Source organism: Brevibacterium moorei (genome assembly GCF_024580735.1).
Lineage (GTDB): Bacteria > Actinomycetota > Actinomycetes > Actinomycetales > Brevibacteriaceae > Brevibacterium > Brevibacterium moorei.
Genome location: NZ_JANIJX010000005.1, coordinates 114503 through 172173, shown reverse-complemented (window position 1 = coordinate 172173; position 57671 = coordinate 114503). Strand labels below are relative to the sequence as shown.

Below are 57671 nucleotides of genomic sequence, written 5' to 3'. Positions count from 1 at the left end.
GTGCAATTCGGTCCCGGCGTCAAAGCCGACAGCTGCGAGGTCGTCAATCCCGTGGACGACTCGGAATACGGTACCGGCACCTACTACTTCGCCAATGGCAAGACCCTGTTGGGCCTCGGCGCGCAGGACATCCGGCCGGGCGATACCGTCTGCGGCATCGTCACCGATGAGATCAAGACGTTCACGTCGGACGACTCCGAGTCCTATCCGATCTACCTGCTGCTGCGCGGCAATGCCAAGGGCGATGTGCAGGCCTACTACTTCGGACGACAGTTCAGCTGAGGGCAGCGGGCAACACAAAGGGCCGGTAGGGGATCTCCCCCTACCGGCCCTATGAAAAACCGTTGGCGCTGAGCGGACTCAGGCTGCGTTCTTCGGTGCGTTCACATCTGCGGGCAGCGCGGCCTTTGCCACGGCGACCAGCTTCGCGAAGGTGGCGGCGTCGTTGACGGCCAGTTCGGCCAGCATACGACGGTCGACCTCGACCTGCGCGGCCTTCAGGCCCTGAATGAAGCGGTTGTAGGTCATGCCGTTGGCGCGGGCTCCGGCATTGATACGCTGGATCCACAGGCGACGGAAGTCACCCTTACGGGCGCGACGGTCACGGTAGCTGTAGACCAGCGAATGGATGACCTGTTCCTTGGCCTTGCGGTACAGGCGCGAACGCTGTCCGCGGTAGCCGCTGGCGCGGTCGAGAATGACCCGACGCTTCTTCTTGGCGTTGACCGCCCTTTTCACACGTGCCACGTGTACTCCTTAAGAAAAAAGTTTTCGGAAAGACTCAGCGCTTGCCCAAGAGCTTGAGGCCCTTTTTGGCATCGCCCTTCGCCAGGACCTGGTCCTGCGACAGGCGGCGCTTGCGACGCGAGGACTTGTGCTCGGCCAGGTGGCGGTTGTTGACGCGTTCGCGCATGACCTTGCCACTGCCGGTGAGGCGCAGGCGCTTCTTGGCGCCGCTGTGGGTCTTCTGCTTCGGCATGTTGCCGTTCTCCTTTACATCGACACCGTCGGGTGAACGACGGGGCTGGTCCCCGACGCAATGGTGCCCGGCAGGGCACCACCGCGTGGTTTGACGATTATTCCGCCTTGGACTTGCGTGCCTCGGCGTCTGCCTGGGCCTTCGCCTGGGCCTCGCGCTCACGACGCGATTTGACCTCGGCCGTCGAACCCTTGGCTCCGGCGGTGGCCTGACGGGACTCCGCCCTGGCATCCGCCTTGGACTTCAGTGGTGCAATCACCATGACCATGTTGCGGCCGTCGACACGCGGGGACGACTCCACGGTTCCCAGATCCGATACGTCCTCGGCCAGGCGGTTGAGCAGTTTGATGCCCATCTCCGGCCGCGACTGCTCGCGTCCACGGAACATGATCATGACCTTGACCTTGTCGCCACCGGACAGGAACCGGGAGACATGGCCCTTCTTGGTCTCATAGTCGTGGGCATCGATCTTGAGTCGGAACCGGATTTCCTTCAGGGCCATATTGGCCTGATTCTTCCGGGCCTCGCGCGCCTTCTGGGCCGACTCGTACTTGAACTTGCCGTAATCCATGAGCTTGGCCACCGGGGGCTTCGCCTGTGGGGCAACCTCTACGAGGTCCAGATCGGCTTCGCGAGCGAGGTCGAGCGCCTTACGAATGGCGACGATACCGACCTGTTCACCGTTGGGTCCGACAAGGCGGACCTCGGGCACCCGGATCCGATCATTAATGCGCGGCTCGCTGATGTGCTCGCTCCTAACATTCCAAGAAAAAGATCACTCGGGCCAAAAGGAAAGGCTCCCTTTCGACCAATGCGAAGGGAGCCCGGAATCTTATGATTGCAACCCGAGGGCTGCAACGCATTACCACATCAGTGGTGAAAATTCGTACCCGACCGCTTGAACGGTCAAGGTGGGAGCGGGCTCCGCTTTGCACTAACGACCATAGTACCCGTATCCGTCGGCATTTGCACATCGACTCCGTCACACACATGAATCTCACTCGACGTCGTCTTCCCCTCCCCTGCATTTCAACACCGGAGGGCGGCCACGGGGCCGAGGACCTGCGCAGTGGTCCGTGTGGGAAGCTTGGACCATGAATGAACAGACGAATTTCTCCTTCGAGACCCAGGATGCCGAGTCCGGCGCCGCCGCAGCCAACGCCGAGGAACAGGCCGCCGGCACCGCGATGCGCGACATCGCCGAGGTCGCGGCCGTCGAGGTCATCACCTCGGCAGCCGTCCACCTGATGAGCGCAGCGGCGGTCAAGGTGGGGCTGGCCGAGGACGCAGACGGAGTCAAGGGCGCGGAGTTGATGGACCTCGACGAGGCCCGCAAGCTCATCACCGCTCTGGCCGGCTTGATCACCGCAGGCGCGCCCGAGGTCAGCGATTCCCACGCCCGCCCGCTGCGCGATGGACTGCGCACTCTGCAGTTGGCCTTCCGCGAGGCCTCGGCCATCCCCGATGCCCCTGGCAAGGGACCGGGCGAGAAGTTCACCGGCCCCGTTATGTGAGCCGCGAACCGAACCCGGGCCCGAGCCCGGTTTAGGTCGCCCAACCTTCCTTGCACCCGCACGCGCCCCCGTTATCCTGGGACGCGTGCGTGATCTTTTTGCATCGGACGTCCCCAGTGCCTCGGTTCTCAGCGGACCGGCCGGACCGATCCTCCTCCAGGACCACTATCTGATCGAGCGACTCTCCCGGCCGACCCCGCGGCGGCGGTCGGTCAACGCCAAGGGCGGCGGAGCACTCGGCACGTTCACCGTCACCGGCGATGTCTCCGCGCTGACCCGTGCCCAGGTCTTCGCCCCCGGCGCCCGGACCCAGGTGCTGGCCCGCTTCTCCTCGACCTTCGGCGAACCGGGATCCCCGGATACCTGGCGCGATCTGCGCGGCTTCGCCGTGAAGTTCTACGGTCCCGACGGCAACCTGGACATCGTCGGCAACAACTCCCCCGTGTACTACGTGCGCGATACGACGGCAGTCGGGGCGCTCATGCGCGCTGGCCTGCGCGATCCGGAAACCGGGCTGTACTCCCACGACGCCCAGTGGGACTTCTGGTCGGCCACTCCACAGACGGCCCACCAGGTCGCCTATCTGATGGGCGACCGCGGGATCCCGCGGTCCTGGCGCGAACAGAACGGCTACGGCACGCACACCTTCCAATGGGTCGCCGCCGACGGCCGCAAATCCTGGGTCAAGTACCACTTCGAATCCGCGCAAAAGGCCGACTTCCTCTCCGCCCACGGCCATGAGGGCTTCGGACAGGCCGACGCGCAGGCGATGGCCGGCATCGACGCCGACTTCCACCGGCGCGATCTGGCACAGGCGATCAACGCGGGGAACTATCCCTGCTGGACCCTGTCGGTTCAGGTGATGGACGAACAGCGGGCGACCGAAGTCGACTTCGACCCCTTCGATCCGACCCGCGTGTGGCCCCACTCCGAGTTCCCCCTGCACGAGGTGGGCCGCCTCGAACTCGACCGCAACCCGCGCGACTTCTTCACACAGGTTGAACAGGCGGCCTTCACCCCGGCCAATCAGGTGGCCGGAACCGGGCTGAGCCCCGATCCGATCCTGCTGGCCAGGGTCCGTGCCTATGGGCTCTCGCACCGGCAGCGCATCGGCGCCGACTTCGCGGCTCTACCGGTCAATCGGACCCTGCCCGGCGTCGTGCCGGGTACCGCGGAGCCGCTGGCGGCCGAGGACCTGCTCGTCGGTGCCCAGTCCGCGGGGAGCCCGGCAGCGGGTCGAGCCGCCGCCGACTTCGCGCAGGCCCACACACTGGTGCGCACCGTAATGGACGATGAGCAGCGCGACCGGCTTGTCGGCAATGTGTCCGGGCACCTGCTCTGCGGCGTCAGCGAGCCGGTGCTGAGCCGGTCATTCGACTATCTGCGGCGCATCGACGCCGAGACCGGGGACCGCGTCGAAGCAGTGGTCCGTGCGGCCGGGCACCGGTGAACCGGACCGGGTCCCGATAGGACCGGCCCCGGCCGGCCGTTAAGCGGACTCGAGACTCAGAGTCAGGGAATCAGCGGCCTCGGCGATCTGCGGGGAGCCGGCCAGAGCCGTCTGCAGGGAGCCCAGCTCCGCCTGACTCGGCTGCCGTAGCGCCCGCACGTGCAGTGATACCTCGGGACCGCTCACAACGAGCCCGGCCGACCCCGGACCTACGCCCAGGGAGTCGATCCAGTCCAGGCCGGGAGTCTCACGCGCGATTCGCCCCAATTCCGCCACCGTGTTCGGATCGGCCCAGGCGGGCTGCCACTGCTCCTGTTTCAAGAACGCCCACAGGGCGGGCCTGCGCAGCAGGAAGGAACGCGGTGAGCCGGGGTCGAGCACGACCAGTTCCGCACCCTCCTCGACGGCCGCCGCGCACAGGCGCTCGGCCTCGATCGGTACGGGCCTGGCCTGCGGGTGCCAGGCGGTGAGGCTCGGGATGTCGGTGAAGCACGGAACGCAGCGCCTGCCGTCCTCCGAGGCCAGGAGCACCATCGCCATTTCGGATTTATTGTCGTGGACGTAGCCGTGTTCGTCGGTCGTATGTTCCACCGCGGTCGGCAGCACGGGGGCGTAGAGCCGGGTATCGCGCAGCGCTGCGAGGACGGATACGTGCAGCCGTGGATCGAAGGGATCCCGGGTCACGGCGCACAGAGCGTCGACGAGAACGGCGTCCGCCTCCCCCGTATCGCCGGAGAAGGGGTTGGGGTGCAAGTCCCGGCCGGCCCACGGGGTGCCGGCGGAATCCGCGGTGTTACCGTCGACGCCCGCGGCTTTGTCCGTCATGCCGGGCGCCCCGCCACGTCGAGGGCCTGGGCCAGGGTGAACTTGCCGGCGTACAGTGCCTTGCCGACGATCGCGGAGTCGACGCCCAGTCCGACCAGTGCGCGCAGCGCACGCAGATCGTCCAGGCTGGAGATCCCGCCCGAGGCGACGACCGGCTTATCGGTGCGCTCCGCGATCTGACGCAGCAGATCGACATTGGGTCCGCGCAGGGTGCCGTCCTTGGTCACATCCGTGACCACATAGCGCGCACAGCCCGCTTCCTCCAGCCCGTCGAGCACCTCCCACAGGTCTCCCCCGTCTTCGGTCCAACCGCGGGCGGCCAGGGTGGTCCCCCGGACGTCCAGGCCGATCGCCACCGTATCGCCATAGGTCTTGATGACCTCGGCGGTCCAGGCGGGGTTCTCCAGCGCCGCTGTACCGATGTTGACGCGCTCGGCGCCGGTGTCCAGGGCACGTTCCAGACTCTCCGTATCGCGGATCCCGCCGGAGATCTCCACTTTCAGGGAGACCGACTTCGTCACCCGCTTGAGCAGTTCGTAGTTCGACCCGCGCCCGAAGGCGGCATCGAGGTCGACCAGGTGGATCCATTCCGCGCCGGCCTCTTCGAAGCCGTGTGCGGCATCGATTGGGGACCCGTACTCGGTCTCGCTGCCGGCCGCCCCCTGGACCAGGCGGACGGCCTTGCCGCCGGCCACGTCGACAGCGGGCAACAGAACGAGGCGGGGATCGGTGGTTGCGGTCATGTTCTCTTCGCTTTCGAAAGGCGCCGGCATGCGAGGCCGACGGGGATTAGAAACTTATCAGCCAGTTGCGCAGCAGCCGGGCCCCGGCGTCCGCGGACTTCTCCGGATGGAATTGGGTCGCCCAGGTGGGCCCGTCCTCAACGGCGGCGACGAAGCTCTCGCCATGGGTGGCCATGGAGGCGCAGGTGCCGGGCGGGGGAACATGGGCGGCGTAGGAGTGCACGAAGTAGAAATACTCTTCGGCAAGGCCCGCGAACATCCGGGAGCCGGCCCCGGGAGTCACCCGGGTCCAACCCATATGGGGGATGACGGGGGCCGTGAGCTTTTGGACCGCACCCGGCCACAGGCCGATCCCGGCGGTCTCGACGCCGTGCTCGGTGCCGTGGGAGAACATCACCTGTTCCCCCACGCAGATTCCCAGCGTGGGCCGTCCCTGCGCATGACGGGTACGGATGATCTCCACCCCGTCCACGGCCCTCAGCCCGGCCATCACCGCACTGAAGGCCCCGACTCCGGGGACCAGGAGGCCGTCTGCCTGCGCCGCGCGGGTCCGATCGGCGGTGAGTTCGACCACCGCACCCGCGTGTTCGAGCGCACGGACCGCCGAGCGGACATTGCCCGCTCCGTAGTCGAGGACGACGACATCTGCGCTCATGCGCCGGCCCTCTTCGCCCCGCCGCCGAGCAACCGCCAGACCCGGTACAGGGAGAATCCCAGGACGAGGGCAGCCACCGCCACGGCGGCCCACACCAGGGCACGGCCCGAAAGCGCAACCAGGGCGCCGACGACGACGGCGATCACAGCCAGTAGGGCGACGACGAACCAGAGCAGAGCGGTACGCGCCAGCGATGCCCTGGCCGGGGTCATGGTGGCGGCCGAGGCCTGCATCTTGGTCATCGTCGAGGTGTCGATATGGCCCTCGACCTCGGTGGGCGCTGTCTGTTCGAGCAGCAGGGCCTCGACGATTCCCGGCAGGTTCGTCAGGGCCAAGCCGGCCGGCACATCGGACTCGCGCTTGCCATTGCGATAGTGGCCGGCATCGATCTGTTCCTCGCTGCGCACCAGCATGAGCACCTCGTGCTCACCGGCCAGGCGCGAGATCGTCGTGGCGATCTCGTCGGCCCCGGCGGCCGTGACGTCGTCGCGGGACAGAGCGGTGAATTCTCCGACGGGCACGACGTCACCGTGGATGTTCGACAGGACCAGGGCCGCAGCCAGCTGGTCCGCGCGTCCGAAGGGGGTGACGATCAGGGTACGGCTCACAGGGCTCCTTTGGTACTGGGAATCGCGCTGCCCATCCGCGGATCGGGTTCGACCGCCTGGCGCAGAGCGCGGGCGAAGGCCTTGAATTGGGCTTCGACGATATGGTGCGGATCGCGGCCGTCCAACAGGGTCAGGTGGACCGTCATACCGGCTGCGAAGGTCAGCGATTCGAGGGCATGGCGCGTCATCGACCCGGTGAAGTGCCCGCCGATCAGGTGGTACTGCTGCCCCTCCGGCTCACCCGTGTGAACGAAGTAGGGCCTGCCGCTGATATCGACTACGGCGCGCGCCAGCGCTTCGTCCAGCGGTACGTGGGCGTCGCCGTAGCGGCGGATCCCCGCCTTATCCCCCAGCGCCTGGCCGAGTGCCCGGCCGATCACGATCGCGGTGTCCTCGACCGTGTGATGGACATCGATCTGGGTGTCACCGGTCGCGCGCACGCGCAGATCGCACAGTGAGTGTTTGGCCAGTGCATTGAGCATGTGGTCGTAGAACGGCACGCTTGTGTCGATGTCGCCCTGGCCGGTGCCGTCGAGGTCGATCTCGACTTCGACAGTGGATTCGGAGGTGGCCCGCGTGGCGCGGGCGGTGCGGTGGGTCATATCAGTCCTGGGTCTCAGAGGGTGCAGTCAGCAGTTCCGGGTGCGCTGAGACCACGGCCGTCACCGCGGCGATGAAGGCATCCGTTTCCGCTTCGGTCCCCGCGTTGACCCGCAAATGGCCGGGGATGCCGTTGTCACGCACCAGCACTCCACGATCCAACAGGTACTGCCAGAGTCCGTGCGGGTCCGCAATCGATCCGAACAGCAGGAAGTTCGAATCGGAGTCCGCAACGCTGAACCCCAGCCCCAAGAGGGCATCGCGCATCCGGTCGCGACTGGTCTTGAGGGCCTCGACATTGGCCAGCAGGGAATCCGCATGATCCAGCGCGGCTCCGGCTGCGGCCAGGGTCAGCGCGGACAGGTGATAGGGCAGACGGACCAGCTTCAGAGCGTCGATGAGCGCCGGCTGGGCCACGGCATAGCCCAACCGCACACCGGCGAAGGCGAAGGCCTTGCTCATGGTGCGCGAAACGACCAGGCGCGGATACTCGTCCAGCAGGGTCAGCGCGGAGACGAATCCGGGACGTGCGAATTCCGCATAGGCCTCGTCCACGATCACGATGCCGGGCGCCGCGCGCACAATGCGCTCCACCGATTCGATCGGCGTCGAGCCACCCGTGGGGTTGTTCGGAGTGCACACGAAGACGACGTCGGGCCGCTCCCCTTCGATCGCGGCCAGGGCCGCATCGACGTCGATGTGGAAATCCGCGGCGCGCGGTACAGAGAGGAAGGAAGCACCCGTGCCCGTCGTGATGAGCGGGTGCATGGAATAACTCGGGGTGAAGCCCATCGCGGTGCGCCCCGGACCTCCGAACGCCTGCAGGATGTGCGAGAGGACCTCGTTCGATCCGTTGGCCGCCCAGATCCAATCCGGCGTCAGCACGGGATTGCGGTCGGCCGCACCCTGGGTGAGCAGGACCCGATTCAGATATCCGACGAGCTTGCCCCGCAACGCGGTGAAGTCCCGGTCGGGGTAGCGGTTGAGATCGGGCAGGACTTTCGCGATCGCGTCGGACATCGCGGAGACGACGTCTGGCGGCACGCTGTAGGAGTTCTCGTTGACATTGAGTGCGACGGGCACGTCGAGCTGCGGCGCTCCATACGGGGTCTGTCCCCGCAGGTCGTCGCGCAGCGGCAAATCCTGGAGATCGGTCACACGGAAAGTCTAACGCGCAGGCACCTGCAGGCTCTGCCCGGCCCGGATCGCGGAGTCGCGCAGACCATTGAGCCGTTTGATGTCCTCGACCACTATGTCCGTGCGCTGTCCGCCGGAGTGCGTGCGCGCGATCGACCACAGTGACTGGCCTTCCTCGACAGTCACCGTGGTCGTCGCGGGCGGTTCCGGCGCCTGGGCCGAGGCACCCGGTTGCGCCAGGAGGAACACCGGAACCGTGACCACGGAAATGGCCACCAGGACCACCAGCAGACGGACCCGGGTAAGAGCACTCCGATGCGGCGCCGGACGGGTTGTCCGGAATGCCTGTGACACAGCGATACTCATCGTTCCTCCTTTGGTTCGGGTCGCGCGGTGGGAAGTCCCGCGGCTCCTATTCGAACCTGTGTTCTATTGAAGCGCTTAATCGTATATATGTCCAGTCTTTTTTGGAACATTTTTGGAACATATGTGTGAAAATAGAATCGAACGGGGTCCGCAACCGTTGGCGCCTGCTGCAGCACAGCCTTCCAGCAGGCACTGACACGGCTCCTCTGAAGGAAAGTTTTCGCAGGTGAGGGCGATGAGGGACGGGGAATGACATGACAGCTGCACAGCGCCGGCCGCGCGGGCGGCCACGCAACGATAGCGTCGAGGACGAACTGCGCGAATTCCGCGACCGGGCCGGACACGGGGAGACCGGGAGCCAGTCGGCGGCCGCCGACGACCGGCGGCTGACCGCCAGGCAGCGGGTCGTCCTCGAGACCATCGAACAGGCCATCGTCGCCAACGGCTATCCGCCGAGCATGCGGGAGATCGGCGAGGCCTGCGGGCTGGCCTCGCTCTCCAGCGTCGCCCACCAGCTGACCCAGCTCGAACGGCTGGGCTATATCCGCCGCGATCCCAGGCGGCCCAGGGCCCTGGAGGTCGTCAATCCGGCCGAACAGAAGCTGGCCGCGGAAATCCACTCCACCGCGGAGCTCAACACCTCCTTGGTGCCGCTGGTCGGCCGGATCGCAGCCGGTGGCCCGATTACGGCCGAGCAGAACGTCGACGACGTCTTCGCCCTGCCCCGGCAGGTCGTGGGCTCCGGTGAGCTCTTCCTGCTCCAGGTGATCGGCGACTCCATGATCGACGCGGCGATCTGCAATGGGGACTATGTCGTCGTCAGGCGCCAGTCGAATGCCGAGAACGGCCAGATCATCGCGGCACTGCTCGACGATGAGGCCACGGTCAAGACCCTCAAGCGCACCGGCGGCAAGCAGTGGCTGATGCCGCACAACCCGGCGTATGAACCCATCGACGGGGACCACGCCACCATCATGGGCATCGTCACCGCCGTCATCCGCAGCATCTGAGGCGTTCGGCTGCGGGGCGCAGTGCCCGTGGCGCCCTGTTGCCCGGTCTGCGGCTCAGTCGGCTGCCGCGGGCATAGAGCCCAGCCGCTGTAGGGCGCCGCGGACTGTCGCATAGTCGTCGGTCCGCCACAGCGGCGGCAGGCTCTGCAGCAGGAAGCCCCCGTACCTGGCGGTACGCATCCGGCTGTCGAGGATCGCCACCACGCCGCGATCGTCGACGGTGCGGATCAGCCGACCCACGCCCTGGGCAAGTTTGAGCGCGGCCGAGGTCGCGCTGACGGCCATGAAGCCATTGGCCCCGTTGTGTTGGGCCTGCGCTGTCCGCGCCTTCGCCAACGGGTCGTCGGGGCGTGGGAACGGAATCCGGTCGATGACGACCAGTCGGCACGCCTGCCCCGGTACATCGACGCCCTGCCACAGGCTCAGGGTGCCCATCAGACAGGTTTCGTCCTCGGCCGCGAATCTCTTGACCAACTGGCCCAGAGTTTCCTCCCCCTGGAGCAGGATCGGCAGATCCGTATGCGCGCGCAGCGCCTCTGCGGCCTGAGTGGCCGCCAATTTGGAGGAGAACAGGCCCAGCGCCCCGCCGCCGGCGGCCGCGACGAGTTCGACCAGTTCGCTCGTCGCCTCATCGCCGAGTCCAGAGCGGCCCGGTTTGGGCAGGTGTCCCGCGACGTAGAGAATCCCCTGTTTGGGGTAGTCGAAGGGAGAGCCCACATCGATCGCGTCATAGCGCGGGGCATCGGGCCCGACCAGGCCCAGGGAGGCGGCCACCGCTTCGAACTTGCCGCCGAGCGCGAGAGTCGCCGATGTCGCCACCACGGTGGATTCCGCGAACAGCCCCGAGCGCATGGTGCCCGCCACCGACAGAGGTGCCGTGACCAACGAGGTCGTCTCCGTTTCCCGGAATTGATTCCGGGCCACCCAGAGAACGTCGTTATCAGCGTCCAGCGCCATGCGTTCTGCCAGTTCGAAGACTTCCTGCACGCGGGCCTTGGCCATCTTCTTCCCTGCGTCGGCATCATCGTCCGAGCGTTCCTTGTCCCCACCCATCTCCGAGACCAGCGTTCTGGCCTCGTCGCGCACCGCTGCGACTACGGACATAAGGGATTCGGGTTTGCGCAAAAGTAAACCGGTCTCGGATTCCGCCAGGGCCCGTTCGAAGCCGTTGGCCGCGCTGTCGAGCCGGCCGATCAGGGCCTCTGGCACCGTCGAGTGGCGTTTGGCCGAAGCCACCGCCGACTGGACCATGGGCACTGTCAGCGACCCGGTCAGCGCGTTGGTGACCCGATCGCGCAGTTCATGGGCCTCGTCGATGATGACGGCCCCGTGTTCGGGCAGGACCTTGTTCTGGCCGAAGGCGTCTATGGCCAACAGCGCGTGATTGGTCACCACGACGTCGGCGCCGGCGGCCTTGAGCTTGGCCATCTCCGCATAGCACTCGTCGTACAGCGGGCACTTCGAGCCGAGGCAGTCCGCGGCGTTGACGGATACCTGCTGCCAGGTCTTATCGGATACGCCGGGGGTCAGGTCGTCGCGGTCCCCGGTGTCGGTCGTGCGCTCCCAGGAACGGACCCGCGCGACTTCCTCCTCCAGCCGCGACATGCGCGTATTGCCGGACTGGGCTGCGGCGTCCGCACCCAGGTCGAAGAGCATGCCGGCATCGTCTTCGGGGTAGCCGCCGTCGAGCTTGTGCTTGCACACGTAGTTGCGCCGGCCCTTGAGCACCGCGGCAACGGGTTTGCGGCCGAATTCCGCCTTGGTGGCCTTGACCAGGCGGGGTAGGTCACGGTCGATGATCTGGCCCTGCAGCGCCAAGGTCGCTGTGGACACGACGACACGCGAGCCGGTGCGCATCGAGTATTCGACGGCGGGCACGAGATAGCCCAATGATTTGCCCGTGCCCGTGCCCGCCTGCACCAGCAGATGGGTCTCCGTGTCCAAAGCCGAGGCCACGGCCTCGGCCATGGTCTGCTGGCCCGCCCGCGGAGTACCTCCCAGAGCGCCGACGGCCAACCCCAGGAGTTCGGCTACATCCGCCACCCGGTCATTCCCCCTCTGTGTATCCGAAGGGGGCCAGCTCGGCGGCCAGATCATGATTGACCCGGGCGGTCAGGCGAGTGCCGGCTTCCCCGTACTCCTCGTGCTCGACGGTGCCCTGTTCGTGCACGCGCGAGACCAGATCGCCGCGGTCGTAGGGTATCAGCACGTCGACGGCGGTGTCGGGGCGCGGCAGCAGGTCCTCGACCCTGCAGCGCAGTTCCTCGACACCATCACCGGTATAGGCGGAGACCGCCAAAGAGCCACGGTGGGCGGCCAGCAGGCCGGCGAGCACCGCGGGGTCGGCGATATCGGCTTTGTTGAACACGATGAGTTCGGGAATCTGCCCTGTTTCGACATCGGCCAATACGTCGTGCACGGCGCTGATCTGGCTTTCGGGATCCGGATGGGAGGCATCGACGATGTGCAACAGCAGGTCCGAGTCAGCGGCCTCCTCCAGGGTCGACCGGAACGCCTCCACCAACTGTGTGGGCAGGTTGCGCACGAAGCCCACGGTGTCCGTGTAGGTGTACGCGCGCCCGTCGTCTGCCTGCGCCGCGCGGACCGTGGGGTCCAGGGTGGCGAACAGTGCGTTCTGCACCATCACCCCGGCGTTGGTCAGCCGGTTGAGCAGGCTGGATTTGCCGGCGTTGGTGTAGCCGACGATCGCGACCGAGGGAATCCTGTTGCGGTCGCGGTTGGAGCGCTTGGTCGCCCTGGCGGGCTCCATCGCCTTGATCTCCCTGCGCAGTTTCGCCATCCGGGTGCGAATGCGCCGCCTGTCCAGTTCGATCTTGGTCTCACCCGGACCGCGCGAACCGATCCCGGCCCCGCCAGCCACCCGGCCGCCCGCCTGCCGGGACATCGATTCGCCCCAGCCGCGCAACCGCGGCAAAAGGTATTCCATCTGCGCCAGTTCGACCTGTGCCTTGCCCTCCCGGCTCTTGGCGTGCTGGGCGAAGATGTCGAGGATCAGGGCGACCCGGTCGACGACCTTGACCTTGACCACGTCTTCGAGCGCACGCCGTTGGCTGGGGCCAAGCTCCGAATCCACCACGACGGTGTCCGCGCCCACCGCTGCGACGATGTCCGCCAGTTCCTGTGCCTTGCCGCGGCCCAGGAAAGTGCTGGGGTCCGGATTGGCGCGGCGCTGCAGCACTCCGTCGAGGACCGTCGAACCGGCCGTTTCGGCCAGTGCCGCCAGCTCCCGCAGCGATGCCTCCGCCTGGGCGGCGGTTCCGTGCGTCCAGATACCGGCCAGGACGACGCGCTCGAGGCGGATCTCACGGTATTCGACCTCCGTGATGTCCTCGAGTTCGGTCGACAGCCCCGCGACGCGCCGCAGTGCGGTGCGCTCCTCGACCTCCAGCTGGTCGTCGTGGGCGACCAGCCGCTCGTCGGTGAGCGCGGTCCCCGCCCGTGAGAGCACCCGGTCGACGACATCGCGACCGGTGCGGTTCCCGCCGCTGTTCTGGGGTTGGGTCATAAGGCCTCTGCTTCCTTTCGTCTGCGGTGTCCATTGTCCCACAGGCCACTGACACGGGCCCGGTACGATGAACCGGTGAGCGATCATTACTTCTCCGCCGAGCCGACCTCGGCCTCGCACCCGCGTACCCTCGACGTCCGCCTGGCCGGACACAGCGTGCAGGTGTCGACCGATGCCGGAGTCTTCTCCCCCACCCGACTGGATCAGGGAACGGCAGTGCTGCTCGACGCGCTGCCGATGCCCCCGGCAGGTGAGTTACTGGATCTGGGCTGTGGCTGGGGCCCGATCTCCCTCCATGCCGCTCTGCGAGCGCGCGAGGCCGGGATCGACCTGCGCGTATGGGCCCTCGACGTCAACGAGCGCAGCTTGGGCCTGACCGAAGCCAATGCCCGGGCTCTGGGCCTTTCCGAGGTCAACGCCGTGACCGCCGATCTGATTCCCGCAGAGCTGCGATTCCAGACGATCTGGTCCAATCCGCCGATCCGCGTTGGCAAGGACGTGCTCCACGGACTGCTGCAGACCTGGCTGCCCAGGCTGGTCCCCGGCGGCGAGGCCTGGCTGGTGGTCGCGAAGAAACTGGGGGCCGATTCGCTGCGCTCCTGGATCCAGGACAGCTTCCCCGGATACCGGGTGGAGAAACGCTCGCAGTCCAAGGGCTTCCACGTCATCGTCGTCGTACGCGGCTGATCCCGCTCCCGGCCGGCGGCGCGTCAGCCCTCCAGCCCCGCCTCGCGCAGTAAGCGCCGCGTGGGCCGCAGCACCGCGGTGAGGACCGCGGGGCCCGACAGCGCGACGGTACCGGCTGCGATGTCGATGCGCACGGTACCCCCCGGTTGCTCGACGTACCAGGAACCGGGGGCACCGCTGCCCGCCCAGGTGTGGGCGGCCAGCGCCGCAGCACAGGCCCCCGTCCCGCAGGCGTAGGTCTCCCCCACGCCGCGTTCATTCACCCGCATCCGCAGCCTGGCCACACCGTCGACGGGTTCGCCGGAGATCACGATGTACTCGACATTCGTCCCCGCCGGTGGAACCGGATCGATCACCGGCTGTTCCAGCAGATTCGCCCGGTCCAGTTCGGCTACGCCGGCCAGGGCCAGAACGGTGTGCGGGTTACCCATGTCCACGCTCAGCGCCGGGCGGGTGCCCTGTACCCCGTCGGTGACGACGGTCGAGTCCATTCCGTCCACGGGTGCCAACGGGAAGGCATAAGCGCCCATATCCACGCGGTACCAGCGATCGGCCCCCGGCGCTGCGTCCAGCGGGTTGTCCACCACTGTGACGTGTTTGGTACCGGCCCTGGTCCCCACCGCGAAGCCCGCGGAGGGATCGACCAATCCGTGTTCGACCAGGTAGTGTGCGAACACGCGCACTCCGTTGCCACACATCTCGGCGATCGAACCGTCGGCGTTGCGGTAGTCCATGAACCATACGGCTCCGTCGTCCCCGGCGCCCTTGGCCGCTTGGACGTCCGAGGCCTGGGCCGGACTCGCGGCCAGGGCCGCCGGGTGGATCACACGGATCAGGCCGTCACCGCCGATCCCCGCGCGCCGGTCGGTCAGGACGCGCACCGCGGCGGGGTCCACCGCAATGCCGCCGTCCGGATCGAACAGCAACACGAAGTCGTTCTGGGTTCCATGCCCCTTGGTCAGTTCCATCGTGTGCTCCTTCGCTGCGCTGTCATCGAATCGTGGGCTCCGGGTCCGGACCGTCCCCGGGACCTGCGGCTTCTGCAACGAGCCGCAGGGCGTGCTCCAGCAGCCCCGTGTCCTGTGCGTCCACCCAGGCGATCCGTGGATCCCGGCGGAACCAGGTCTCCTGCCTCCGGGCGAACTGCCGGGTCCGGACCACCGTCGACTCGATGGCCTCGGCCCGGGAGACGGTCCCTGCGAGCAGTTCCATGATCTGTCGGTAACCGATCGCACGGCCGGCCGTTTTACCCTGGGCCAGGCCCTGTGTGAGCAGAGTCCGGACCTCGCCGACCCATCCCGCGTCGAACATCGCCGCGACGCGCGCTGCGATCCGTTCGTGCAAAACGGCGCGCTCTATCCGCAGGCCGATCTGCACTGTCGGCATGGCGTAGGTGTATTCGGGTAGCTGGGCAGAGAACGTCCGGCCGGTCAGCGCCACGACTTCCAGGGCCCGCACGATCCGGCGGGCATCGCCGGCACCGATCCGCCGCGCCGCAGCCGGGTCGACCCGAACCAGTCTGGCGTGCATGGACTGCGTGCCCACCTCCGCGATCTGAGCTTCAAGCCGCGCCCGCAGTGCTGGATCCGTGCCGGGGAACTCCATCACATCGGTGGCCGCACGGACGTACAGGCCCGATCCGCCGACCAGGATGGGCTGTTTGCCGCGCGCTCGGATGTCGGCGATGAGCTCACGGGCCTCCCGTTGGAAGGCACTGACCGATGCTTCCTGGGTCACATCGAGGATGTCGAGCAGGTGATGTGGGATGCCACCGCGGTCCTCCGGCGCCAGTTTGGCGGTCCCGATGTCCATCCCCCGGTAGAACTGCATGGCATCGGAATTGATGATCTCGCCGTCGAGGCGCTGGGCCAGGGCGATGGCCAGATCGGATTTGCCTGTGGCGGTCGCGCCCACGATGTTGATCACCGGCGTCCGGGTCATGCGCGCGCCGCCGTCCAGCTCCCCGTCAGCGTGCCCGAGACCACGGTGACTCCGTCGAGTTCTTCGACCAGCAATTCGGCCGGGCCCGGCTCCCATCGCAGGCCGTGCGCCGCGGTCAGGGAGTGCAATGCGACCACTGCGTCGAGGTCGGCTGCGAACCGCGCCTGGTCCCGGTGCAGGTCTTCCAGGCCCGGCACGTCCCAGGCCCGCAGTGCGGCCAGTACAGCCCGGTCGAACTCCGCGGCGCCCGGCAGCGGCGCCAACGGACCGTCCGGGGTGGAGCGCGCGCTCAGGTCCACCGGCACGATCACGAGTTCCGGGCCGGCGGCGCCGACCGGATCGGTGGAGCCCACTGCCTGCCCGCGTTCGGGCTCCAGGGCGGGCCAGGCCCGCAGTCGTCCGGCCGGGCCCGAGGCGGCTACCAGTTCCGCGACCACGCCCAGTCCGGAATGTGCGGCCAGGCAGGCTCGTCGTTCCTCTTCCTTCAGCCGGGCGCAGGCCGCGCGCCAGGCCGCGCCAACGCAAATGTGCGTGCCCGTGCGCAGATCGACTCCACGGTCGAGTCCATAACCGCCGAGACCCGCCAGAGCGGGCAACCGCCGGGCGGGGAAGGTCAGGGGCGTGGGCCCGGCGAGCAAATCGACCACGCGGGCGCTGAATGCCCGCTGCCGCGTCGTTGCTCCCGGATTGACCCCGGGGACGTAGGCGGGGGCGGTTGGAAGCACGACCAGGCGGGCCGGTGTGCTGTGCTCCAGGAGGGTCCCCGACACGTCAGACGCTGGCCCGAATCGTGGGCATTCCCAGGACCGTCGGCCCCCCTGCGGATGCGCCGGGAGACGGAACGCCGCAGGAATCCGCCTGTGCCAGATCCCAGGCATCGCCCGAAACCGTCTTGCGCAGGTCGAAGGGAGCATCCGCGATCAGGAAGTAGGGTTTGGCCTCTGTGATGTCGGTGGTCACGATATCGCCGGGACGCGGCTGTTCGACCGAGTCCCCACTGGCGACGTGGACCAGCCGGTTGTCGCGGGCCCGCCCGGAGAAGCGGCCGTGCTCGTCCCGCTGGGAGGTCACGAGGACCTCGACCGGGGTGCCGATGAGACGCTTGTTCTCGTCCCAGGCGATCTCGTCCTGCAGGGCGACCAGACGTTCGAAGCGCTCCTGCACAATCGCCTTGGGAACCTGCCCGTCCATGGTGGCGGCCGGAGTACCGGGACGAATCGAGTACTGGAAGGTGAACGCCTGGCTGAACCGGGCGGCGGCCACCACGTCCAGCGTGCCCTGGAAGTCTTCTTCGGTCTCACCTGGGAAGCCCACGATGATGTCGGTGGTGATCGCGGCATGCGGGATGCGGTCCCGGACCCGCTCCAGGATGTTCATGAAACGCTTCGTCCGGTAAGACCTGCGCATCTCCTTGAGCACCCGGTCCGAACCCGACTGCAAGGGCATGTGCAGCTGTGGCATGACCGTGGGGGTTTCGGCCATCGCCTCGATCACGTCATCCGTGAACATGGCCGGGTGCGGGCTGGTGAAGCGGACGCGTTCGATCCCGGGAACCGCACCGACGGCGCGCAGTAGTTTGGCGAAGGCTCCGCGGTCACGGAATTCGCTGCCGTAGGAGTTGACGTTCTGGCCCAGCAGGGTGACCTCGATGACCCCCTGTGCGGCCAGTGCCTCGACCTCTGCCAGGATGTCTCCGGGACGCCGGTCGCGTTCCTTCCCGCGCAGGCTCGGCACGATGCAGAAAGTGCACGTATTGTTGCAGCCCACAGAGATCGACACCCAGCCGGAATGGGTTGATTCGCGCCGGGTCGGCAGAGTCGAGGGGAACACCTCGAGGGATTCCTTGATCTCGACCTGGGCTTCGTGATTGTGGCGGGCACGCTCCAAGAGCACCGGCAGCGCACCCATGTTGTGAGTGCCGAAGACGACGTCGACCCAGGGGGCGCGCTTGACGATCGTATCGCGGTCCTTCTGCGCCATGCAGCCGCCCACGGCGATCTGCAGGCCGGGGTGGGATTCCTTGACTTCCTTGAGTCGGCCCAGGTTGCCGTATAGACGGTTATCGGCGTTCTCCCGCACCGCGCAGGTGTTGAAGACCACGACATCCGCTTGGCCTTCGGAGACCGGACTGTAGCCGGCGTCGTCGAGCAGGCCCGAGATCCGTTCCGAGTCGTGGACATTCATCTGGCACCCATAGGTCTTGACCTCATAGGTGCGCAGGTTGCTCTGGGTTTCGAGTACGTCAGTCATGCTGCCCGTTAGTCTACCGGTCCTTGGCACGTGTTTCGCACCCTTGGCCCCTATGCTCGATTAAGAACCCGGAAAGGACTCCAGTGCCGCCTCCGTCGCCTTGAGACAGGCACCCTGGGCGAAGCCGCGACGGGCCAGCATCCCCAGGATCCGCCGCTTGCGGGTATCGCGCGGCAGGCGCACAGTGGACGCGGCCTTCTTCGCCGCGACTTCGTAGGCCAGGTCGAACTCATCGTCGATGTCCGCGAGTGCGGCGGCGATATGGGAGTCCGCCACTCCCTTATTGCGCAGCTCTCGGCGCAGAGCGCTCTTCGACAGGGCCCTGGACTCGCGTTTCGCCCTGACATACGAGCTCGCGTATTCGGCATCGTCGAGCAGGCCCGCAGACTCCAGCCGCGCGATGAGCTGGTCGACGATGTCAGCCGGGTGCTCCTTGCGCAGCAGTTTGGTGCGCAGGTCGTGAGCGGAGTGGGCCCGGGCCGCCAGCATGTTCATCGCCCGCTTCTTCGCCCGCTTGTATTCCGGATCCTCACTGAGGGCATCGGGGCCGGGTACCGTGCCGGCATCCCTGGCGGCCTGCGCCTGGCCAAGCACCTCGACAGCCCGTTGCAGGGCGGCGACGACGGTGTCCCGTTCGTCACCGCCCTGGCCGGATGGTGTGGTTTCCCGAGCAGAGGGATCAGACATTGCCCACTGCCGGTGCCGCGACCGGCGCCTGGCCCACCGGCTTCGAAACTACCGGCTTCGAGTCCGTGGGCTTCGCTGCGGCGGACTTCGATTCCGGAGTCTTCGCCCCAGCCTTCGGGTCCGCCTTGGCGGCATCCGTGCCGGCGGATTCGGCCTCGTCGGTTTTGATCAGACCCAGTTTCTCCTTGATCTTCGTCTCGATTTCGGCAGCCAGGCTCGGGTTGTTGCGCAGGTAGTTTCGGACGTTCTCCTTACCCTGGCCCAGCTGATCGCCGTTGTAGGTGAACCAGGAGCCGGACTTGCGCACGATTCCGTTGTCAACGCCCATATCGATGATGCTGCCCTCACGGGAGATACCCTGACCATAGATGATGTCGAATTCGGCCTGTTTGAAGGGCGGTGCGACCTTGTTCTTCACAACCTTGACGCGGGTCCGGTTGCCCACCGCATCGCCGGATTCCTTCAGCGTCTCGATCCTGCGGACGTCCAGGCGCACGGAGGCGTAGAACTTCAGCGCCTTACCGCCGGAGGTGGTCTCCGGCGACCCGAAGAACACTCCGACCTTCTCACGCAGCTGGTTGATGAAGATCGCGGTGGTGTTCGACTGGGCCAGGGCACCCGTGATCTTGCGTAGGGCCTGCGACATCAGACGGGCCTGCAGGCCCACATGGGAATCACCCATTTCGCCTTCGATTTCGGCCTTGGGCACCAGGGCTGCGACGGAGTCGATGACGATGACGTCCAGGGCACCGGAGCGGATCAACATGTCCGCGATCTCCAGCGCCTGTTCACCCGTATCCGGCTGCGACACCAGCAGCTGATCCGTGTCGACGCCCAGAGCCTTGGCATAGACCGGGTCCAGCGCGTGTTCCGCGTCGATGAAGGCGGCGATGCCACCGGCGGCCTGGGCACTGGCGACCGCGTGCAGGGCGACCGTGGTCTTACCCGAGGATTCCGGCCCGTAGATCTCCACTACGCGGCCACGCGGCAGGCCGCCCACGCCCAGGGCGATGTCGAGAGCGACCGAACCCGTGGGGATGACTTCCACCGCGGGGCGGTTCTCATCGCCCAGGCGCATGATCGCGCCCTTGCCGAACTGCCTGTCGATCTGTCCCAGCGCCGAGTCCAGCGCCTTGTTCTTGTTGTCCGCCGCTTTGTCGGCGCTGGTGGCCGCTGTGCGGGTGTTCTTGCCTGCCATGGTTCCTCCTTGGTGATTCCCTTATGCCAGAACTCTAGAACCAGGCACTGACACGGGTGTTCCGCCGACGCGAACTGTGGATATGCGGGCGCCGGATAACCATCGAAGGTCACAGGCGCAGTCCATCCCGTTGGCTATTCTAGACCATCATGGGAACATGTGTTCGAAATACTGCCCACCGAAGCCTCTACGCAATGCTCTGCCCACATCCCAGCGGACCGCGGTGGGCGTGATCCACAGGCCTCCGCACGCGGTCACCGTCATTCACCGGGGTAAAGGCGCAGGCCTATGCCCGGGGAGAATGCGCGGGGCCCGGATCCACGACCCGGGCCCGTTTCTTCCTCCCCCAGTGCTCCGCTACCTCGTCCACATAGACGGAACGATCCGAGTATCCGCCTCAGAAGGGGGCGGCGGGGGGCTTGTGATCGATTCCCAGCCTGCGTTCTGCCGGAATCCCTGCGGAATCGCAGACGGCCAGCCAGATCTCCTTGGGCTGGTAGCCGGCGTCGAACGCCTGCTCGGGGGTCAGCGAACCAAGTGGGCTCAAAGCCAGGTCGGCGTGCAACGAAGCGGCACGGATGGAACCGAACTCGTCATTCATCAACTGCCAGTAGACGGCATGGCGCATCTCAGCGCCGTCCCACCAGCTGCTGCTCGCCGGCGAGGACATGGGCCGAGAGTTCGGCCGGAATGGTATCGGGGATGTCGACGCCCTCGCTCAGGGCGACCCGGTCTGCGACCTCGCGCAGCATATGCGACAGAGGCATGTCGAGCGCCCCGCAAATCGAGGCCAGGAGTTCCGAGGACGCTTCTTTCTGACCCCGCTCGATCTCGCTGAGATACCCCAGGGACACGCTGGCCCCGGTCGAAACATCCCGCAGGGTGCGGTGCTGCCGCTGTCGGGCGGCACGCAGAGTGTCGCCGATTTCCGTACGGACAAGTGTCATCGGGCGGCCTCCGTTTTCTATCGATGTTGTCATACGTATGTACTAACCCATAGGATGCGGACTTTGTTCCTTCCAAACTACACGTTCACAGCTCCGGTCACCACCGCCCGGGCCGGGCAAAGCGGAAAACCTGAGCCGAACACACGCAACTTAGAGGTGAATTCCCACGCTGTGCTCATCCCGGATTCAGACCGTGGCCAGCTCACTGTCCACTACCGCCAATAATCGGGAGACGGTCGCCCGGCGGATGGCGTCCCGGTCCCCACTCAGATCCAGGCGAATGGTGCGCACGTCCGTCGGCATCGCCAACCCCAGGTAGACCCGACCGACCGGCTTGCCGTCCTGCGGATCGGGCCCGGCCACACCGGTGCACGAGATCCCGATATCGGCCCCGCACCGGTCCCTGGTACCCGTGGCCATCTGGGCTGCGACCTCGGGGTCGACCGCGCCACGCGCGGCCAGCAGTCCGGCATCAACTCCGGCCAGCACGTGTTTGAGCTCCGTCGCGTAGGTCACCAGCCCACCGCGCAGCACGCGTGAGGCACCCGGCACCTGTGCCAGGGTCGCCGCCACCAGCCCCGCGGTCAGGGACTCGCACGTGGCGATCGTCAGACCTTTCGCGGATGCTGCGGCGATGACGGCCGCGGCGCCCTTATCGATCATCGGCCCCACTCTGTTCCCCCTCTGGCGTCCCGCCCCCGGCGGCCTTCGCATCGCGCACCAGGCGGTAGGCCTGCACGCAGTAGTCCACCCCGGATACCAGGGTCACGACCACAGCCGCGGTCAGCACGATGACGGCCACCACCGTGAAGACCGCGGTCAGCCAGCCCACCTGCAGGGATGCCACCGGCACCAGCAGCAGGTACATGGCCAGGGCCACCGTCTGCAGGACGGTCTTGAGCTTGCCGCCCTTGGAGGCGGGCATGACCGCGTATGTGATGATCGCGAAACGCAGCAGGGTGATTCCGAATTCGCGCACCAGCACCAACACCGGGATGACCCACCACATATCGCCGACGATGGCCAGGCAGATGAAGGCGGCAGCCGTCAGTGCCTTGTCGGCGATCGGGTCGGCGATCTTGCCGAAGTCGGTGATGAGGTTGTATTTGCGGGCCACGTGACCGTCGATCGCATCCGTCACCATGGCCAGCACGAAGACGACGAAAGCCCAGATCCGCCAGATCGGATCGCTACCGCCGTCGTGCAGCAGAACGACGATGAAGATCGGCACCATGATGATGCGCAGAATCGTCAGCGCATTGGGGACGTTCCAGTTACTGGGCTTGGTCTGCATTTCGTTCACGCCTCCAGCCTACCGGCCCGTCAGCTCCCAGGCGTCTTCGCTTTCCCCCTCGACGACTTCCAGGCCCGTTGCCGGATCGATATCGCCCGGTGCCAGGCCGGCGCGGGCGGCGTCCTGTGCCGCATAGGCGTCGGATCCGTACGCATCGTGGCCGACGGACCCACTCGCCCCATGGGAGGCCTGTGGCTGTGGGGCTCCGGGCTCGGCGTGGGCGGCGGCGTCCATTGCATCGTGGATGTCCCCCGCCGCCGGATCGTCGCCCTTGATGTAGGACAGTGTGGCGGGCAGGTCCTCTGGCTTGACCAGCACATCGCGGGCTTTGGAACCCTCCGAGGGCCCGACGATCCCGCGGGACTCCATCAGGTCCATCAGCCGGCCGGCCTTGGCGAAGCCCACGCGCAGCTTTCGCTGGAGCATCGAGGTCGAGCCGAACTGCGAGGTGACGACGAGTTCCGCGGCCTGCAGCAGCAGGTCCATATCGTCGCCGATCTCCTCGTCGATCTGCTTCTTGGGTGCCTCGACCGCCACGTCTTCGCGATAGACCGGTGCCAGCTGGCCCTTGACGTATTCGACGACCTTCTCGATTTCGTCCTCGTTGACCCAAGCGCCCTGCACGCGCATGGGCTTGGCCGCACCCATCGGCAGGAACAGGGCATCGCCCTGGCCGATCAGCTTCTCCGCGCCCGGCTGGTCGAGGACGACGCGCGAGTCGGCCAGGGAGGACGTGGCGAAGGCCAGCCGCGAGGGGACGTTGGCCTTGATCAGACCGGTGACAACGTCCACCGAGGGCCGCTGGGTGGCGAGCACCAGGTGGATGCCCGCGGCGCGCGCCAGCTGCGTGATGCGCTGGATCGAGGCCTCGACATCACGCGGGGCGACCATCATGAGGTCGGCCAATTCGTCCACCACGACCAGCAGATAGGGGTAGGGGTGGAGTTCGCGTTCCGAGCCGGGGGGCGCCTGGATCTTGCCCTCGCGGACCGCGGCGTTGAATTCCTTGACGTGTTTGAAACCGAAGTTCGCCAGGTCGTCGTACCGGGCGTCCATTTCGCGCACGACCCATTCCAGAGCCTCTGCGGCCTTCTTGGGATTCGTGATGATCGGCGTGATGAGGTGTGGGATGCCCTCGTAGATCGTCAGTTCCACGCGCTTCGGGTCGACCAGAATCAGGCGGACCTCGTCCGGAGTGGAGCGCATCATGATCGAGGTGATCATCGAGTTCACAAAGCTCGACTTGCCGGATCCGGTGGCACCGGCGACGAGCAGGTGGGGCATCTTCGCCAGATCCGCAACGACGAACCCGCCCTCGACGTCCTTGCCGACGCCCACCACCAGGGGCTTGTCCGTCTTCCGCGCGGCCTGACTGCGCAGCACATCGCCCAATGCCACGGTTTCCCTGTCCGCATTGGGGATCTCGATGCCGATGGCCTTCTTGCCCGGGATCGGCGAGAGGATGCGCACGTCCGCGCTGGCCACCGCATAGGCGATGTTCTTCGACAGCGCGGTGACCTTCTCCACCTTGGTGCCGGCACCCAGTTCGACCTCATAGCGGGTGACCGTCGGCCCGCGGGAGAAGCCGGTGACGTGCGCGTCGATCTTGAACTGTTCGAAAACCTCGCGCAGCGCGGCCACGACCTTGTCATTGGCCTCCGAGCGTTCCTTGGCGGGAGGACCCGCGATCAGCAGATCCGAAGACGGCAGGGTGTACGTGACGTCCCCGGCCATTTCGAGCTGGGCCACGCGCTGCGGCAGTTCGCCGGCATCCGGCTGGGACTGCTTGTTGACCACCGGCACTTGGGCCTGCGCTGCCGTTTCGGCCTCGTCCATCCCCAGATCGTGTTTGAGCTGGGCACGTTCACGTTCGGCCCTGGTGGGCCGGCGCTGGCCGGGTTTCGGCGCATCCGGGTCCGCCGCCGAGCCGTCCTGAGAATCCGCCTGCTGGTCGTAGACGCCCTGGGGCCGCAGCACGCGGGTCGGCTCATCGTGTTCGGCCACGTGGTCCGTGGGCTGGCCTGCGGCCGCCTGATCGTGCTCTTCTAAGGCCTTGTCGTAGGCCCGGGTGGTTTCGGCCTCGTCGTCCTTCTTCCGCCCGCCGCGCTTCTTGCCCATGGGTTTAAGCGTCGCGGTGCCACGGTTCTGGCCCACCAGGTCCACTTCGGCGCGGCCCTCGTCCTGGTCGTCGAGTACGCGGTTGGCCCCGGTCAGCAAATCGTAGAGGCCGACGATGCGCTGCGGAATCCGGGCCACAGGCGTGCCCGTGATGATGAGCAGGGAGAACAGTCCGATGAGCACCAGCAGCGGCACCGTCACATAGACGGTGGTGGTGGCGACCAGGGGCGAGGACACGATGTAGCCCAGCGCGCCGCCCCCATTGGCCATGGCGGCACGCGAGTTGACGAAACTGGGACTGCCCGCGGCGATGTGCGCCAGTCCCGCTGCACACAGCAGGGCGATGAGCAGCCCGATGAGGATGCGATTGTTCCCGCGCACCCGGTCACCGTGCAGGAACAGCCGGATCGCGTAGCCGACGAAGACGATCGGCAGGACCAGGGCGACGCGCCCGAAGGTGCCCTCGATGACCGCGCGGACTCCGTTGCCAAAGCCCCCTGGGATGTTCCACCATTCGAAGGCCGCCGCGATCACGGCCAGGATGATGAGCAGGAAGCCGGTGCCGTCGCGTCGGATGCCACCGTCGCGCGATTCGTTCTCCCCCATGGATTTACGGGTCCGGTTGCCTGCCATTCGAGCCATTCCCATCCACGCCCCCGCAATGGGATTCACGGTGGCGTTCTGCTTGTCCCCCGAACCGCTGCCGCGCCCGGTACTGCGCGCAGCCCTGGAAGTGGCCGCGGACTTCGCGGTGGCCTTCTTCTTGGACCCGCCGCTCTTGCCACGGCCGGCAGTGGGGGAAGTCCTACTGGTAGCCATGGTTCCATGGTAGGCGGCGGCACGGACACGGCCGGGGATTTCCGCGGGCCTGGCGCGGCAGGTCCCTGTGCGAATCAGACCTCCCGGAGCACCTGCAACAGGGCGGCCGCGTGCTCCTCCGTGGTGTTGGGGTTGACGATGCAGGCGCGCAGCGCGGTCACGGACCTGCCCGCCGCAACCACAGTGGTCTGGGCGATGAAGGCACGGCCCGACCGCTGCACCCGCAGCGCCAGGTCCGCGTTGAGAGCGTCCAGATCTTCTTCGGCCACGCCTGCGGGAGTGTAGCGGAAGCACACGATCGACAGGCCGTGGCCGAACACCTGGAAGTCGGGGGCTGCGACGAGGAGCTCCCGCAGGGCCGAGGCCACAGCCAGGTCGTGACCGATCAGGCTGCGGTACCCGTCCAGTCCGGTCAACTGCAGCTGGGCCCACAGCTTCAATGCGCGGAAGGGCCTGGTCTGTTCCAAGCCGTATTCGGAGAACCAGACGGGTTCATCCGTTGTCGCCTGCGAGCGCAGATAGGGCGGCACCAGGCTATAGGCGTCCCGGGCCCAACTCCCGTCTTTGAACAGCACCATGCCACAGTCCACAGGGGCGTAGAGCCACTTATGGGGATCCAGCGCCAGGCTGTCGGCTTGCGCCATGCCGGCTTTCACACCGTCCAGGTCGTCGAGCAACAGGGCCGCGGGACCGCCATAGGCGCCGTCGACGTGCAACCACACATCATGGGCGCGGGCGATCCGGGCGATCTGATCGAGCGGATCGATCGCACCGGTATTGACGGTGCCGACGCTGGCGACGACGGCCACCGGGGTCAGCCCCGCTGCGATATCGGCCTCGAGCATCCTCGCCAGATGCTCCGGGAGCATCCTGTCCGCGGCGTCGTGGGGTACGCGGGCGATGCAGGAGCGGCCCAGGCCCAGGGCCTCCACAGCCTTGTCCAAGCAGGAGTGCGCCTGCGCTGTGGCGTAGATGCGGGGCGCAAGGCCGGCCACGCCGTCGACGCGGTCGTCCAGACCGATCGCGGCGGCCGCCCGGTGCCGGGCGGCCCCCAGGGCGGTCAGGGTCGCGGCGGAGCCGCCGGAGACCAGTTGTCCCGCTGCCGAGCCGGCGGTTTCCCAGCCGAGCAGTTCGCAGAACCAGCGAATCACCTCGTGTTCCAGGTGCACACCGGCGTGCCGTCCCCCGGCCATGCTGGGATTGAGCGCGGTGGCGATCGCATTCGCAGCGACGCCCATCGGGTGAGCGGGGGAATTGACCCAGGCGAAGAACATCGGGTGCCCGTTGCCGAAGGGGTAGGGCATCACCTGCTCGGCAATGTCTGCCAGCACACTGCGCACATCGCTTCCGGCCACCGGAACGGGCGAGGTTGCGAAGGTCGTCAGCAGATGTTCCGGCAGTGATCCGGTGACCGGGCCGGTCACCGTGTCCGCCAATACCCGGGAGGCGAGTTCGGCCGCCCGCGACAGCAGAGCCCGCTCGGCCTCCGGCGTCCAGTCCCAGCCCGGTACTGCGGGATCGGCCCGGCACACGATCGTCCCCGCACCGGGTTCCCGTTCGGACGGAACGGCACCCGGCGCGGGGACGGGGTCAGCACCCTGGACAACCGCCCCGGCCCGCGGCTCGTGCGCCCGGTCCGGACCGATGGCGTCCATCACCAGGTAGTAGGTGCACGGTACGGACGCGTCGTTGCGGAAGGCGTGGACGCGGGCTCCGCCGAAGTAGATGCTGTCGCCCGCTGCCAATCGGTAGTCCCGTCCGTCGAGGCTCAGGGTGAGCACACCCGATTCCACTGCGACGTATTCCCGGCTGCCGCGCATGTGTGGATCGTAGGCACCCGCGTCCACACCGGCGGCGATTTCCACGCGCATGAACTCGAATTCGACGCCGGCCAGATTCGGATTGAGGACGGTTCTGGACCAGGAACCTTCATCGAGCCGGGCCTGCTCGTCCTGGCGGCGGACGATGATGGCGTCATCGTCACCCGCCTCGCCGGCTACCAGGCGGCCCAGCCCGGTACCCAGGGCTGTAGCCAGGCGGTCCAGCGTGAGGATGGTGGGAACGCGTCCCCCGCGTTCGACCTCGGAGACCATACTGCGACTGACTCCGCTGCGCCGCGCCAGGTCCTGTACCGTCAGCCCCTTGGCCCGCCTGATGTCGCGCAGCCGGGGTCCAAGGGCTCGCGGGTCAACATTTCCTTTGATCTCCACCATGGATTCCACTATAGTGGATACTCCTACAAGGAGCCACCACACGCAGAACCGGCCGAGGCCGCACCCGGTGGGCGCGGCCTCGGCCGGAGATTCCCGCAGGCCGCGTGTACCAGCCCTGCCCGCGGCGACGATCCACTCAGTCCAGCAGTTCGTATGCCGGCAGGGTCAGGAAGTCGTAGTAGACCTCGGCGGTGGCCATGGCAACGAACAGTTCGGTGGCCCGGGCGAACGACTCGGGCCCGCCGGGCAGTCCCGCGGTCTCCTCGGCGACCAGCCGGTCGACCAGTTCCCGGGTCACGGTGGCGCCCGTATCGGCCAGGGTGACTTCGAACTTCAGCCACTGCCACACCTGGGTTCGGCTGATCTCCGCGGTCGCGGCGTCCTCCATCAGATTGTGAATCGCCGCAGCACCGTTGCCGTTCAGCCAGGACTGAACGTACTGGATGCCCACGTTGATGTTCGCCCGCAGGCCGGCCTCCGTGACATCGCCGGGGGTGTCCTTGACGCTGAGCAGCTCGGCCGCGCCCACGCTCACATCCTCGCGCAGCTTGTCGATCTGGTTGGGCTTATCGCCCAGCACCTTCGTGAACTGCTCCTTGCACAGATCGACCATGCCGGGGTGGGCGACCCAGGAGCCGTCGAAGCCGTCGGTGGCCTCACGGGTCTTGTCGCCGGTGACCTTCTCGGTCGCCACCGCGTTGACCTCAGGGTCCTTCGACGGGATCTGCGCGGCCATGCCGCCGATCGCATGCGCCCCGCGCTTATGGCAGGTGCGCACCAGCAGTTCCGTATAGGCGCGCATGAAGGGCACGGTCATGGTCACGAGGTTGCGGTCGGGCAGAATCCAGTCCGTCCCCTTGTTCCGGTGGGTCTTGATGACGGAGAAGATGTAGTCCCAGCGCCCGGCATTGAGTCCGGCGGAGTGCTCACGCAGTTCGTAGAGGAATTCCTCCATCTGGAAGGCCGCAGGGTAGGTCTCGATCAGGCAGGTGGCGCGGATGGTGCCGCGCGGGTTGCCCAGTGCGTCCTCGGCGAAGCTGAAGACGTCATTCCACAGTCGCGCTTCGAGGTAGGACTCCATCTTGGGCAGGTAGTAGTAGACGCCCTGGCCCTTCTCGATCTGGCGCTGTCCGGCGGTGGCGAAGTACAGGGCGAAGTCGACCAGGGAGCCCGATCCCTGTTCCCCGTCGATCAGCATGTGCTTCTCATTCATGTGCCAGCCGCGCGGGCGCACGATGATGGTGGGCAATTCCGCATCGGGGCGCAGGCGGTATTCCTTGCCGGTGTCCGCGGCGGTGAAGTCGATTTCCCGGTTGATGGCGTCGAGCAGGTTGATCTGGCCGCCGACCACCGAATCCCATGCCGGGGTGTTGGCGTCCTCCTGGTCGGCCAGCCAGGCCTTGGCTCCGGAGTTCAGGGCGTTGATCGTCATCTTCTTGTAGGTGGGGCCGGTGACCTCCACCCGACGGTCCTCCAGGCCGGGCGCCGGCGGGGCGACGCGCCACGAGTCATCGGCGCGGACCGCGGCGGTCTCCTCCAGGAAGTCCAGTTCGCCACCGTTGTCCAGGTGTTCCTGGACGGCCCGGCGGGCGGCCAGGCGTTCGGCGCGCGCCGGGGTGAACTTCCGGTGCAGGTCGACGATGAGCTGCAGGGCCACAGGGGTGAGGACCTTGGCGAATTCGGGCTGCAGTTCGGCGGTGATCTCCAGGCCCTGGGGTGGGGTGATGCTCGACGGGGACATTCGGGCTCCTTCGGCTCGATTTCATATCGTGAAATTAAAATCACGCTCAGTGAAACCATAGCAGGCATTGCGTGTCCCGCGCCACACCCCGCGCCACGAGCGGCAGCACGCTGCACACCCGCCGCCCCGATGCCCGAACCCTCAGGAATGCGAGCGCTGCGAGGCGAACACCACCCCTGGATTGAGGATCCCCTGCGGGTCCAGCGCGTCCTTGATCCGCTGATTGAGCTCCATCACGTCCTCGCCCAGATAGTCGGGCAGCCACGGCCGTTTCAGCCGGCCCACCCCGTGTTCTCCGGTGATCGTCCCGCCCAGTTCCATCGCCAGTTCCATCACCTCGCCATAGGCCGCGTGCGCGCGTTCGGTCTGCGCCGCATCCGCCGGATCGAAGACGATGAGCGGATGCGTATTGCCGTCGCCCGCGTGTGCCATCACCGCGATCGTGACATCCCGGTTCTTCGAGATATCGGCCATGCCCAGCACCAGGGCGCGCAGTTCCGGCAGCGGCACGCCCACGTCCTCCAGCAGCACGGTGCCCTGCTTCTCCACACAGGGGATCGCGCCCCGGCGGGCCGCGACGAACATCTCGCCCTCGTCCGGATCCGTGGTGTGCAGGCACTCCGAGGCGCCGAAACCGGTGCACACCCGTTCGATCTGCGCGATTTCGGCGGCCGCGAACTCCGCGGGCTCGTCGGATTGGACCACCAGCATCGCGGCGGCATCACGGTCCAGGCCCATGTGCAGTTCGTCCTCGACCGCGTTGATCGTGACCCGGTCCATGAACTCCAGCATGGAGGGCCGGGCGACCCGTGTGATGTCGAGGATCGCCTGACAGGCGGCGCCCAGATCGGGGAAGGTCGCGACCAGGGTCGAGGGAGCCCGTTGCACGGGCACCAGCTTGAGCACCGCCTCGGTCACAATGCCCAGCGTCCCCTCCGAACCGACGAACAGCTTCGTCAGCGACAGGCCAGCCACGTCCTTGAGCCGGGGACCGCCCAGCTTTACCGCCCGCCCGTCGGCCAGTACCACCGTCATGCCCAGCACGTAATCGGTCGTCACGCCGTACTTCACGCAGCACAGACCACCGGCGTTGGTCGCGATGTTCCCACCGATCGAGCAGAATTCGAAGGACGAGGGGTCCGGCGGATACCACAGGCCCTCCGCGGCCGCCGCGGCCTTGACCTCGGCGTTGAAGGCACCGGGCTGGACGAAGGCGGTACGGGTCAATCGGTCGATCGTGACCTCGCGCATCGCGTCCAGGGAGATCACGATCGCCCCGGTCAGTGCGGTCGACCCGCCCGACAGGCTGGATCCCGCGCCCCGCGGCACGATCGCCACGTCATTGGCCGCAGCCCAGCGCACCGCCGCCTGTACGTCCTCGGTGCACGTGGCCAGCACCACCGCCAGCGGGTGGCCGGCCTGCGGGTCGTTGGCCCGGTCGAACCGGTAGGCCTGGGTCTTCACCGGGTCGGTCAGGACCCGCCCGGGTGGCAGCAGACCGCACAGTTCTTCGAGACTCATGGGACTCCCCCTCATCGATCGTCGTTGATCAGTCCCCCTGATCTTCTCGCACAATCGGTTATGGCGAAATCCATATTCCACATTATGAAAACATGTGAGCCGCGGTTTAGGATCGCCCCATGGTGCAACATGTGCAGTCAGTCGACCGGACCCTTGATGTGCTCGAGGCACTGGTCGCCGCCGGCGGTACGGCCAGGGAGAAGGACCTGGCAGCGGCCTGCGAGCTGCCCGCCCCCACGGTCCACCGGATCCTCGCCACCCTGACGGCCCGCGGTTACGTCCTGCAGTTCGCCGATCGCTCCTATGCCCTGGGCTCGCGCCTGGTCCGCCTAGGCGCGGTGGCCGCCCGGCAGGTCGGGGCCTCGGTCCAGCCGATTCTGACAGCACTCGCCAAGGACCTGGGCGAGACCGTGAACCTGGCGTTCCTGACCCGCGATTCGATGACCTATGTCGCCCAGGCGGCATCGCCGCGGTCCATGCGGATGTTCACCGAGGTCGGCCGCAGCGTGCCACTGCACAATTCCGGGGTCGGCAAGGCGGTTCTGGCCTCCCTCCCGGACTCCGTGGCCGAGCCCCTGCTGGACGCGAGCGTGGGCGGCCCGCGCGCCCGGCGCCACATCAACCTCGAGGCCGAACTCGCCCAGTGCCGCAACCGCGGCTTCGCGCTCGACGACGAGGAGCAGGAGGTGGGCGTGCGCTGCCTGGCCGTCGCGGTCGCCGGCGCCCCGAGCCCGGCCGGGCTGTCTGTCTCCGGCCCGACCTCGCGCCTGGGCCCCGATGTCTACCCCGCGGTCGCCGCGAAACTCACCGAAACCGCCGCCGAACTGAGCGCCCACTGGGCGCAGGGATGAGCAGTGCGTGGGGGCCAGTAACCCAACAGGGTTCCGGGCCACCTCGCTTCGGTGCGCCGGTACTCAGTCGCGCACGACGACAACCATCGGAACGATCATCGGCTTGCGGCGCAGCTTGGAGCTGATCCAGCGGCCCAGTGTCCGGCGGATCGCCTGCTGCAGCTTGTATTCGTCCTTCGTGCCCTTGTTCAGGGCATCCTGGATCGCCTCGGTGATCTTCGGCTTGATCGTGTCGAAGACCTTGTCGTTCTCCGCCACGCCACGGGTGTGGATGACGGGGCCGGCCAGGATCGACTGGTTCTTGGCATCGACGGTCAGGAACACGGACACGAAGCCCTCGCCGGCGAGCACGCGGCGGTCCTCGAGGTCGGCCTCGGTCACGGTGCCGACCGAGGACCCGTCGACGAAGACGTAATCGCAGTCGACGGCGCCCACGACTTCGGCGTGGCCGTTCTTCAGATCGACGACCCAGCCGTCGTCGGCCAGCACGATGTTCTCCTCCGGCACGCCGGTGGCCTGGGCCAGCTTGGCGTTGGCGATCAGGTGACGCCATTCGCCGTGGACGGGGAACACGCCCTTGGGCTTGACGATGTTGTAGGTGTAGAGCAGTTCGCCGGCCGATGCGTGGCCGGACACGTGCACGTTCGCATTGGCCTTCGAGATCACCGTGGCACCGGCCTTCATCAGGCCGTTGATGACACGGGAGACCGAGTTCTCATTGCCCGGGATCAGCGAGGAGGCCAGGATGACGGTGTCATCGCTGTTGAGCTGGATCCGGTGGGTGCCGTTGGCCATCCGCGACAGGGCGGCCATCGGCTCGCCCTGCGAACCGGTGCACATGAGCACGACCTGGTCCTCCGGCAGGGAGTCGACGTCCTTGAGGTCGACCAGCACGCCGAAGGGCACGTTCAAATAGCCCAGCTCCTGGGCGATCTTCATATTGCGGACCATCGAGCGGCCCACCAGGCAGACCCGACGTCCGTGTGCGCTGGCGGCGTTGAGGACCTGCTGGACGCGGTGGACGTGGCTGGAGAAGGACGCCACGATGATCCGGCCCTCGGCCTGGCCGAAAAGCGACTCCAGGACGGGGCCGATGTTCTTCTCCATCTTGGTGAAGCCGGGGACTTCGGCATTGGTGGAGTCGGTCAGGAACAGGTCGATGCCCTCTTCGCCCAGCCGGGCGAAGGAGCGCAGGTCGGTGATCCGGCCGTCCAGCGGCAGCTGGTCCATCTTGAAGTCGCCGGTGTGCAGGCAGGTACCGGCCTCGGTGCGGATGCACACGGCCAGGGCGTCGGGAATCGAGTGGTTGACCGCGACGAATTCCAGGTCGAAGGGACCCAGTTGGTCCTTGTCGCCCTCGTGGACCACGCGGGTCACTGCCTTGATGCGGTGTTCCTTGAGCTTGGCCTCGACCAGAGCCAGGGTCAGCACCGAACCCAGGATGGGGATGTCCTTGCGGTTGCGCAGCAGATAGGGCACCGCGCCGATGTGATCCTCGTGGCCGTGCGTGAGCACCATGCCCACGACGTCCTTCCAGCGGCCCTCCAGATAGCTGAAGTCCGGCAGGATCAGGTCGACGCCTGGCTGCTCTTCCTCGGGGAAGAGCACGCCACAGTCGACGATGAGGAGTTTGCCGTGGAATTCGTACACGGTCATATTGCGGCCGACTTCGCCCAGGCCGCCCAGGGCGACGATGCGCAGTGCGTTTCGATCGAGCTTCGGGGGTTCGCCCAGCTCCGCCAGTAGATCTCTCACTGAAGTATTCTGCTCCCTAACAATTCCGTGCGCAGGAACTCGACCTGGTCCTCCGTTGCCGGCAGGACGGGCAGTCGGGTCGCGCGGTTCTCTATCAGGCCCTGGAGCTCGAGTGCGGCCTTGGCCGCGACCACTCCGGGCATATGGTTCATGATCGTGTCGACGACGGGCACCAGTTCAAGCGCCAGCTGTCGTGCCGTGGCCATTTCGCCTACGTGCGCGGCGGCCACCATCCGTGAAATCTGTGGTGTTGCGACGTGTCCGACGACGGACACGACGCCGATCGCTCCGGCCGCCAGCAGCGGCCAGTTCAGGGCGTCCTCGCCGGAATAGTAGACCAGGGGCGAACGCCCCATGACCTCCATGGTCGAGGCGATATCGCCCTTGGCATCCTTGACGGCCAGGATATTCGGGTGGGTTCCCAGTTCGACCAGGGTGTCGACGGTCAGCGGAATACCGGACCGACCTGGAATATCGTACAGCATAATGGGAAGGTCCGTTGCCTCGGCCACCGTCTTGGCGTGCGCGATGACACCCGCCTGGCTGGGCTTCGAATAGTAGGGAGTGACCACCAGCAGGCCGTGGGCACCCACCGCCTTTGCCCGTCCGGCCAGTTCGATCGTGTGACGGGTGTCGTTGCTACCGACGCCGGCGATGATCCGGGCCCGCTCACCGACCGCGGCGAGCACACAGGACAGCAGTTCGTCCTTCTCATCGTCACTGGTCGTCGGGGACTCCCCCGTGGTGCCGGAGACGACGAGCATATCGCAGCCCTGATCGACCAGATGCCGGGCCAATCCCGCGGTCGCCGAGAAGTCGATGCCACCGGCCTCGTCGAACACCGTCGCCAGAGCCACACCGACCGTACCGAAAGCGGAGATAGCCGTCCTCGCTTCACCGTCACCCATAATCGCCATGGGCCCAGTTTAACCGGCTGCACCGCAGGTGTGCATGGCGGGACGCGAAAGTCGGTGACATCCGCAACACGATGACGCAGCATGGCAGACTTGCGGGCATGATGCATCCAGCGGATTTCGTCTCGGTCGAGAACGCCGGCGTCCCCGGCAGGCTGGCCCCCTTGACCTTCACGGTGCCGGCGGGCACTGCGAGCGCACTGACGGGGCCCAACGGCAGCGGCAAGACCACCGCGCTGCGCCTGGTCGCCGGGCTCGAGGCCCCCGCCGGCGGCCGCATACAGGTGGCAGGTGCCGCTCCCGACAGGCGCAGCGCGGCCTTCCGCGGCCTGGTCGCGACCTTCTTCGACACCACGCCCCTGGATCCCGCCCTGACGTTTTCCGAGCACGCCGGGGTCCTGGCCGCCAGCTGGGCATCCCAGGATCCCGGGGTGCGCGCCCGCTATGGCGATTACGCCGCAGCGCTGGGCGTGGCGCACCTGGCCGAACGTTTCCCCCATGAGATGTCCTCGGGCGAGCGCCAGCTCATGCGCCTGTCACTGGTGTTGGCCAGGCCGGCCCGGCTGTTGCTCCTCGATGAGCCGGAGGGCCGGCTGGCCAAGGGCGTGATCGGCGTGCTCGCGGGACTGTTGCGCGAGCGCCTGGATACCGGCGACACGGTCCTGGTGTCCACGCATCGACCCGATCTGGTCACGGGATTGGGCGCCGCCGAGGTGAAGGTGGGAGAGGCCTGATGGCCACGAGAGCGCACCGCGGCGCCGAGCTGGGCTACCGCGTCTATCTCCTGCTCATGCTCGTTGCCGTGGTGGGCGCCCCCTCCTATCTGGGGATGCTGGGCCTGGTCCGCGCTCGACTGGCGGTTCTCGCGGGGCTCGCCCAGCTGAGCGAGCCGCTGGCCCCGGCCCTGCTGGCAGGTTGCGCGGCGCTGGGTCTGAGCCTGGCCACGCGCGGCGGACTGCAGGCGCCCGGGGCGTTCCGGCTGGCGACCCTGCTCGATTCCCCGCGGGCGCGCTCCTCCTGGCTGCTGCCCCGACTGCTCTGGCCCGTCGCCGGTGTCGCGGCTCTGACCTGTCTGCTGTGTTCGATCCCGGCCGCAGCCGGTGCCGGGGCCTGGTGGACGGCCTGGGCCCTGCTGCTGATCTCCGGTACCACTCTGGCGAGTCTGGTCTGCGCGGCCGGCGTGCTCGTGGCCCGGCGCACCCTGTTATCCGCCCTGGGCGCGGCGTGGGCCCTGACGGCCGTCCTCACAGCTGTAGCCCTGAGCGGGGGCTTCGCCTCGGCGCGGTTCGGTGCGGCGTCCGGCTTCGCCGCGGCCCTGGGCTGGGCCTGGGCGGGTCCCGTGGTGTTCGCCTCCACGGTGGCCTGTGCTCTGGGCTGTGTACTCGCCGCAGGCGCGCTCGTCGGCGCACTGCGCCACCTCGACGAATCGGCACTGCTCGAACGTTGTGGGGCCGCATCCGCTTGGCGCGGGGCCATGCTGACAGGCGATCCGGTGGCAGCGTCCCTGGCCTGCGCCGAGGCCCCCGTCCACCTGGCGCGGCTGCCCCGGGACGGACGGGGCGGGCGGCGGAACACTGCGCACAGGTCCACAGCGTTCGCTCTGTTGCGCGCGGCGCTCCCCCGGGTACGGGCGACGGGTCTCGGCGCGCTGCGCCGGCCGCAGTCGCTGCTCCTGGCCGGGGTCGCAGCGCTCGGGGCCGGCCTCGCCCTGGGGACGACGGGGCTGGTCGACGAGCGGCTGCTGTGGCTGCCCCTGAGCTGTTTCGTCTTCCTGGCCAGCTGGGCCCGGGCCCCCTTCGATGCCGCGCTCAGTGCTGCGGCCAGGGTGCAGGAGTCCGATCTCTCCGGCCTGCCACCGGCTCTGGAGTTCACAGCGGTACTCGCAGTGCCGTTTCTCCTCCTCGCACTGCTCACCTTGCTGGGGACCTGGGCGCCTGCCATCGTGGGCCTCATCCCCGGATCCGGCGCCCTGTTGCCCCGTGCCATCCTGATGGTCCCAGCGCTTGTGGGGCTGCGCGTCCGCGGGCTCCTGGCCCCGCCCCTGCCACTGTCGCGGCTGGCCTCGATTCCCACGGCCTTCGGCGATATGCAAGGACTGCGGGTTCTGTCCTGGGTGCTCGACGGGCCGCTGCGCCTTGGCCTGTTGGCGGCATGCGCCGCGCTGGCCTGGTCGCATCCGCTGATCCTGGCGGCGCTGGCCGCAGCGCTGGCCTACTATGCCTGGTTCGGCGTGCACCGCAGGGTCCGCAGCGCCTGAGGTGTTCCACCGGGTGTGCCGGACCGCGGGCAGCACCGGGTGTGCCGTGTGCCATGACAGACTGGGATCATGAGTCGAGCAGACCCGCCCGTGCGCACTTCCCCCGCTTTCCGACTGGCGCCGCCGGGACGGGATCTGGGCGTCGACCTGGCCCGTGGCCTGGCCCTGTTCGCGATGTTCGCCACCCATATCCTGCCCTTGGCCGGTGCGGACGGACAGCCCGCCTTCGCCGGGCATTTCGCCGGGCGCGCCTCCGCGTTGTTCGCGGTGCTGGCCGGTTGCTCCATCGTCTTGTCGACTCGCCGCCCGCTGGGTGCCGGCCGCTTCGGCCAGGCCGCGGCGGGCCTGGTGGTGCGCGGTGTCATCATCGTCATCATCGGCCTGGCCCTGGGCGAGGTGACCAGTTTCCTGGCGATCATCCTGAGCGTCTACGGCCTCATGTTCGTCCTGGCCGCAGCCTTCCTGCCCGCGCCCACCTGGCTGTTGGGCGTGCTGGCGCCGGTCTGGCTGACGGTCTCCCCCGTTCTCAGCTTCCTCATCCGCCGCAGCCTGGGACTTGCCGCCGACCACCGTGTCCCCGACCTGACCTCCGCACTGCATCCAGGGGAGTTGTTCACCGCAATCGCCCTGACCGGCTACTATCCGGCCCTGCAGTGGTTCGGCTATGTGCTGGCGGGGATGTTCGTGGCCCGGTTGTTCTGCGGCGATCCTCACCGCGGTACCGACTCCCGGCAGCACGGACTCACCATCGACGCAGCGCTGGTGGCGGCGGGAGCAGTCCTCGCCCTGGTCGCTCGCGGCCTGTCCGCCCTGCTCCTGCCACTGGCCCGACCGGCGCTCGAGGCGAGCCTGGCCGGCCGGCAGCGGGACCTCGCGCAGATCCTGGTGGAGGGCAACTTCGGACTGACTCCCACGGATTCCTGGTGGTGGCTGACGATCTGCGCTCCGCACAGCGGCACACCGTTCGATCTGCTGCACACCGCAGGCGCAGCGCTCGCGGTGCTGGGACTGTGTCGGCTGATAGCGCGCGGTCTGAAACGCCCGGGGATCGGGCGGCAGGGTGCCGGTCCGTCCCTGATCCTGGCCCCGGTGACCGCACCCGGCTCGATGCCGCTGAGTATGTACGCGATCCACGTCGTCGTCTTGGAGATTACCGCGGCGGCGGGTCTGGCCGCCTGGCCCGAGTACGCGACCCACCTCCTTCTCCTGGCCGCCGTGGCGATTCTCTGGCGCGCCTGGGTCGCGCCGCGGGGCCCGCTGGAGTCCCTCATCCACATCGCAGTGTTGCCGGTGCGCGCACTGAGCCGGTGAGCCCGCGCGACCGCGCCGGGGTCCGCAGGGCCCGCCCGGCCCTCCCCGGACCCGGACTGCAGGCCATCTCACTTCACCTATACCCCCTGGGGGTATATGGTGGATGTGAGTGAGACAGAGGAGGACCCTTGGATATGCAGACCAGCCACACGGTCAGCGACCCCGTGTGCGGGATGACGATCGATCCGGCCACCGCCGCGGCCCACGAGGACGTCGGCGGTCACACCTATTACTTCTGTTCGGAGCACTGCCACCACACGTTCCTGGCCGATCCGGCCACGTACACGGGGAGCGCCGAACACTCCCAGCACGAAGGACACGGGCACAGCGCACACACGCACCACGGCGCCGCCGAATCCCACAGTGCACATGAGCACGAGGCACACGAGCACGATCCCAGCGCACACGCCGGGCACGACGCCCACGAGCACGCGCACCATCACACGGCCGCACAGACCACTGCGACACAGACGGCTACGGCACAGACCGCCCCGGCCGCCGGCGCCGCACATGGCACCACACATGGCACCGCCACCGAATACACCTGTCCGATGCACCCGGAGATCCGCCAGGACCATCCGGGGACGTGCCCCAAGTGCGGCATGGCCCTGGAACCCGTGACGGTCACCGCCGAAACCGGGCCCAATCCGGAATTGGTCGACATGACGCGCCGCTTCTGGATCTGTGCGGCGCTCGCAGTGCCGATCATGGTCTTCTCCATGCTCTTGCCCATGGTCCCGGCGCTGGCCGGCCTGGTCCCCATGGGGGTCTCGGCCTGGATCCAGTTCGCCCTGGCCACTCCGGTGGTCCTGTGGGGTGCCTGGCCGTTCTTCCGCCGCGGCTGGGATTCCGTCCGCCACCGCTCCCTGAACATGTTCACGCTGGTCTCCCTGGGCGTGGCCGCGGCCTATCTGTACAGCCTGGTCGCCCTCCTGGCCCCCGGTGTGTTCCCCGATTCGATGAAGATGCACGGGCACGTCGAGGTCTACTTCGAGGCCTCCGCCGTCATCGTCGCCCTGGTGGCGCTGGGCCAGGTGATGGAGCTGCGCGCCCGCGAGACCACCTCGGGCGCCATTCGGGCGCTGATGGATCTGGCACCGGCCACCGCGCTGCGGATCGAGGCCGACGGGACCGAACACGAGGTCCCCGTCGAGCACCTGCAGCCCGGCGATACCGTGCGAGTGCGCCCCGGTGAGAAGATCCCCGTTGACGGCACCGTCATCGACGGGCGCAGCAGCGTGGACGAGTCGATGGTCACCGGAGAGTCCCTGCCCGTGGCCAAGACCGCCGGGGACGCCGTCGTCGGCGGCACCGTCTCCGGCAGCGGCACCCTGCGGATTCGGGCGGAGAAGCTGGGCGCCGATTCGACCCTGGCGCGCATCGTCGACATGGTCGCCCACGCCCAGCGCTCCCGCGCGCCCATCCAGTCGCTGGTCGACAGGGTATCGGCCGTATTCGTTCCGACCGTCATCGCCGCAGCCGTCATCGCCTTCATCGTCTGGATGCTGGTGGGCCCGCAGCCGCGCCTGAGCCATGCCCTGGTCGTCGCGGTCAGCGTGCTCATCGTCGCCTGCCCGTGCGCCCTGGGCCTGGCCACCCCCATGTCGATCATGGTCGGGGTGGGCCGTGGCGCCAGAGCGGGCGTGCTGATCCGCGATGCCGCAGCCCTGCAGACCATGGAGCGCGTCGACACGATCGTCGTCGACAAGACCGGCACCCTGACCGAGGGCAGCCCCAGCCTGACCGGCGTCGTGCCCACCGGTCAGCTCGACGAGCAGCGGGCCCTGACATTGGCGGCGGCCGTCGAGTCGTCCTCCGAACACCCCCTGGGGGCGGCGATCACCGCTGCGGCCCGCGAGCGCGGCCTCGACGTGCCGAGCGCCACCGAGTTCGATTCGGATCCCGGCGGCGGGGTGCGCGCACAGGTCTCCGGGCACGAGGTGAGGGTCGGCAATGCCGGCTACGTCGCCTCGGCCGGGGACGACGGGCTGCCCGCCGAGCTGCACGGTCGGGCCGATGAGATGCGCGCCGATGGGGCCACCGCGGTCTATCTGGGAGTCGACGGGGAGATCGCGGCGATCCTGGCGATCGCCGATCCGATCAAGGAGACCACTCCCGCGGCGCTGCGCGAACTGCACGAGCAGGGACTGCGCATCATCATGCTCACCGGCGACAATGAGACGACCGCGCGGGCCGTCGCGCAGCGCCTGGGCATCGACGAGGTCCGCGCCGGCGTACAACCGCAGGACAAGAGCGATGTGGTCGGCGAACTCACCGCCGCCGGGCGGACCGTCGCGATGGCCGGCGACGGGGTCAACGATGCTCCAGCCCTGGCCCGGGCACATGTCGGCATGGCCATGGGCACCGGCACGGACGTCGCGATGGAGGCCGCCGGCATCACCCTGTTGTCGGGTGATCTGGGCGGGATCGTGCGCGCCAGGTCACTGTCGCGGGCCACGATGCGCAACATCCGGCAGAACCTGGTCTTCGCCTTCGTCTACAACGCGATCGGCATCCCGGTCGCGGCCGGCGTGCTGTACCCGGTGTTCGGACTGCTGCTCTCGCCGATGCTGGCCGCGGCCGCCATGGCCCTGTCCAGCGTCAGCGTCATCACCAATGCGGCGCGCCTGCGCCTGGTGCGCCTGGAGCACCGCGCGGCGGACTGAACTCGCTGCTACCAGTCGATGCCAAGCATCTGCGAGCACCGATCCCAGTGTTCGGCGACGATGTCCGGATCGTAGACCTGGGGTTTGGTCAGCCCGATCCGGCCCGGCGCGCGATAGTACTCGCCGGGCTGCCAATCGGCCTTCGGATTGCCCTCGATGAAGAACCGGAGGCGCTCGCCGGCCGTTTCCGGCGAGTCGAAGAAGCCGCTGAAGGCTCCCGTGTAGAGCGTGTGCAGATAGCCCCTGGCCTGCGCGGCGAAACTCGTCCGCACGAGCCCCGGATGGAAGGCCACAGCGGAGACGCCCCGGGAGCGAAAGCGCTTGTGCAGACCGCGGGTGAAGATGATGTTCGCCAGCTTCGCATTGCCGTAGGCACGGTTCGGGGTGAATGCCCGCCAGGTGTTCAGGTCGTTCAGATCGAGGCGGGCATAGAGCCGGGCGGCGATACTGGCGGTGTTGACGATGCTCGCCCTGCTGTCGACGAGGATGTCCATGAGCTCATGGGTCAACAGCATTCCGGCCAGATGATCGACTTGGAAGGTCCGTTCGTACCCGTCGACGGTCAGCGCCCGGTCCTTGAACAGCGCTCCGGCGTTATTGGCAAGCACATCGATCCGGTCGCAGGTCCGCCGCAGTTCGGCTGCCAGCGACCGGACCTCGTCCAAGCACGCGTAGTCGGCCACATGGTGTTCCACGCCGAGGGACTGTGCGATGCGCAGGGTCTTCTCCGCCGACCGCCCGATCAGGATGAGGCGGACGTCGCCGGCCGCGAGCTGCGCCGCAGCGGCCGCACCGATCCCATCACTGGCACCGGTTATCACAATGGTTCGAAGCGCCAACGGCGCACCCCCTGCTCGGTGTCCGGTCCTCGTGTGGGTCCAGCGTAGCCTAATCGCCCGTTTCCGGGCCCTCGTGCGGCCCTTCGGCCTGCTGCACCGAAACCCGCGAGATGCGCCTGCCGTCGACCGCTGCGACCCGCAGCAGCGCATCACCGATCCGCACGACATCGCCCACGCGCGCCAGTCGGCCCAAGCGTTCGACCATGAGACCCGCAACGGTATCGGCGGTCCCGCGCGGCAGTTCCAGACCCGTGGCCTCCTGGAAGTCCACCAGGTTCAACCGGCCAGACACCGTGCCACCGTGCCCGGCGGCCAATTCGGTGCGGGCGTCGTATTCGTCGAACACCTCGCCGACGACCTCCTCGACCAGGTCCTCGAAGGATACGATTCCGTCGGTTCCGCCGTATTCGTCGACAACCACCGCGATCTGGTCGCCGGCCGCGCGCATTTTCGTCAGGGTCGGCAGCACCCTGGCAGATGAGGGCACGAACAGGATGGGCCTGATGATTGTGGTGATGGATGCCTGCGGATCCTGCAGCGCCGCCTCGAGCAGATCGCGGACGTGGACGAAGCCGGCGACGGAGTCGAAGGACTCACCGACCACCGGATACCGGGAGAAGGGCTGTTCGCGCACGCGTTCGGCGGCCCGGCCGATGCTCAGGTCCGCGTCCAGCGTGGAGACGGCCGGCCGGGGCGTCATGACCTCGGAAACCTGCCGACCCCGGAGCGAGAGCACATCGTCGAGCATCTTGCGTTCGGCCGCCGGCATCCGTTCATCGGCTGCCACCAGACTGCGCAGTTCCTCGTCGCCGACGGCCTGGCGCTCCTGCTGTGGGTCACCGCCGAGCAGTTTTACCACCAGGTTCGTCGATATCGAAAGGAACCAGATGACCGGGCGCAACAGCCGCGCCAGGCCGCCCACCAGGGGGCCCACCGCATAGGCCAGCCATTCATTGCGCTGCAGGGCGATGCGTTTGGGCGCCAGTTCCCCCAGCACCAGGGACAGGTAGGAGATGATGAGGGTCAGCAGCACCGTGGCCAGCACACCGGCGACATTGGCCGGCGCCCCCAGAGCTGTGAACAGAGGGGCGACATAGGGTGCGATCGCCGAAGCGCCGAAGGCCGCAGAGGCGAATCCGGCGACCGTCACGCCGATTTGCACGGCGGACAGGAAGGTGTTGGGGTTGCGCGCCAGGGCGGCCAGTTTCGCCCCGCGGGGCCCACGGGATTCGAGTTCGGCGATCTGGCCGGCGCGCAGGGTGACCAGTGCCATCTCCGTGGCGGAGAAGAACCCGCCGATGAGCACGAAGACGAACACCAGCACGATGTTGAGGACGAGCTCACCCATGACCGGCCCGACGCTGTTCCCGTTCCAGCCCGATCGCCTTGCGCATGTTCTCCCTGGCGCGCTTGCGGTCGCCCGCCGCATCGTAGGCGCACGAAAGGTTGAACCAGGACTTCCACTCATCGGGCGCGGCCGAGGCCTCGGCCCGGTACTTTTCGAATTCCGCATCCGCGGCGGCACGGTCGATCCGACCGCCCGGGGAGCGCGGCAGATCGTCCACCGGCAGTTCGCCCCGGGATTCGAGGATGCCGGCCAACCGCTCCATGGAGGTGCCGAACATGAGTTCGCGGATCAGCGCCCAGGCGCCGATGATGGGCAGGACGACCAGGGCCGCTCCCATCACCTTGGCGATCGGCTGGGAGTCGGTGAGCATGATCCAGGCGCGCTGGAGCATGAAGACGAAGTACAGCAGCAGGCCCAGCGATACGATGAGCGCGCCGATCTTCGCCTTGGACATTTTGAAGGCCGCCATCAGATGTCCAGCACCGTCTCCAGGCCCACGCTCAGCCCCGGGTGCGCGGCGATGCGCCGCACCGCCTCGATGATGCCGGGCATGAACGATTCGGTTGCGAAGGAATCCGTGCGGATCGTCAGCGCGTCGTGGGCCGAGCCGAAGTGGATCTCCTCGGTCGCGTTCATCCCCAACTGGCGAATCGAGTGCACGTGGATGCCGTCAACCACTGCCCCACGCCCGCCCAGCGGATCGGAGGCTGTGGCGTCCGGCACCGCGGACAGGCCCGCGGTGGTGCGCGCCGCGGCGATGCGCTGGGCCGTGGTCACCGCGGTGCCCGAGGGCGCGTCGAGCTTGCGCGGATGGTGGATCTCCACCACCTCGGCGGAATCGAAATAGGGCGCGGCGAGTTCTGCGAACTTCATCGCCAGCACCGCGCCGATCGAGAAGTTCGGCGCCACCAGTACACCCACCCCGGGGTGGGTGTCCACCAGCTCGCGCAGCGCGGCCAATTTGTCCGCATCCCAGCCGGTCGTGCCCACCACCGTGTGGATGTCATGACCCACCAGGAAGCGGACATTGGCCTCGCTGGCCGCCGGCACCGTCAATTCGACGGCCACCTCGGCGCCGGAGTCCAGTACCGTCTCCAGGGCGTCGCCACTGCCCAGTGCGCAGGCCAGCTCCAGCCCCTCAGCCGCCTCAATCGCCGCCACGGCGTGCGAGCCCATGCGCCCGTGCGCCCCGATGACCGCAACCCGGATGTCTGCCATTACGTGTCCTCCCACCAGATGGAATCAGGTTGAAACCGCAGCCCGCCCTCGGGCCGGGCCCCGTCCCATTGTTCCAGACAGCGCCACCACCTGGAACGGGACCGGCCCACACCGCGGTGTCGGCGGGATCACACCCGGCGTAGTCTGAGCTGTGACCACGTGGTTCATCGGGCCGGCGACGCGAAGGACGGCAATGTTCAAACAGATCCTCTGGCCGGTCCTCGTCCCCTCCGTGCTGGTCAACATCGGCCTGGGCGCAGTGGTGCCGGTCCTGGTGCTCGCCGCGCTGAGCGTGGGGGCCACTCAGGCCTTCGCCGCGATCATCGTGGGCCTGGCCGGAGCGGTCTCCCTGGCCGGCACCGTGCCCGCGGGGATCCTGATCGACCGACTGGGAGATCTGCGCGCCATGCTCGCCGCCACCGGCGCCGCGATCGTCGTCACCGCTGCCACGGTGTTCGCCCTGGCGGCCGATCAACCCTGGTCCCTGGCCGTCTACACCCTGTCCATCATGGCCCGCGCACCGATCAACGACGTGTGGACACTGGCCCGCCAGGCCTATGTCGCCGACACCGTGGAGCCCCGGCACGTGAGCCGGGCCATGACCGCCCTGGGCGGAAGTATGCGCGTGGGCAATCTGGTCGGCCCGATGCTCTCCGCGGGCCTACTGCTGGTCTTCCCGATCTGGACGGTCTTCGTGTTCTCGGCGTTGGCCGCGCTGGCCGCCGTCATCGTCATGTCCCTGCCGATCGGCCGGGCCACACCCAGGGCCCGGGGCCCGGTCGCCGGGGCACCTGCATCGGAGACGGCACCGCAGCGTCCGACCGGCCCGGCAGCCGCCGACACCGCCGCAGGCGGCAGCGCCGCCGGCTCCCCGGCGGAGTCCTCTCCGCATTCGCACGGCCCACGCATCAGGGACTTGGACGTGCGCTGGGACTCCGTCTGGTTGGCCGGGATCGGCATCGCGACGCTGACGGTGGCCAGGGCCGGTCAGCCGATCATCGTGCAGCTGTGGGGCGTGCACATCGGGCTGCACGAATCGGCGATCTCCCTGCTCATCGCCCTGGGCGCCGCCCTCGAACTCATCATCATGTTCCTGGGCGCCTACCTCAAGGACCAGCTGGGCCGCACCACGACACTCATCACCTGCCTGGCCGTGTTCGGCGCGGGCTTCCTCATCATGGTGCTACTGCCCACCGGCGGCGGATTGATCGCAGCGGCCATCGTCATGGCGCTGGGCAACGGCCTCGGCGCGGGCATCAACCTGACCGTGGGCGCCGATCTCAGCCCCGAGGCCGGCCGCGCCAGATTCCTGGGCGTGTGGGCACTGTTCAACAACCTCGGCAAACTGGGCGGCCCATCGCTGATCTCCGTGCTGATCGCCGCCTCCGGGATCCGCTTCGGGATCCTGGCCACCGGGGTCACGGCGGTGGCCGGTGCAGCCTGGGTTCTCGTCTGGCGGCGCCGGATCGGCCTGCCGGGCCGCCAGCGCAGAATCGGGACACCCCCGACCGATCAGTGAGATTTTCTCCGGAAAAACCCTCCGACCCCTTTTCTGAACGAGCATCCAGCGTTATAGTGGAGCCATTTCTACCGAACGTAGAACCACCTCAACACGAAGGAGTGTCATGGCCGTTCAGGCTTCCGACGCTCCGGCCCTCGCGGGCCGGGGCAGGGTCCTCCTGGGCACTGTACTGGCCCAGCTGGGGCTCGGCACCGTCTACTCCTGGTCCATCCTCAACCCGCCTCTGGCACAGCGCCTGCTGGGCGACCACACCCAGACATTCGGCATCGCGATCACCTTCTCCATCATGATGATCTGCCTGTCGGTGTCCACTCTGTCGATCGGCTGGCTGCAGGCCAGATTCGGCGTCCGCAAGGTCCTGGTGGCCTGTGGCATCGTGCTGGCCTGCGGACTGTTCGTCTCCGGCTTCGTGGGCAATGTCTGGCTGCTCTACCTGTTCGCCGGGATCGTCGTCGGCGCCGCCGACGGTGTGGGCTACCTGCTGAGCCTGACGAACTGTCTGCGCTGGTACCCCGACAGGGCCGGCACCATCTCCGGGGTCTCCGTGGGCGCCTACGGCGTGCCGGCCGTCATCCTGCCCTTCGTCGTCACCCCGGTGCTCGGGGATGCGGCGTCCGGCTACCCCGGGCTGACCATGTGCTTCATCATCTGGGCGGTCGTCGCACTGCTGCTCATCGCCGGCGGCGGACTGCTGCTGCGCGATGCCCCGCACACGGGCAACGCCGGTCAGGCAGCCGGCGAATACACCCGCGGGCAGATGCTGCGCACGCCCCAGTCCTATCTGCTGTTCATCGGCATCACCGCGTTCTGCTTCGCCGGCCTGTTCATCATCGGCAACGCCGGCGGCGCCGCCCTGTCGGGGCCCACGGCCACTGACCGGCCCACGGCCTATCTGATCGGCACCGCGATCAGCCTGGTGTCGCTGGTCGCCGTGGTCAACACGATCGGCAGGTTCTTCTTCGGCTGGCTCTCGGACCACATCAAGCGCACCCTGATCGTCGCCGTCGCCCTGAGCGTCCTGGCGGTCTTCGCGCTGCTGTTGGGTCTGACGTGGCTGCCCAGCCCCTGGCTGTACATCCTGGGGTTCCTGTTCTTCGGCGCGGCCTTCGGCGGGTGCATCACCATCTACCCGGCCATCGTCGGGGACTTCTACGGGCACAACAACCAGTCGAAGAACTACTCGGTGATCTACCAGGGCTTCGCGGCCGGCGCCGTGATCACCCTGATCTTCAATTCGCTCATGGCCGCAGGCGCCCTGACGTTCGGCACCGCGCTGCTCATCGGCTGCGCATTCATGGCCCTGGCCGCGGTAATCCTGTTCGCCATCAGAGCGCCCGGCGCACCACCACAGACCGGCGGCCCGGACGGACCGGCGCCCGCCACACCATCGACCACACACGTCACACAGAAGTAGGAGGCACATACCATGACGGAGCAAACCGCCACCCCGGTCGTCGACTTCGCGGCGATCAGGGATTCCCAGGGCAAGGACGTCCAGGGTCCCATCAGCGTGCTCGACGAGAACCACAGGATCGTCGACCAACAGGTCTTCGACACCTTCACCGACGAGGACCTGACCGACCTGATGCAGAAGATGCTCTGGGAGCGCACTCTGCACGACCAGACCACGATCTTCTCCCGCCAGGGCCGCCTGGGCTTCTATGCCCCGACCATCGGACAGGAGGCCAGCCAGATCGGCAGCGTCACCGCGTTCGAGGCGATGGACTACCTGTTCCCCACTTACCGCGATCTGCCCCAGATGATCCAACACGGGGCCATCACCGTCGAACAGGGTTTCCTGTGGTCGCGCGGCCACGTCGAGGGCAACCGGATCGCCGACGGCGTCCGCAGCTGGTTCCCCCAGATCATCATCGGCGCCCTGCACGTGCAGGCCGCAGGGGCGGCCCTGGGGATGAAGATGAACGGAGAGCCGAATGTCGCGTTCTCCTATTCCGGCGACGGCTCGACCTCGCAGGGCGATACCTATGAGGGCCTGAACTTCGCCGGGGTCTACCGGGCGCCCCTGGTGATGATCATCCAGAACAACGGCTGGGCCATCTCGGTGCCCCGCGAGCGCCAGACCGCGTCCCGGACCCTGGCACAGAAGGCCTCGGCCGCCGGTGCCCCGGCCGTCCAAGTCGATGGGATGGACGTGCTGGCCGTGCACGCGGTGGCCAGGGCCGCGCGCGCATACGCAGCGGCGGGCAACGGTCCGGTGCTCATCGAACAGCTGACCTACCGCTTCGGCCCACATTCCTCGGCCGGCGACGATCCGAGCCGCTACCGCACCCACGATGAGGAACAGCCCTGGCTCGAACGCGATCCACTCAACCGGATGCGCGATCTGCTCACCGAGAAGGACCTGTGGTCCCTCGAGCAGGAGGCCGAACTGACAGAGAAGTACAAGAAGGAGTTCCGCGCCGCCATCGCGGCCGCGGAGAAGGCGCCCAAGCAGACGGTCGAGGAGTTCCTGAGTAACACCTTCGAGGTCCCCACCCCGAACATCCGCGAACAGATCGCAGCAGCAGGCGAGCGGGAGGGAAACTGACATGACGACGCGTTCATACATCCAGGCCATCACCGACGCCCTGGACCTCAAATTGGCCGACGATGAGAAGACCCTGATCTTCGGCGAGGACGTGGGAAAGAACGGCGGCGTGTTCCGCGCCACCCAGGGCCTGCAGGACAAGCACGGCACCGATCGGGTGTTCGACACCCCGCTGGCAGAGTCCGGCATCCTGGGCTTGGCGATCGGGCTGGGCGCCACCGGCTGGCGCCCGATCCCGGAGATCCAGTTCATGGGCTTCACCTTTGAGGCCGTGGACTCCCTGGTCGGGCAGATGTCGCGCAATCGGTTCCGCACCGCCGGCGCGCTGACCCAGCCGATCACGGTGCGCACGCCCTATGGCGGCGGGACCCACACGGCCGAGCTGCACTCGGACAGTCTGGAACACCTGTTCACCGGAGTCCCCGGCCTGCGCGTCGTGGCCCCGGCGACGGCCTACGACGCCAAGGGGCTGCTGATCTCGGCGATCGAGAGCAACGACCCTGTGCTGTTCATGGAGCACCTCAAGCTCTACCGCTCCATCAAGGAGGACGTCCCCGACGGCATCTACCGCGTCCCGCTGGACACCGCGAATGTGGTGCGCGAGGGCACCGACATCACTCTGGTGGCCTATGGCGCCCAGGTCCACGAGGCGCTCAAAGCCGCCGAGGCCCTGGCCCAGGACAAGGTGTCCGCCGAGGTCATCGACCTGCGCACGATCTCCCCGATCGACACCGACACGGTCTTCGCCTCCGTGGACAAGACGGGACGACTGGTCGTGGTGCAGGAGGCGCAGAAGATGGCCGGGGTGGGCGCCCACGTCGTCTCCGCGGTCGCCGAGAACCGGATCCTGAGCCTCGAGGCCCCGATCGGGCGGGTTTCCGCGCCAGACTCCGTCTACGCCTTCGCCGCCGATGAACACGCCTGGCTGCCGAATGCCGACGGCATCGCGGCCAAGGCCCGCGAGATCCTTAGCTACTGAGCCAGCCACAACACGATTGGAGTAAGCAATGGCATTCACATTCACCATGCCGGAGCTGGGCGAGGGCCTGGCCGAGGGCACTATCTCCAGCTGGCACGTCAAGGAGGGCGAGACCGTCGCCGAGGACGACACGCTGGTCGAAATCGAGAACGACAAGTCCGTCTCCGAACTCCCCTCCCCCGTCGCCGGGACCGTGACGAAACTGGGGGCGAAGGAGGGCGAGACCGTCACCGTGGGGCAGATGCTCGTCGTCATCGACGACGGCTCCCCCGATGAACCGGCCGGTGACTCCGCGAGTGGTTCACAGAGCGCGGAGAAACAGGATGAGGATATGGCGCCCACCGGTCCCGCCGGAGCGTCCCAGCCGGCCGGCGCGGCCCCGGCAGGAGGTTCGGCCCAGGCTGCGGCCAAGGCCCCGGCCGAGGACTCTGCCAAGACTCCGGCACCCACCGAACCGCCCCTGGCCGCGGCCGCGGAACCGGCTGCGCGCGTGCTGGCCATGCCCTCGGTCCGCAGATATGCGAGGGAGAAGGGCGTGGACATCCAGGCCGTCACGCCCACCGGCTCCCACGGGCACGTGCTGCGGGCCGATATCGACAAGCTGGCGGGCGCGGGGCAAACCACCGAGCCGACAGCGTCCGGGACGCCCGCAACCGCGACCCAGGCCGCCGCTGCGACACCGGCTGCCCCTGTGGCGCCGCGCGAGGGCGACCGGCGCGAACCGTTCTCCGGCATCCACGCCGCCACCGCCAGGGCGATGGCGACCTCGCAGGCCACCATCCCGCCCGTCACCCTGTTCGGCGAGGTCGAGGTGACGAAGCTGCTGGCGCTGCGGCAGGCCTACAAGGAGCGCGCAGCCGACCGGGACATCCACCTGACCCTGCTGCCGTTCATCGTCAAGGCGCTGGTCGCTGCCCTCAAGGAGTTCCCGGCATTGAACTCCTCACTGGACATGGACGCGGGCGAACAGGTGTTCCACTCGGCGTACAACGTGGGCATCGCCACGAACACCGAGCGCGGGCTCTACGCCCCGGTGATCAAGGACGCCGATGCGAAGAACCTGTTCCAGATCGCCCAGGAGATCGGCCTGAACACCGAAACCGCCCAAGCCGGCAAGCTGACGGCCGAGCAGATGTCCGGAGCCTCCATCACGCTGAGCAATCTGGGCAGCGCGAACGGCGGCTACTTCACCCCGATCGTCAACGCCCCACAGGTCGCGATCCTGGGCGTCGGCCGGGCTGTGCCGGGGCCGTACGTGACGAAGAAGGGCAAGCTCAAGGTCGGCCAGATGCTCAAGCTCTCGCTGAGCGTCGACCACCGGGTGATCGACGGGGTGGCCGGCCAGCAGGTGCTCAACCTGCTGGTGGAGCTGCTGCACGATCCGAATCTGCTGCTGATGGAGGGCTGAACGATGAGCGAACTGGAAACCCACGGCACCGTGGTCATCGGCGCCGGACCCGGCGGTTACGTCGCCGCGATCCGCGCAGCCGAACTGGGCCAACAGGTCACCGTGATCGAACAGTCCGACACGCTGGGCGGGATCTGCCTGAACGTGGGCTGCGTGCCGTCGAAGGCGCTGATCTCCGCCGGTGAGCGGCTGCGCCAGACCAAGGACTCCAGTGTCTACGGGATCACGGCCGGGGACGTCTCATTCGACTTCACCTCGCTGCAGGACTGGAAGCAGCACAAGGTCGTAGACCGGATGACCCGCGGGGTCGCCGGCCTGTTGAAGAAACACGGGGTCGAGGTGGTGCGCGGTTCGGCCACGCTGGTCAGCGATACCGAACTGCACGTCATGCCGGCCGGCCCGCAGCAGTTCATGAGCGTGTCCGATCCGCGACGGATCGCCTTCACCGATCTGATCATCGCCACGGGTTCGCGCCCGGTGGAGATCCCCGGCTTCATGTTCGGTGGTCGGGTGCTCGACTCAACGGGCGCTTTGAACCTGCCCGAGGTCCCCTCCGAGTTCGTGGTGATCGGCGGCGGGTACATCGGGACCGAGCTGGCCGGGGCCTATGCCGACTTCGGCTCCCATGTGACGATTCTGGAGGGCACCGAGCAGATCCTGCCGAACTTCGAACCGGACCTGGTCAAGGTGGTCGAGAAGCGCCTACGGGCCAAGGGCGTGGACATCCTGACCGGGGTGCGCGCGCGCCGGGCCGATCAGCACGACGACGGGGTGCACGTGTCCTACGAGAAGAAGGGCGGACAAGAGCAGACGATCGCCGCCGACTACTGCATGATCACCGTGGGCCGGACCCCCAATTCGGATGCCCTGGGCCTGGAGGCCACCAGCGTGGAGGTCGACAAGCACGGACTGATCAAGGTCGACGAGCGCGGCTTCACCGGAGTCGATCACATCTACGCAGTGGGTGATGTGACGATGGGCCCGGCCCTGGCACATATGGCCTTCATGGAGGGCAAGACCGCGGCCGGCGCAATCGCCGGACGCCCGGACGCCAATGAGTACTTCAGCGTCCCGGCCGTGTGCTTCGCGGATCCGGAGATCGCCACCGTGGGAATGACGGCCGCGCAGGCCGAACAGAACGGACTGACGGTGACCACCTCGAAGTTCCCGTTCGCCGGCAATGCCCGCGCTGTCTCGCTGGACGAGGCGGAGGGATTCGTGCGCCTGGTCTCCACCATCGACACGGGCACCCTGGTGGGTGCCCAGATCGTGGGTCCGGGCGCCTCGGACCTGATCTCGGAGTTGAGCGTGGCGGTCAACTGTCAGCTCAACGTCGAGGACGTGGCGCTGACGATCCACCCGCATCCGACCCTGGGCGAACCGATCCAGGAGGCCGCGGACATCGCATTGGGCTATCCCACGCACCTGTAGTCCTGCGCCGAGCGGCCGAGTTGCTAAGCGGCCGAGTTGCAGGGACGGCCGGGACACGCCGGGGATTGAACCCCGTTGACGGCGCGGCCCGGCCGTTCGACGTCTCCGGGTCCTCTCCCCGGACAGGTCTCAGATCTGCTGGATGCCGTGTTCGGTCGACAGCTCCACCTGGCCGCCCGGGGTGCCGAGTACAGCGCGGTAGCCGGGAGTAGACGCCTGTTCGACCTCCGCCTCGATGCCCAGCACGGCCAGGGCCGCGGCGAAGGCCTGCGGATCGGGACCGAAGAAGGCCAGCTCCTCCAGCGTGGCGACCGCCGAACCGTTACCGTGCAGGCGCTCGGCGGGGTGTACCGAATCGCGCCAGTCGATCAGGAAGGGCAGACCGCCGCCGAAGGGTAGTGGCTCGTCTGCGGCGTGCTCGGCGCGGGTCAGACGCCACTGCAGCAGGCCGCCCTCCGGGGTCGCCCGCGACATCTCGTGCACCCGGCCGACGGGGACCTCGGCTGCGTGGGCGGCGTCAACCGTGGCGGGGAAGTCCGCGGGGTGGATCGCCCAGCGCTGCAGGTGTGCGGAATCGACATTGCCCAGCTGCGATTTGCCCAGTGCGGCACCGGCCTGCTGCGGGTCCGGGCCGAGGATCTCCAGGTAGGTCCGGGAATCGGCGGGCCAACCGGCCGGCACCACGGGGACCAGGAAATTCGCGGTCCCCAGACCCACGTGGGCTCCTCCGAATTCGGGGGCCAGGCCGGTCAGCCGGGCGAATTCCGCCGTGGCCTCGGCCAGGTTGGGCACGGCGTAGACCAGGTGGTCCAGTTCGGCCGGGATCTGGGTCGCGGGCGTCTGCGGAGTCGCTCCGGTATCGGTGTTCGAAGTCATGGCGCGAACCTATCAGAGGTCCGCGCCCGTCTCCGCGCCGACGCCACAGTGTGACATCGGCTGTGTCGCCGAGATGACACCCGATTAGGCACCGCCCGGGCTTCTGGGGTTCAATGGAGCAGTGAACTTCTCTGTGTCCGCCCGTCCGCAGTGCCTGTGCTGCTGGCGCCGTCTGCACATCGACCTGATGGCAGTCACCACCTGCTGCTGTCACTGACGCGACGCCGCTGAGCGTCCCCCGTCTCCCCCGTTCACATTCCTCAGAAAGACCTTTCGTGCCTCCTTTGCGCCCCTTTGCGCGCCCACATCGGCCATTCGACCATTCCACAAGCCAACAGGACTCGGGCGCCGGCGTGCCCCCGAGCAGTCCCGGACCCACCCGCCGCGCCGTGCTCGGCGCTGGCCTGGGCCTGACCGGCATGCTGCTGCTGAGCGCCTGCACCCACCCCGATACCGCGGTGCCCGCCGGCGCGAAGCCCGTGCCCGGCGGGGTACTCGACTATTTCGAACCGCAGAGCTGGACGGTGCTCTACCCGCCGGCAGGCGGTTTCTACCCCAACGGCGGAATACTCAACAACATCACCGCGCGTCTGCTCTATCAGGATCCGCAGACACTCAAGCTCTATCCCTGGATCGCCACGGCACTGCCGCGCATCAACGCCGACGCCACCGAATACACCTTCACGTTGCGCCCCGGCATCACCTACTCCGACGGCTCGGCGCTGACCGCGCAGAACGTGGTGGACAATTTCGAGCTCTACGGCCGCGGCGACAAGGCACGCGGCCTTGCCGTGTCCGAACAGGTGACGAACTACGCCGGCGGCGAGGTGCTCGACGAACACACCGTGCGCTTCCGCTTCTCCAAGCCGGCGCCCGGCTTCGCCCAGGCGGTCTCCACGATGAACTCCGGCCTGTTGGCCGACGCCACACTGAAGCTGGACTCCGCGGGCTTCGGGCCGGGAAGTGCGGCGAAGATCGCCACCTGCGGACCCTTCGCGATCACCGCTGAACGGGTCGGCACACTACTGAGTGTGAGGGCCAGGGAGGACTACGACTGGGCCCCACCGCACTTCAAACACCAGGGCAGGGCGTACCTGGACGGGATCGACTACCGGGTCAACAAGGAGTACTCGGTGCGCATCGGCTCCCTCGTGTCCGGCCAGGTGCAGGGTGTGCGCGACATCCAGGCGCCCGACCAGGCGCGCATCAAGGACAAGGGCCTGCAATTGGTGGCCGCGCCCACCAACGGGGTCAACAACAACATCTCGTTGCGCTCCCGGCACCGCCTGCTGGCCGATATCCGGGTCCGCCGGGCCCTCATCGCCTCGATCGACCGGCAGCGGATCCTCACCAAACTGTTCACCGACACCTACCCGCTGGCCACCGGGGTCGTCGCCCGTGGGGCCGCCGGCTACGTCAAGGCGCCCGATGATGCCTGGGTCCACGATGTGGATCGCGCGAACGCCCTGCTCGATGAGGCCGGCTGGGTGCGCGGCGCCGACGGGATCCGGGTCAAGGACGGTGCGCGTCTGGCCCTGCGCTCGAACACCGCCCTGCCCCAGCCGAGGTCCAAGGAGGTGATGACCCTGGTGCAGGAGGACTTCGCACGGATCGGCGTGGGCCTGAGCATCAACGACGGGGACCAGGTCCAACAGGACCTCGATTCCCAGGACATCGAGAAGGTCCAGGTCTACCACGCGATGGTGGCCAGGGCCGACTACGACGTGGTCGCCAGCGAATGGTCGATCAACAATCGTGACGCCCTGGCCAACCACGATGAGGAATCGGGTGCCTGGGGCGATGAGGAGGTCGAGCGGATCCTGGCCCGGATCACGGGTTCTGCCAAGGCGGCCGACCGCGAGCGCGCCCTGGCCGAGTTCCAGCAGCACGTGATCGACCAGGCACTGGTCCTGCCGCTGTTCGAGGAGCCGCAGGTCTTCGGCTTCCGGCAGGAGGTCCAGGGCTTCTTCACCGAGCCAGTGGGCCGGCCCACCTTCTACAACACCTGGCTGGCCGATGGTGCGGGGAGGGGTGAGGAGGCATGACCTCGACTCCGAAGTACATTCTGGCGCGCCTGGGCCAGGCGGTCCTGGTGCTGTTCCTGGCCTTCACCCTGGCGTCCCTGCTGCTGCTGATCCTGCCAGGCGACGGCGTGATGGCCCGGTTCTCCGATCCTGCGCTGGGCCTGTCGAAAGACGAGATCGCGGGCATCAGGGCGTCCTTCGGCGCCGACCTGCCATGGTGGCAGCAGTACGCCAGCACGCTGCTGGGCTTCCTGACAGGCGATTTCGGTTTCTCCACCCAGACGGGTGCCGCAGTGTCGACGCTGGTCTCCGCGGCCCTGCCCTCGACCGCGGTCTTGGCCCTGACGGGGTTCGTCTCCGCGCTGGTCCTGGCCGTTATCGTGACCCTGGTGGCCTCTTACGGCCGGTTCCGCTGGCTGCGCGACGTGGCCGATTCCCTGCCCAGCCTGTTCATCTCCGTTCCCGTCTTCTGGCTTGGCATCATCCTGGTCGAGTTCGTGTCCTTCCGGCTGGGCTGGATCAACGTGGTCGATCCCGGGCCCTTCGAATCGCTCATCCTGCCCTCGGTGACGATTGCCCTGCCGATCTCGGCGCCGATCGCACAGGTGCTCATCCGCTCCGTGGCCGAGGTCAGGGCCCAGCCCTATGTGCGCGTCACCCGGGCCAAGGGCGCCGCGGGCGCCTGGCTGTTCGTCCACGCGGTGCTGCGCAATGCGATCAGTCCCGCGTTGACGATCGCGGGCCTGGTGTTCGGCGAACTGGTCGCCGGCGCCGTGGTCACCGAGACCGTGTTCGGGCGCAATGGGATCGGTGCGCTGACCGCGCAGGCCGTGGCCAACCGCGACAATCCCGTGCTCCTGACGATCGTGGTGATCGCAACACTGGGCTTCGTCATCGTCAACCTGCTGGTCGATCTGCTCTATCCACTGATCGACCCGCGCCTGCGCACCCGGAAGGCGGCGGCATGAACACCCCGTTGAAGAACAACAAGGCTCAGCCACGCCGTACCGCGCTGCGGAACTCCCCCTGGCTCAAACCCCTGACCCTGCTGGCCGGACTCATCGTCCTGATCCCCGTGCTGTGGGCTCTGTTCCCCGGCCTGTTCACCGGCCAGGATCCCCTGGACGGCGGATCCACCGCTTCGCTCCTGCCACCGGATGCCCAACACTGGTTCGGCACCGATCAGGTGGGCCGCGATGTCTACGCCCGGATGGTCTACGGAGCCGGCCGGTCCCTGCTGGCGGCGATCATCGCGGTGGCCGTCGGTCTGGTGATCGGTACCGCGATCGGCGTGATCGCCGGTACTCAGCGCGGCTGGATCGAGGATGTGCTCATGCGCATCGTCGACGTGCTGGTGTCCATCCCCGGCATCCTGCTGAGCCTGTCGGTGGTCATCATACTGGGCTTCGGCACCGTGAATGTGGCCCTGGCCGTGGGAATCACCGCGATCGCCCAGTTCGCTCGGCTGGCCCGCGCGCAGACCCTGGGGATCGTGCGCAGTGACTATGTCGCGGCGGCCTACGGTTCGGGGGCCAATCACACGAAGGTGCTCATCCACCACGTCCTGCCCAACGCCTCGGGTCCGCTGCTTGCCCTGGCGGTGCTGCAGCTGGGCAGCGCGATCCTGCAGATCTCGACCCTGAGCTTCCTGGGCTACGGGACTCCCCCGCCCACCCCGGAATGGGGTCTGATCATCTCCGAGGGCCGCAATTTCGTGGCCACCGCCTGGTGGCTGACCGTGCTGCCGGGCATTATCGTGATGGCGGTCGTGGTCGCGACCAACCGCCTGGGCAGCGTCCTGCGGGAGGTAGGCGAATGAACACTGGGCGAATGAACACAGCGAACAGTACCCGGAACACCGTGCACGGCGATGACACCCCGGTTCTCGAAATCGAGGATCTATCGGTGGACTACCGGTCGCGCTCCGGTGACCCCGTTCCCGCCCTGCACCGGATCAGCCTGCGCGTGCCGGCGGGCCAGACCGCGGCGGTGGTGGGCGAATCGGGTTCCGGCAAGTCGACCACGGCCTCGGCGGCCTTGGGGCTGCTGGCCGGCAATGCGGAACTGTCAGGCGGCAGTATCCGCCTGCACACGGATTCCGGCACACACGAACTCACGCAGCTCTCGCCGCGGGCGTTCAAGCGCCTGCGCGGTAAGGAGATCGGCTATGTGCCGCAGGATCCGGGCAACTCACTCAATCCGGTCAAGACGATTCTGGGCAATGTCGAGGAGTCCCTGCGCATCCACACCGATCTGGACCGCACCGCGCGCAGACAGCGGGTCGTGGACCTACTGGAGATGGTGGGGATCGACCGACCGGAGCTGCGCGCGGGTCAGTTCCCGCACGAGCTCTCCGGCGGGATGCGCCAGCGCGTGCTCATCGCCTCGGCGATCGCACTGCGCCCGCGTCTGCTGATCGCCGATGAGCCGACGTCCGCACTGGACGTGACGGTGCAGAAGCGGATCCTCGATCTGCTCGATCGGCTGCAGGCGGACACCGGGATGGGCATCCTGTTCATCACCCACGACCTCTCGGTCGCCGCGGAGCGCGCGCAGACGCTCACGGTGGTCCAGCACGGCCGGGTGCGTGAATCGGGCCCGGCGGCCGGGATCATCGCACGTCCGAAATCGGAGTACACGCGCCGGCTGCTGGCAGATGTGCCACGGCTGGAGCTGGCCGCGCTCTCCGCGACCGAGGTTCCGGCGGGCGCTGCCGCGGACACCGCCGGGGCCACCGCTGCCACGGGTGATGGTGCCGGAACGACGGACCCTGCCGCCGAACCCGTGGTCGAGGTGCACGGCATCACCAAGGTCTATGCGCGCACCGACGCCGGAGTGATCGGCAGTGAGGACGTATCGTTCACCATTCCGCGCGGAAAGACCCTGGGCGTGGTG

Annotated in this window: 53 protein-coding genes (2 of these 53 running past the window's edge); 20 read left to right on the top strand and 33 right to left on the bottom strand. The window is 67.6% G+C overall.

The genetic code is table 11. The features are described 5' to 3' along the window. Nucleotides 1-282 carry the end of a hypothetical protein gene (locus tag NQ034_RS05605; RefSeq protein ID WP_257047537.1) on the top strand. It extends 1527 nt beyond the left edge of the window, so 282 of the gene's 1809 nt are visible here — the last part of the coding sequence; its start codon lies off the left edge, out of view; it ends in the stop codon at nt 280-282. Between the two features lie 78 nt (nt 283-360). On the opposite strand, the gene rplT is transcribed toward NQ034_RS05605, so the two are convergent. From rplT to infC, 3 genes are all read right to left on the bottom strand, one after another. Beyond that, nucleotides 361-747, bottom strand: a complete 387-nt coding sequence (gene rplT, locus NQ034_RS05600) for a 50S ribosomal protein L20 (protein WP_257047536.1) — start codon at nt 745-747, stop codon at nt 361-363. A gap of 34 nt (nt 748-781) precedes the next feature. Beyond that, nucleotides 782-979: a 50S ribosomal protein L35 gene (gene rpmI, locus NQ034_RS05595; RefSeq protein WP_257047535.1), complete on the bottom strand. Its 198-nt coding sequence runs from the start codon at nt 977-979 to the stop codon at nt 782-784. Nucleotides 980-1076: 97 nt separating this feature from the next. Then, nucleotides 1077-1691, bottom strand: coding sequence for a translation initiation factor IF-3 (gene infC / locus NQ034_RS05590; RefSeq protein WP_373456782.1), 615 nt, complete (start codon nt 1689-1691; stop codon nt 1077-1079). Nucleotides 1692-2166: 475 nt separating this feature from the next. Here infC and NQ034_RS05585 point away from each other — a divergent pair, with 475 nt between their 5' ends. Together NQ034_RS05585 and NQ034_RS05580 are read left to right on the top strand one after the other, a co-directional pair. Beyond that, entirely contained in the window at nt 2167-2493 is a 327-nt protein-coding gene (locus tag NQ034_RS05585; RefSeq protein ID WP_257047568.1) for a DUF1844 domain-containing protein, read from the top strand. 85 nt (nt 2494-2578) lie between these two features. After that, on the top strand, nt 2579-3943 hold the full coding sequence (locus tag NQ034_RS05580; protein ID WP_257047534.1) for a catalase: 1365 nt from the start codon (nt 2579-2581) through the stop codon (nt 3941-3943). A gap of 39 nt (nt 3944-3982) precedes the next feature. On the opposite strand, the gene NQ034_RS05575 is transcribed toward NQ034_RS05580, so the two are convergent. From NQ034_RS05575 to NQ034_RS05545, 7 genes are read right to left on the bottom strand one after another with little or no spacing between them, the layout of a single operon-like run. Continuing rightward, nucleotides 3983-4768 (bottom strand): SseB family protein, encoded by a 786-nt coding sequence (locus tag NQ034_RS05575; protein ID WP_257047533.1) that lies wholly within the window; start codon nt 4766-4768, stop codon nt 3983-3985. Beyond that, nucleotides 4765-5511, bottom strand: coding sequence for a bifunctional 1-(5-phosphoribosyl)-5-((5-phosphoribosylamino)methylideneamino)imidazole-4-carboxamide isomerase/phosphoribosylanthranilate isomerase PriA (gene priA / locus NQ034_RS05570; protein WP_257047532.1), 747 nt, complete (start codon nt 5509-5511; stop codon nt 4765-4767). Before priA ends, NQ034_RS05575 begins: the two co-directional genes overlap by 4 nt. Before the next feature lie 46 nt (nt 5512-5557). Continuing rightward, on the bottom strand, nt 5558-6166 hold the full coding sequence (hisH, locus tag NQ034_RS05565; RefSeq protein ID WP_257047531.1) for an imidazole glycerol phosphate synthase subunit HisH: 609 nt from the start codon (nt 6164-6166) through the stop codon (nt 5558-5560). Continuing rightward, a complete protein-coding gene (locus NQ034_RS05560) occupies nt 6163-6774 on the bottom strand; it encodes a hypothetical protein (protein ID WP_257047530.1) in 612 nt (203 codons plus the stop codon). Before NQ034_RS05560 ends, hisH begins: the two co-directional genes overlap by 4 nt. Then, nucleotides 6771-7376 carry an imidazoleglycerol-phosphate dehydratase HisB gene (hisB, locus tag NQ034_RS05555; RefSeq protein ID WP_257047529.1) on the bottom strand — a complete coding sequence of 202 codons (606 nt, stop codon included), beginning with the start codon at nt 7374-7376 and terminating at the stop codon, nt 6771-6773. The genes NQ034_RS05560 and hisB overlap by 4 nt, the downstream gene beginning before the upstream one ends. Before the next feature lies 1 nt (nt 7377). After that, nucleotides 7378-8532: a histidinol-phosphate transaminase gene (locus NQ034_RS05550; RefSeq protein WP_257047528.1), complete on the bottom strand. Its 1155-nt coding sequence runs from the start codon at nt 8530-8532 to the stop codon at nt 7378-7380. Nucleotides 8533-8541: 9 nt separating this feature from the next. Further along, a complete protein-coding gene (locus NQ034_RS05545) occupies nt 8542-8877 on the bottom strand; it encodes a LysM peptidoglycan-binding domain-containing protein (protein WP_257047527.1) in 336 nt (111 codons plus the stop codon). Between the two features lie 254 nt (nt 8878-9131). On the opposite strand from NQ034_RS05545, the gene lexA reads away from it, so the two are divergent. After that, complete coding sequence (gene lexA / locus NQ034_RS05540) at nt 9132-9887, top strand: transcriptional repressor LexA (RefSeq protein ID WP_257047526.1); 756 nt, start codon at nt 9132-9134, stop codon at nt 9885-9887. Nucleotides 9888-9941: 54 nt separating this feature from the next. Here lexA and NQ034_RS05535 read toward each other — a convergent pair whose 3' ends face one another. Both NQ034_RS05535 and hflX read right to left on the bottom strand, forming a co-directional pair. Continuing rightward, entirely contained in the window at nt 9942-11930 is a 1989-nt protein-coding gene (locus NQ034_RS05535) for an ATP-dependent DNA helicase (protein ID WP_257047524.1), read from the bottom strand. A gap of 4 nt (nt 11931-11934) precedes the next feature. Then, complete coding sequence (gene hflX / locus NQ034_RS05530) at nt 11935-13413, bottom strand: GTPase HflX (protein ID WP_257047522.1); 1479 nt, start codon at nt 13411-13413, stop codon at nt 11935-11937. Between the two features lie 75 nt (nt 13414-13488). Here hflX and NQ034_RS05525 point away from each other — a divergent pair, with 75 nt between their 5' ends. Next, complete coding sequence (locus NQ034_RS05525; RefSeq protein WP_257047521.1) at nt 13489-14100, top strand: class I SAM-dependent methyltransferase; 612 nt, start codon at nt 13489-13491, stop codon at nt 14098-14100. A gap of 23 nt (nt 14101-14123) precedes the next feature. Here the strand turns inward: NQ034_RS05525 and dapF are convergent, their stop codons facing one another. From dapF to NQ034_RS05455, 14 genes are all read right to left on the bottom strand, one after another. Beyond that, nucleotides 14124-15068, bottom strand: coding sequence for a diaminopimelate epimerase (gene dapF / locus NQ034_RS05520; protein WP_257047519.1), 945 nt, complete (start codon nt 15066-15068; stop codon nt 14124-14126). Between the two features lie 22 nt (nt 15069-15090). After that, a complete protein-coding gene (gene miaA / locus NQ034_RS05515) occupies nt 15091-16041 on the bottom strand; it encodes a tRNA (adenosine(37)-N6)-dimethylallyltransferase MiaA (RefSeq protein WP_257047517.1) in 951 nt (316 codons plus the stop codon). Then, nucleotides 16038-16811, bottom strand: a complete 774-nt coding sequence (locus tag NQ034_RS05510) for a class III extradiol ring-cleavage dioxygenase family protein (RefSeq protein WP_257047516.1) — start codon at nt 16809-16811, stop codon at nt 16038-16040. Before NQ034_RS05510 ends, miaA begins: the two co-directional genes overlap by 4 nt. 1 nt (nt 16812) lies before the next feature. Then, a complete protein-coding gene (gene miaB, locus NQ034_RS05505) occupies nt 16813-18291 on the bottom strand; it encodes a tRNA (N6-isopentenyl adenosine(37)-C2)-methylthiotransferase MiaB (protein ID WP_257047515.1) in 1479 nt (492 codons plus the stop codon). 60 nt (nt 18292-18351) lie between these two features. After that, a complete protein-coding gene (locus NQ034_RS05500; protein ID WP_257047514.1) occupies nt 18352-18978 on the bottom strand; it encodes a regulatory protein RecX in 627 nt (208 codons plus the stop codon). Next, nucleotides 18971-20176, bottom strand: coding sequence for a recombinase RecA (recA, locus tag NQ034_RS05495; RefSeq protein WP_257047513.1), 1206 nt, complete (start codon nt 20174-20176; stop codon nt 18971-18973). Before recA ends, NQ034_RS05500 begins: the two co-directional genes overlap by 8 nt. A gap of 397 nt (nt 20177-20573) precedes the next feature. After that, on the bottom strand, nt 20574-20804 hold the full coding sequence (locus NQ034_RS05490) for a DUF3046 domain-containing protein (protein ID WP_257047510.1): 231 nt from the start codon (nt 20802-20804) through the stop codon (nt 20574-20576). A 1-nt stretch (nt 20805) separates the two neighbouring features. Continuing rightward, a complete protein-coding gene (locus NQ034_RS05485) occupies nt 20806-21123 on the bottom strand; it encodes a helix-turn-helix domain-containing protein (protein WP_257047509.1) in 318 nt (105 codons plus the stop codon). 186 nt (nt 21124-21309) lie between these two features. Further along, nucleotides 21310-21786: a CinA family protein gene (locus NQ034_RS05480; protein ID WP_257047507.1), complete on the bottom strand. Its 477-nt coding sequence runs from the start codon at nt 21784-21786 to the stop codon at nt 21310-21312. Then, nucleotides 21776-22417 carry a CDP-diacylglycerol--glycerol-3-phosphate 3-phosphatidyltransferase gene (pgsA, locus tag NQ034_RS05475; RefSeq protein ID WP_257047566.1) on the bottom strand — a complete coding sequence of 214 codons (642 nt, stop codon included), beginning with the start codon at nt 22415-22417 and terminating at the stop codon, nt 21776-21778. Before pgsA ends, NQ034_RS05480 begins: the two co-directional genes overlap by 11 nt. An 18-nt stretch (nt 22418-22435) precedes the next feature. Next, a complete protein-coding gene (locus tag NQ034_RS05470; protein ID WP_373456783.1) occupies nt 22436-25354 on the bottom strand; it encodes a DNA translocase FtsK in 2919 nt (972 codons plus the stop codon). A 74-nt stretch (nt 25355-25428) separates the two neighbouring features. Next, nucleotides 25429-27567 (bottom strand): pyridoxal-dependent decarboxylase, encoded by a 2139-nt coding sequence (locus NQ034_RS05465; RefSeq protein WP_257047506.1) that lies wholly within the window; start codon nt 27565-27567, stop codon nt 25429-25431. A gap of 136 nt (nt 27568-27703) precedes the next feature. After that, entirely contained in the window at nt 27704-29308 is a 1605-nt protein-coding gene (gene aceB / locus NQ034_RS05460; RefSeq protein ID WP_257047505.1) for a malate synthase A, read from the bottom strand. A gap of 141 nt (nt 29309-29449) precedes the next feature. Next, entirely contained in the window at nt 29450-30829 is a 1380-nt protein-coding gene (locus NQ034_RS05455) for an FAD-binding oxidoreductase (RefSeq protein ID WP_257047504.1), read from the bottom strand. A 119-nt stretch (nt 30830-30948) separates the two neighbouring features. On the opposite strand from NQ034_RS05455, the gene NQ034_RS05450 reads away from it, so the two are divergent. Further along, complete coding sequence (locus NQ034_RS05450) at nt 30949-31680, top strand: IclR family transcriptional regulator (RefSeq protein WP_257047503.1); 732 nt, start codon at nt 30949-30951, stop codon at nt 31678-31680. Nucleotides 31681-31743: 63 nt separating this feature from the next. Here NQ034_RS05450 and NQ034_RS05445 read toward each other — a convergent pair whose 3' ends face one another. Then, on the bottom strand, nt 31744-33435 hold the full coding sequence (locus NQ034_RS05445; protein ID WP_257047501.1) for a ribonuclease J: 1692 nt from the start codon (nt 33433-33435) through the stop codon (nt 31744-31746). After that, nucleotides 33432-34352, bottom strand: coding sequence for a 4-hydroxy-tetrahydrodipicolinate synthase (gene dapA, locus NQ034_RS05440; protein WP_257047500.1), 921 nt, complete (start codon nt 34350-34352; stop codon nt 33432-33434). The genes NQ034_RS05445 and dapA overlap by 4 nt, the downstream gene beginning before the upstream one ends. Before the next feature lie 98 nt (nt 34353-34450). Between dapA and NQ034_RS05435 the strand changes: the two genes are divergently transcribed. The 4 genes from NQ034_RS05435 (at nt 34451) to NQ034_RS05420 (ending at nt 40583) form a co-directional block, all read left to right on the top strand. Next, the gene (locus tag NQ034_RS05435; protein WP_257047499.1) at nt 34451-35083 is read left to right on the top strand and encodes an ABC transporter ATP-binding protein; all 633 of its coding nucleotides are present in this window, start codon (nt 34451-34453) and stop codon (nt 35081-35083) included. Next, complete coding sequence (locus tag NQ034_RS05430; protein ID WP_257047498.1) at nt 35083-36606, top strand: hypothetical protein; 1524 nt, start codon at nt 35083-35085, stop codon at nt 36604-36606. The genes NQ034_RS05435 and NQ034_RS05430 overlap by 1 nt, the downstream gene beginning before the upstream one ends. A gap of 69 nt (nt 36607-36675) precedes the next feature. Continuing rightward, nucleotides 36676-37917: a heparan-alpha-glucosaminide N-acetyltransferase domain-containing protein gene (locus NQ034_RS05425; protein ID WP_257047497.1), complete on the top strand. Its 1242-nt coding sequence runs from the start codon at nt 36676-36678 to the stop codon at nt 37915-37917. Between the two features lie 134 nt (nt 37918-38051). Then, complete coding sequence (locus NQ034_RS05420; RefSeq protein ID WP_257047564.1) at nt 38052-40583, top strand: heavy metal translocating P-type ATPase; 2532 nt, start codon at nt 38052-38054, stop codon at nt 40581-40583. An 8-nt stretch (nt 40584-40591) separates the two neighbouring features. Here NQ034_RS05420 and NQ034_RS05415 read toward each other — a convergent pair whose 3' ends face one another. The 4 genes from NQ034_RS05415 to dapB are packed head-to-tail and all read right to left on the bottom strand — an operon-like array spanning nt 40592 to nt 43988. Next, complete coding sequence (locus NQ034_RS05415) at nt 40592-41422, bottom strand: SDR family NAD(P)-dependent oxidoreductase (protein ID WP_257047493.1); 831 nt, start codon at nt 41420-41422, stop codon at nt 40592-40594. A 49-nt stretch (nt 41423-41471) separates the two neighbouring features. Continuing rightward, the gene (locus tag NQ034_RS05410) at nt 41472-42770 is read right to left on the bottom strand and encodes a hemolysin family protein (RefSeq protein ID WP_257047492.1); all 1299 of its coding nucleotides are present in this window, start codon (nt 42768-42770) and stop codon (nt 41472-41474) included. Next, the gene (locus NQ034_RS05405) at nt 42763-43239 is read right to left on the bottom strand and encodes a tetratricopeptide repeat protein (RefSeq protein WP_257047491.1); all 477 of its coding nucleotides are present in this window, start codon (nt 43237-43239) and stop codon (nt 42763-42765) included. The genes NQ034_RS05410 and NQ034_RS05405 overlap by 8 nt, the downstream gene beginning before the upstream one ends. Continuing rightward, nucleotides 43239-43988, bottom strand: coding sequence for a 4-hydroxy-tetrahydrodipicolinate reductase (gene dapB / locus NQ034_RS05400; RefSeq protein WP_257047490.1), 750 nt, complete (start codon nt 43986-43988; stop codon nt 43239-43241). The genes NQ034_RS05405 and dapB overlap by 1 nt, the downstream gene beginning before the upstream one ends. Before the next feature lie 193 nt (nt 43989-44181). Here dapB and NQ034_RS05395 point away from each other — a divergent pair, with 193 nt between their 5' ends. The 6 genes from NQ034_RS05395 to lpdA all read left to right on the top strand — a co-directional run bounded on the left by NQ034_RS05395 (nt 44182) and on the right by lpdA (nt 51876). Further along, nucleotides 44182-45507 (top strand): MFS transporter, encoded by a 1326-nt coding sequence (locus NQ034_RS05395; RefSeq protein WP_257047488.1) that lies wholly within the window; start codon nt 44182-44184, stop codon nt 45505-45507. Nucleotides 45508-45613: 106 nt separating this feature from the next. Then, entirely contained in the window at nt 45614-46924 is a 1311-nt protein-coding gene (locus NQ034_RS05390; RefSeq protein ID WP_257047486.1) for an MFS transporter, read from the top strand. A 12-nt stretch (nt 46925-46936) separates the two neighbouring features. After that, complete coding sequence (locus tag NQ034_RS05385; protein WP_257047484.1) at nt 46937-48058, top strand: thiamine pyrophosphate-dependent enzyme; 1122 nt, start codon at nt 46937-46939, stop codon at nt 48056-48058. 1 nt (nt 48059) lies between these two features. Then, nucleotides 48060-49037 (top strand): alpha-ketoacid dehydrogenase subunit beta, encoded by a 978-nt coding sequence (locus NQ034_RS05380; protein ID WP_257047483.1) that lies wholly within the window; start codon nt 48060-48062, stop codon nt 49035-49037. Between the two features lie 28 nt (nt 49038-49065). Then, entirely contained in the window at nt 49066-50445 is a 1380-nt protein-coding gene (locus tag NQ034_RS05375; RefSeq protein WP_257047482.1) for a dihydrolipoamide acetyltransferase family protein, read from the top strand. A gap of 3 nt (nt 50446-50448) precedes the next feature. Further along, nucleotides 50449-51876: a dihydrolipoyl dehydrogenase gene (gene lpdA / locus NQ034_RS05370; RefSeq protein ID WP_257047480.1), complete on the top strand. Its 1428-nt coding sequence runs from the start codon at nt 50449-50451 to the stop codon at nt 51874-51876. Between the two features lie 129 nt (nt 51877-52005). On the opposite strand, the gene NQ034_RS05365 is transcribed toward lpdA, so the two are convergent. Then, a complete protein-coding gene (locus tag NQ034_RS05365; RefSeq protein ID WP_257047478.1) occupies nt 52006-52752 on the bottom strand; it encodes a VOC family protein in 747 nt (248 codons plus the stop codon). Nucleotides 52753-53105: 353 nt separating this feature from the next. Here NQ034_RS05365 and NQ034_RS05360 point away from each other — a divergent pair, with 353 nt between their 5' ends. The 4 genes in view from NQ034_RS05360 to NQ034_RS05345 are tightly spaced (at most 11 nt apart) and all read left to right on the top strand, a layout consistent with a single transcriptional unit that may run on beyond the window. Further along, on the top strand, nt 53106-54797 hold the full coding sequence (locus NQ034_RS05360; RefSeq protein WP_257047477.1) for a TIGR04028 family ABC transporter substrate-binding protein: 1692 nt from the start codon (nt 53106-53108) through the stop codon (nt 54795-54797). Next, a complete protein-coding gene (locus NQ034_RS05355) occupies nt 54794-55744 on the top strand; it encodes an ABC transporter permease (protein ID WP_257047474.1) in 951 nt (316 codons plus the stop codon). The genes NQ034_RS05360 and NQ034_RS05355 overlap by 4 nt, the downstream gene beginning before the upstream one ends. Beyond that, nucleotides 55741-56595: an ABC transporter permease gene (locus tag NQ034_RS05350; protein ID WP_257047471.1), complete on the top strand. Its 855-nt coding sequence runs from the start codon at nt 55741-55743 to the stop codon at nt 56593-56595. Before NQ034_RS05355 ends, NQ034_RS05350 begins: the two co-directional genes overlap by 4 nt. Before the next feature lie 11 nt (nt 56596-56606). Continuing rightward, nucleotides 56607-57671, top strand: partial view of a dipeptide ABC transporter ATP-binding protein gene (locus NQ034_RS05345; RefSeq protein ID WP_257047469.1) — the 5' portion only. It continues 651 nt past the right edge of the window; only the first 1065 of its 1716 coding nucleotides appear in the window; it begins with the start codon at nt 56607-56609; the stop codon falls past the right edge of the window.

Excerpts from the sequence above, each read along its gene's own strand:
- NQ034_RS05405 (WP_257047491.1), bottom strand. The coding sequence starts at position 43,239 with ATGGCGGCCTTCAAAATGTCCAAGGCGAAGATCGGCGCGCTCATCGTA.
- NQ034_RS05490 (WP_257047510.1), bottom strand. The coding sequence starts at position 20,804 with ATGCGCCATGCCGTCTACTGGCAGTTGATGAATGACGAGTTCGGTTCC.
- NQ034_RS05355 (WP_257047474.1), top strand. The coding sequence starts at position 54,794 with ATGACCTCGACTCCGAAGTACATTCTGGCGCGCCTGGGCCAGGCGGTC.
- priA (WP_257047532.1), bottom strand. The coding sequence starts at position 5,511 with ATGACCGCAACCACCGATCCCCGCCTCGTTCTGTTGCCCGCTGTCGAC.
- NQ034_RS05455 (WP_257047504.1), bottom strand. The coding sequence starts at position 30,829 with ATGAGTCTCGAAGAACTGTGCGGTCTGCTGCCACCCGGGCGGGTCCTG.
- rpmI (WP_257047535.1), bottom strand. The coding sequence starts at position 979 with ATGCCGAAGCAGAAGACCCACAGCGGCGCCAAGAAGCGCCTGCGCCTC.
- NQ034_RS05390 (WP_257047486.1), top strand. The coding sequence starts at position 45,614 with ATGGCCGTTCAGGCTTCCGACGCTCCGGCCCTCGCGGGCCGGGGCAGG.
- NQ034_RS05425 (WP_257047497.1), top strand. The coding sequence starts at position 36,676 with ATGAGTCGAGCAGACCCGCCCGTGCGCACTTCCCCCGCTTTCCGACTG.
- NQ034_RS05585 (WP_257047568.1), top strand. The coding sequence starts at position 2,167 with ATGCGCGACATCGCCGAGGTCGCGGCCGTCGAGGTCATCACCTCGGCA.
- NQ034_RS05575 (WP_257047533.1), bottom strand. The coding sequence starts at position 4,768 with ATGACGGACAAAGCCGCGGGCGTCGACGGTAACACCGCGGATTCCGCC.
- NQ034_RS05500 (WP_257047514.1), bottom strand. The coding sequence starts at position 18,978 with ATGTCTGATCCCTCTGCTCGGGAAACCACACCATCCGGCCAGGGCGGT.
- miaA (WP_257047517.1), bottom strand. The coding sequence starts at position 16,041 with ATGACCCGGACGCCGGTGATCAACATCGTGGGCGCGACCGCCACAGGC.
- NQ034_RS05385 (WP_257047484.1), top strand. The coding sequence starts at position 46,937 with ATGACGGAGCAAACCGCCACCCCGGTCGTCGACTTCGCGGCGATCAGG.
- NQ034_RS05470 (WP_373456783.1), bottom strand. The coding sequence starts at position 25,354 with ATGGCTACCAGTAGGACTTCCCCCACTGCCGGCCGTGGCAAGAGCGGC.
- dapF (WP_257047519.1), bottom strand. The coding sequence starts at position 15,068 with ATGGAACTGACCAAGGGGCATGGAACCCAGAACGACTTCGTGTTGCTG.
- NQ034_RS05365 (WP_257047478.1), bottom strand. The coding sequence starts at position 52,752 with ATGACTTCGAACACCGATACCGGAGCGACTCCGCAGACGCCCGCGACC.
- NQ034_RS05450 (WP_257047503.1), top strand. The coding sequence starts at position 30,949 with ATGGTGCAACATGTGCAGTCAGTCGACCGGACCCTTGATGTGCTCGAG.
- pgsA (WP_257047566.1), bottom strand. The coding sequence starts at position 22,417 with ATGCAGACCAAGCCCAGTAACTGGAACGTCCCCAATGCGCTGACGATT.
- NQ034_RS05375 (WP_257047482.1), top strand. The coding sequence starts at position 49,066 with ATGGCATTCACATTCACCATGCCGGAGCTGGGCGAGGGCCTGGCCGAG.
- hisH (WP_257047531.1), bottom strand. The coding sequence starts at position 6,166 with ATGAGCGCAGATGTCGTCGTCCTCGACTACGGAGCGGGCAATGTCCGC.
- NQ034_RS05480 (WP_257047507.1), bottom strand. The coding sequence starts at position 21,786 with ATGATCGATAAGGGCGCCGCGGCCGTCATCGCCGCAGCATCCGCGAAA.
- recA (WP_257047513.1), bottom strand. The coding sequence starts at position 20,176 with ATGGCAGGCAAGAACACCCGCACAGCGGCCACCAGCGCCGACAAAGCG.
- NQ034_RS05485 (WP_257047509.1), bottom strand. The coding sequence starts at position 21,123 with ATGACACTTGTCCGTACGGAAATCGGCGACACTCTGCGTGCCGCCCGA.
- NQ034_RS05545 (WP_257047527.1), bottom strand. The coding sequence starts at position 8,877 with ATGAGTATCGCTGTGTCACAGGCATTCCGGACAACCCGTCCGGCGCCG.
- dapA (WP_257047500.1), bottom strand. The coding sequence starts at position 34,352 with ATGGCGATTATGGGTGACGGTGAAGCGAGGACGGCTATCTCCGCTTTC.
- aceB (WP_257047505.1), bottom strand. The coding sequence starts at position 29,308 with ATGTCCCCGTCGAGCATCACCCCACCCCAGGGCCTGGAGATCACCGCC.
- NQ034_RS05410 (WP_257047492.1), bottom strand. The coding sequence starts at position 42,770 with ATGGGTGAGCTCGTCCTCAACATCGTGCTGGTGTTCGTCTTCGTGCTC.
- hisB (WP_257047529.1), bottom strand. The coding sequence starts at position 7,376 with ATGACCCACCGCACCGCCCGCGCCACGCGGGCCACCTCCGAATCCACT.
- NQ034_RS05350 (WP_257047471.1), top strand. The coding sequence starts at position 55,741 with ATGAACACCCCGTTGAAGAACAACAAGGCTCAGCCACGCCGTACCGCG.
- NQ034_RS05435 (WP_257047499.1), top strand. The coding sequence starts at position 34,451 with ATGATGCATCCAGCGGATTTCGTCTCGGTCGAGAACGCCGGCGTCCCC.
- NQ034_RS05465 (WP_257047506.1), bottom strand. The coding sequence starts at position 27,567 with ATGGTGGAGATCAAAGGAAATGTTGACCCGCGAGCCCTTGGACCCCGG.
- NQ034_RS05430 (WP_257047498.1), top strand. The coding sequence starts at position 35,083 with ATGGCCACGAGAGCGCACCGCGGCGCCGAGCTGGGCTACCGCGTCTAT.
- lexA (WP_257047526.1), top strand. The coding sequence starts at position 9,132 with ATGACAGCTGCACAGCGCCGGCCGCGCGGGCGGCCACGCAACGATAGC.
- miaB (WP_257047515.1), bottom strand. The coding sequence starts at position 18,291 with ATGACTGACGTACTCGAAACCCAGAGCAACCTGCGCACCTATGAGGTC.
- NQ034_RS05395 (WP_257047488.1), top strand. The coding sequence starts at position 44,182 with ATGTTCAAACAGATCCTCTGGCCGGTCCTCGTCCCCTCCGTGCTGGTC.
- hflX (WP_257047522.1), bottom strand. The coding sequence starts at position 13,413 with ATGACCCAACCCCAGAACAGCGGCGGGAACCGCACCGGTCGCGATGTC.
- dapB (WP_257047490.1), bottom strand. The coding sequence starts at position 43,988 with ATGGCAGACATCCGGGTTGCGGTCATCGGGGCGCACGGGCGCATGGGC.
- NQ034_RS05380 (WP_257047483.1), top strand. The coding sequence starts at position 48,060 with ATGACGACGCGTTCATACATCCAGGCCATCACCGACGCCCTGGACCTC.
- lpdA (WP_257047480.1), top strand. The coding sequence starts at position 50,449 with ATGAGCGAACTGGAAACCCACGGCACCGTGGTCATCGGCGCCGGACCC.
- NQ034_RS05420 (WP_257047564.1), top strand. The coding sequence starts at position 38,052 with ATGCAGACCAGCCACACGGTCAGCGACCCCGTGTGCGGGATGACGATC.